The organism is Nonomuraea sp. NPDC050383 (assembly GCF_044459125.1).
GTDB lineage: Bacteria > Actinomycetota > Actinomycetes > Streptosporangiales > Streptosporangiaceae > Nonomuraea.
Genome location: NZ_JBITIP010000022.1, coordinates 1 through 54,971 on the forward strand (window position 1 = coordinate 1; position 54,971 = coordinate 54,971).

The following is a 54,971-nucleotide window of genomic DNA, read 5'->3' on the forward strand; positions in this document are numbered from 1 at the left end:
GAGATCTTCGAAGAGATCAGTCCCATCGAGGACTTCTCGGGGACCATGTCCTTGTCGTTCCGCGACCACCGGTTCGAACCGCCCAAGTACTCAGTAGATGAGTGCAAAGACAAGGACATGACCTTCTCCGCGCCGATGTTCGTGACGGCGGAGTTCATCAATAACACCACCGGTGAGATCAAGAGCCAGACGGTGTTCATGGGCGATTTCCCGCTCATGACCCCGAAGGGCACCTTCATCATCAACGGCACCGAGCGTGTCGTGGTCTCCCAGCTCGTCCGATCGCCCGGTGTCTACTTCGAGCGCAACGTCGACAAGACGTCCGACAAGGACCTCTACGGCTGCAAGGTGATCCCCTCGCGGGGCGCCTGGCTCGAGTTCGAGATCGACAAGCGCGACAGCGTCGGTGTGCGCATCGACCGCAAGCGCAAGCAGGCCGTCACCGTGCTTCTCAAGGCACTGGGATGGACCAACGACCAGATCCTCGAGCGCTTCGGCCAGTACGAGTCGATGCGCGCCACCCTGGAGAAGGACCACACGGCCGGCCAGGACGACGCGCTGCTCGACATCTACCGCAAGCTCCGTCCGGGCGAGCCGCCGACCAAGGAGTCGGCGCAGACCCTGCTGGAGAACCTGTACTTCAACCCCAAGCGCTACGACCTCGCCAAGGTGGGTCGTTACAAGATCAACAAGAAGCTCGGGGTCGCCAGCGAGATCACCCAGGGCACGCTCACCGAAGAGGACATCGTCGCCACCATCGAGTACATCGTCCGGCTGCACGCCGGCGAGGAGTCGATGCCGGCGGCCGAGGGTGCGCCGATCGACACCGTGATCGTGGAGATCGACGACATCGACCACTTCGGCAACCGCCGCCTGCGCAGCGTCGGCGAGCTGATCCAGAACCAGGTCCGCCTGGGCCTGGCCCGCATGGAGCGCGTCGTCCGCGAGCGCATGACCACGCAGGACGTCGAGGCCATCACGCCGCAGACCCTGATCAACATCCGCCCGGTCGTGGCGTCGATCAAGGAGTTCTTCGGCACCTCGCAGCTGTCGCAGTTCATGGACCAGACCAACCCGCTGGCCGGCCTGACGCACAAGCGGCGTCTGTCCGCGCTGGGCCCCGGTGGTCTGTCGCGCGAGCGGGCCGGCTTCGAGGTCCGTGACGTGCACCCGTCCCACTACGGCCGCATGTGCCCGATCGAGACCCCTGAAGGCCCGAACATCGGCCTGATCGGCTCGCTGGCCTCCTACGGCCGCATCAACGCGTTCGGCTTCGTCGAGACCCCGTACCGCAAGGTCGTCGACGGCAAGGTGACCGAGCAGATCGACTACCTCACCGCCGACGAGGAGGACCGCTTCGTCAAGGCGCAGGCCAACACGGTGCTCAACGCCGACGGCACGTTCGCCGAGGCGCGCGTCCTGGTCCGCACCAAGGGCGGTGAGACCGAGCTGGCTCGTGCCGAGGAGGTCGACTACATCGACGTGTCGCCGCGCCAGATGGTGTCGGTGGCCACCGCGATGATCCCCTTCCTCGAGCACGACGACGCCAACCGCGCGCTCATGGGCTCCAACATGCAGCGCCAGTCGGTGCCGCTGCTCAAGAGCGAGGCGCCGCTGGTCGGCACCGGCATGGAATACCGTGCCGCGACCGACGCCGGTGACGTCATCAGCGCCGAGAAGGCCGGTGTGGTCGAGGAGGTCTCCGCCGACTACGTCACCGTCATGAACGACGACGGCACGCGCACCACCTACCGGATCGCCAAGTTCAAGCGCTCCAACCAGGGCACCTCGTTCAACCAGAAGCCCATCGTCGCCGAGGGTGACCGGGTCGAGGTCAACCAGGTCATCGCCGACGGTCCCTGCACCGACAACGGCGAGATGGCGCTGGGCAAGAACCTGCTCGTGGCGTTCATGCCGTGGGAGGGCCACAACTACGAAGACGCGATCATCCTGTCCCAGCGGCTGGTGCAGGACGACGTCCTGTCCTCGATCCACATCGAGGAGCACGAGGTCGACGCCCGTGACACCAAGCTGGGCCCGGAGGAGATCACCCGGGACATCCCGAACGTCTCCGAGGAGGTCCTGGCCGACCTCGACGAGCGCGGCATCATCCGCATCGGCGCCGAGGTCGTCCCCGGCGACATCCTCGTCGGCAAGGTCACGCCCAAGGGCGAGACCGAGCTGACCCCCGAGGAACGGCTGCTGCGCGCGATCTTCGGTGAGAAGGCCCGCGAGGTCCGTGACACCTCCCTGAAGGTGCCGCACGGCGAGCAGGGCAAGGTCATCGGCGTTCGCGTCTTCTCCCGCGAGGAGGGCGACGAGCTGCCGCCCGGTGTCAACGAGCTGGTCCGCGTGTACGTGGCCCAGAAGCGTAAGATCACCGACGGTGACAAGCTCGCCGGCCGGCACGGCAACAAGGGCGTCATCTCCAAGATCCTGCCGGTCGAGGACATGCCGTTCCTGGAGGACGGCACCCCGGTCGACATCATCCTCAACCCGCTGGGCGTGCCCGGCCGGATGAACGTCGGCCAGGTGCTGGAGACCCACCTCGGGTGGATCGCCGCCAGGGGCTGGGACATCTCCGGCATCCAGGAGGCGTGGGCCGAGCGGCTGCGCGACAAGGGCTTCGCCCAGATCGAGCCGCGCACCAACATGGCCACCCCGGTCTTCGACGGCGCCCACGAGGAGGAGATCGTCGGCCTGCTCGGCGCCACCGTGCCCAACCGCGACGGCGACCGGATGGTCCAGGCGAGCGGCAAGGCCCGCCTGTTCGACGGCCGCTCCGGTGAGCCGTTCCCGTACCCGATCTCGGTCGGCTACATCTACATCCTGAAGCTGCTCCACCTGGTCGACGACAAGATCCACGCCCGTTCGACCGGCCCGTACTCCATGATCACCCAGCAGCCGCTCGGCGGTAAGGCCCAGTTCGGTGGCCAGCGCTTCGGTGAGATGGAGGTGTGGGCGCTGGAGGCGTACGGCGCCGCCTACGCCCTGCAGGAGCTCCTGACCATCAAGTCCGACGACGTCCTCGGCCGCGTGAAGGTCTACGAGGCCATCGTCAAGGGCGAGAACATTCCCGAGCCCGGCATCCCCGAGTCCTTCAAGGTGCTCATCAAGGAGATGCAGTCGCTCTGTCTCAACGTCGAGGTGCTGTCCAGCGACGGCATGTCGATCGAGATGCGCGACACCGACGAGGACGTCTTCCGCGCCGCGGAGGAGCTCGGTATCGATCTGTCCCGGCGTGAGCCGAGCAGCGTGGAAGAAGTCTGAGGGGGAGATCGCACACAATGCTAGACGTCAACTTCTTCGACGAGCTCAGGATCGGCCTGGCGACGGCCGACGACATCCGCCAGTGGTCGCACGGCGAGGTCAAGAAGCCGGAGACCATCAACTACCGCACCCTCAAGCCGGAGAAGGACGGGCTCTTCTGCGAGAAGATCTTCGGTCCGACCCGCGACTGGGAGTGCTACTGCGGCAAGTACAAGCGCGTCCGGTTCAAGGGCATCATCTGTGAGCGCTGCGGCGTCGAGGTGACCCGGGCCAAGGTGCGCCGTGAGCGGATGGGCCACATCGAGCTGGCCGCCCCCGTCACGCACATCTGGTACTTCAAGGGCGTCCCGTCGCGCCTCGGCTACCTGCTCGACCTCGCCCCGAAGGACCTGGAGAAGGTCATCTACTTCGCGGCGTACATGATCACGCAGGTCGACACCGAGATGCGTGAGCGTGACCTGCCCTCGCTGGAGGCGAAGATCTCCGTCGAGCGGCAGCACATCGAGCAGCGCCGCGACGCCGACGTCGAGGCCCGGCAGAAGAAGCTCGAGTCCGACCTGGGCGAGCTGGAGGCCGCCGGCGCCAAGGGCGACCAGCGCCGCAAGGTCCGCGAGGGCGCCGAGCGTGAGATGCGTCAGCTCCGCGACCGGGCCCAGCGCGAGCTGGACCGGCTGGACGAGGTCTGGAGCCGCTTCAAGAACCTCAAGGTCCAGGACCTCGAGGGCGACGAGCTGCTCTACCGCGAGATGCGCGACCGCTTCGGCCGCTACTTCAAGGGCGGCATGGGCGCGCAGGCGATCCAGGACCGCCTGATCAGCTTCGACCTCGACGCCGAGGCCGAGAACCTGCGCGAGACGATCCGCAGCGGCAAGGGCCAGAAGAAGGCCCGCGCCCTCAAGCGGCTCAAGGTCGTGTCGGCGTTCCTCAACACCACCAACTCGCCGCGCGGCATGGTGCTCGACTGCATCCCGGTCATCCCGCCGGACCTGCGCCCGATGGTGCAGCTCGACGGTGGCCGGTTCGCGACCTCCGACCTGAACGACCTGTACCGCCGGGTCATCAACCGGAACAACCGCCTCAAGCGTCTGCTCGACCTCGGCGCGCCCGAGATCATCGTGAACAACGAGAAGCGGATGCTCCAGGAGGCCGTGGACGCGCTGTTCGACAACGGCCGTCGCGGTCGCCCGGTCACCGGTCCCGGCAACCGTCCGCTGAAGTCCCTCAGCGACATGCTGAAGGGCAAGCAGGGCCGCTTCCGCCAGAACCTGCTGGGCAAGCGAGTCGACTACTCCGGCCGTTCGGTCATCGTCGTCGGCCCGCAGCTGAAGCTGCACCAGTGCGGTCTGCCCAAGCAGATGGCGCTGGAGCTGTTCAAGCCGTTCGTGATGAAGAGGCTCGTGGACCTCAACCACGCGCAGAACATCAAGTCGGCCAAGCGGATGGTCGAGCGCGCCCGCCCCGTGGTGTGGGACGTGCTGGAAGAGGTCATCACGGAGCACCCGGTGCTGCTCAACCGCGCACCGACGCTGCACCGTCTCGGCATCCAGGCGTTCGAGCCGCAGCTGGTCGAGGGCAAGGCCATCCAGATCCACCCGCTCGTCTGCACCGCGTTCAACGCGGACTTCGACGGCGACCAGATGGCCGTGCACCTGCCGCTGTCGGCCGAGGCCCAGGCCGAGGCACGCATCCTGATGCTCTCGACCAACAACATCCTCAAGCCGGCCGACGGCAAGCCCGTGACGATGCCCACCCAGGACATGGTCATCGGCCTGTACTGGCTGACCACGCAGAAGGACGGCGCGGTCGGCGAGGGCCGGGTCTTCGGCTCGATCGCCGAGGCGCAGATGGCCTTCGACCGTCGCGAGCTGGAGATCCAGGCGAAGATCCAGATCCGGCTGAAGGACGTCCTTCCGCCGCGTGAGTGGGTCGCGCCGGAGGGCTGGGAGCAGGGCGACCCGATCCGTCTGGAGACGACGTTCGGCCGGTGCCTGTTCAACCAGACGCTGCCCGCGAGCTACCCGTTCGTCAACTTCCAGGTCGGCAAGAAGCAGCTGTCCACGATCGTGAACGAGCTGGCCGAGACCTACCCCAAGGTCGAGGTCGCCAACTCGCTCGACGCGCTCAAGGACGCGGGCTTCCGCTGGGCGACCCGTTCCGGCGTCACGATCGCCATCGACGACGTCGTCGCGCCGCCGAACAAGTCCGACATCATGGAGAACTACGAGCGCCGCGCCGACAAGGTGCAGCGTGAGTACGAGCGTGGTCTGATCACCGACGAGGAGCGCCGTCAGGAGCTCATCGAGATCTGGACGCACGCGACGGCCGACGTCGAGACCGACATGGTCAACGCCTTCCCGGCGACCAACCCGGTCTGGATGATGGTCAACTCCGGCGCCCGAGGCAACAAGATGCAGGTGCGTCAGATCGCCGGCATCCGTGGCCTGGTGTCCAACACCAAGGGTGAGACGATCCCGCGTCCGATCAAGGCCTCGTTCCGCGAGGGCCTGTCGGTGCTGGAGTACTTCATCTCCACCCACGGTCAGCGGAAGGGTCTCGCCGACACCGCCCTGCGGACCGCCGACTCGGGTTACCTGACCCGTCGTCTGGTGGACGTGGCGCAGGACGTCATCGTGCGCGAGATCGACTGCGGCACCGACCGCGCGGTCCCGCTGCACGTCGGCGAGCGCGACGCGTCGGGCAACCTGGTCAAGGCCGAGAACGCCGAGTCCAACGTGCACGGCCGCATCCTGGCCGAGGACGTCGTCGTCGACGGCAAGGTCATCGCGGCCGAGGGTGTCGACATCAACGACAACCACGTGACCGCGCTGGTCGCGGCCGGCATCGAGACCGTCCGCACCCGCAGCGCGCTCGTCTGCGAGGCGAAGATCGGTGTCTGCGCGACCTGCTACGGCCGGTCGCTGGCCACCGGCAAGCTGGTGGACGTCGGCGAGGCGGTCGGCATCATCGCCGCCCAGTCGATCGGTGAGCCGGGCACGCAGCTGACGATGCGTACCTTCCACACCGGTGGTGTGGCCGGTGCCGACATCACGCACGGTCTGCCCCGAGTCCAGGAGCTGTTCGAGGCGCGCATCCCCAAGGGTGTCGCCCCGATCTCCGAGGCGGAGGGCCGGGTCCGCATCGACGAGACCGACAAGGCCAGGAAGCTCATCATCACGCCGGACGACGGTTCAGAGGAGATCGCCTACCCGGTCTCGATGCGCTCGCGCCTGCTCGTCACCGACGGCCAGCACGTCGGCGTCGGCCAGCAGCTGGTCGCCGGTGCGGTCAACCCCAACGAGGTGCTGCGCATCCTCGGCCCGCGGGCCGTGCAGCTGCACCTGGTGGCGGAGGTCCAGCAGGTCTACCGGTCGCAGGGTGTGTCGATCCACGACAAGCACATCGAGATCATCGTGCGGCAGATGCTCAAGCGCGTGAACGTGCTGGAGTCCGGTGACACCGACCTGCTGCCCGGTGAGCTCGTGGAGCGCCCGCGCTTCGAGCTGATGAACCGCGAGACGGTGGCGGAGGGCGGCTCGCCGGCCGCCGGCCGTCCGGTGCTCATGGGCATCACGAAGGCGTCGCTCGCCACCGAGTCGTGGCTGTCGGCGGCCTCCTTCCAGGAGACGACCAGGGTCCTGACGGACGCGGCGATCCACGCCAAGTCCGACTCGCTCCTGGGCCTGAAGGAGAACGTCATCATCGGTAAGCTCATCCCGGCCGGTACGGGCATGCCCCAGTACCGCAACATCCGGGTCGAGCCGACCGAGGAGGCCAAGGCCGCCATGTACACCGTGGGCGGCTACGACGGCTCCGCGGCCGACTACACCTTCGGCACCGGCAGCGGCGAGGCCGTGCCGCTGGAGGAGTACGACTTCGGCCAGTACAACCGGTAGTTCGGGACCCGTCCCGTACGTGACGCGCCCGGGGCCTCCACTGGAGGCCCCGGGCGCGCCCGCGTTTCAGGGGGATGTCTCATGCCCGCGGCCGCTCCCGCCCCCGCGGAGAAGGGCGGCGGGCGGAGCTACCGGGGCGGGGTGAAGGACAGCAGGTCGCCCGGCTGGCAGCCGAGCACCTCGCAGATCTTGGCCAGGGTCGAGAAGCGGATCGCCTTGGCCCGGTTGTTCTTGAGAATCGACAGGTTCACGTTCGTGATCCCGACCTTGTCGGCCAGCTCCACCAGCGTCATGCCGCGCTCTTCGAGCAGGCGGTCCAGGTGGACCTCGATGGCGTGCTCGGAGCTGTCCTCGGGTGGCATCAGACGGTTCCTTCGAGTTCCTCGCGCATGGACGCTCCGACGCGGACGACCTTCGCCATCACGACGAGGCCGACCCCGGCGACCAGGTAGGCCCAGGGGAAGTCCCAGTTGTCCAGGGCGAGCTCCCAGGGCCTCCTGAGGGCGCCGGCCACCATCGACTGGGCCAGGCCGGTCTCGGCGATCGTCGTGTAGAGCGACGACACGAGCGTACCGGCGGCCAGGAAGACGCCGAGGAACCGCAGGCGCCTGACGACCGCCTCGTCGAACCCGCCCTCCCGCCGGGCCGCCCGGATCAGCCGTTCGAGCAGGAGGAGCGCCGCGAGCAGCACGAGCGTGGTGGCGAACCGGGAGCTCTGGTACAGGAGCTGGGTACCGAGCGAGGAGTCGTCCCTGCAGAGCTCCGGCATGGGCTCCACGACCTCGGCGCCCTTCGCCAGGGGAAAGAGGTAAAAGGGGGGTTCCTTGAAGCCCTTGACGGCCGCGAGCATGGCCGGATCCTCCGTGACGTTCCCCGCCACATTCGTGAGGCCCGGCGACGGCGCGCACACCAGGCTCTGATTGTCCCGGTCGGAGAAGGCGTTCTCGCCGCCGGTCACGGCCGCGCGGCCGATCTCGTACGCCGTCACGGCGGCGAGGAGCGCGAGCAGGACGCGCACCGTGATCGCCGTCCACCGCAGATGGGACGCTTCGCGGGAAGACATGAAGCCGCTCCATATCGTTGTTCGATAGTATCGAAAGCCGATAGTATCGAAAATCGATACGAAGTCAACGGAATTCCGGTGGCCGGTGTGACGGGAAGCGCGACGAAGCACGGCGCGGGGCGGATATCATGGCTGCGGAGCAGTAGTCCGGGCCTTGATGAGATGGCCGCTGCGATCCGGAGTGGCAAGCCTTGTCTGGTTTGCCGCGCCGTTTTGACGTGTCGCAGCGACCTAGGTAGTCTTGAGCATCGTGCCCGTTACTATGCGGGCTCTCGACCGTGCGCTCGTTTCGGGAGCGCGGGACGGCTTCCTGGCTCGTAACCCACGGGGATGTGTCTGTGCGAACAGCGCGACACGCCCGACCGCGGGGGCGCTGGGGGAGGCAAAAACAGCAGGTCATGACACCGGCAGTACCTGCGAATCGCACAACTTGACGTACACCGGCCAAGGCACGAAACGGAGTGGCAGTGCCCACTATTCAGCAGTTGGTCCGCAAGGGCCGGCAGGACAAGGTCTCAAAGACCAAGACTCCTGCCCTCAAGGGGAGTCCGCAGCGCCGCGGCGTCTGCCAGCGCGTGTACACCACGACCCCGAAGAAGCCCAACTCGGCACTGCGCAAGGTGGCCCGTGTTCGGCTCACCAACGGCATCGAGGTCACGGCCTACATCCCCGGTGTGGGTCACAACCTGCAGGAGCACTCCATCGTGCTCGTGCGTGGCGGTCGTGTGAAGGACCTGCCGGGTGTTCGCTACAAGATCATCCGCGGCTCGCTTGACACCCAGGGTGTCCGCAACCGCAAGCAGGCCCGTAGCCGCTACGGCGCGAAGAAGGAGAAGAGCTAACAATGCCTCGCAAGGGTTCTCCTGGCCGTCGTCAGCTCATGGCTGACCCGGTTTACAGTTCGCCGCTGGTCACCGCCCTGATCAACAAGGTGCTCCTGGACGGCAAGCGCTCCATCGCGCAGTCGATCGTCTACGGCGCCCTCGAGGGCTGCAGGGACAAGACGGGCAACGACCCGGTCGTCACCCTCAAGCGCGCGCTCGACAACGTCAAGCCGACCCTCGAGGTCCGCAGCCGCCGCGTCGGTGGCGCGACCTACCAGGTGCCGGTCGAGGTGCGCGCCGCGCGCAGCACCACCCTGGCCCTGCGCTGGCTGGTGCAGTACTCCCGCGCCCGCCGCGAGAAGACCATGACCGAGCGCCTCATGAACGAGCTCCTCGACGCCAGCAACGGCCTCGGGGCGAGCGTGAAGAAGCGCGAGGACACCCACAAGATGGCCGAGTCCAACAAGGCCTTCGCCCACTACCGCTGGTAACCCCGGCGGGTTCGACGAGACGACGAGGACGCGAGAGAAGTGGCCACCACGACCGCTCTTGACCTGGCCAAGGTCCGCAACATCGGGATCATGGCCCATATCGACGCGGGCAAGACCACCACGACCGAGCGCATCCTGTTCTACACCGGCATCAACTACAAGATCGGTGAAGTCCACGAGGGCGCTGCCACGATGGACTGGATGGAGCAGGAGCAGGAGCGCGGCATCACGATCACGTCGGCCGCGACGACCTGCGAGTGGCTCGGTCACACCATCAACATCATCGACACCCCGGGTCACGTCGACTTCACGATCGAGGTGGAGCGTTCGCTCCGCGTCCTCGACGGTGCGGTCGCCGTGTTCGACGGTGTCGCTGGTGTCGAGCCGCAGTCGGAGACGGTGTGGCGCCAGGCTGACCGCTACGAAGTTCCCCGCATCTGCTTCGTGAACAAGATGGACCGTGTCGGCGCGGAGTTCCACCGCTGCGTCGACATGATGGTCAACCGTCTGGGCGCCACCCCGGCGGTCATCCAGCTTCCGTGGGGCGTTGAGGCCGACTTCAAGGGCGTCATCGACCTCATCAAGATGAAGGCCCTCATCTGGAGCGCCGAGGCGGCGAAGGGCGAGATGTACGACACCGTCGACATCCCGGCCGACCACGCCGAGGCCGCCCGTGAGTGGCGCGACCGGCTCATCGAGACCGTCGCCGAGAACGACGACGAGCTGATGGAGCTCTTCCTCGAGGGCACCGAGCCCACCGAGGAGCAGCTGATCGCGGCCATCCGCCGCGCCACGCTGGCCAGCGCCATCAACCCGGTTCTCTGCGGCACCGCGTTCAAGAACAAGGGCGTGCAGCCCCTGCTCGACGCGATCGTCGCCTACCTCCCCGCCCCGACCGACATCCCGGCCTTCAAGGGCCACGCGGTCGGCAAGGAGGAAGAGGTGATCGAGCGTCACGCGGACCCGACCGAGCCGTTCTCCGCTCTGGCCTTCAAGATCGCCAGCGACCCGCATCTGGGCAAGCTCACCTACATCCGCATCTACTCGGGCACGCTCGAGACCGGTTCACAGGTTGTCAACTCTGTGAAGGGGAAGAAGGAGCGGATCGGCAAGATCTACCAGATGCACGCCAACAAGCGCGAAGAGCGCCCGACGGCGATCGCTGGTCAGATCGTCGCCGTGATGGGTCTGAAGGACACCACCACCGGCGACACCTTGTCCGACCCGACCCACCAGGTCGTGCTCGAGTCGATGACGTTCCCGGCCCCGGTCATCAACGTCGCCATCGAGCCCAAGACCAAGGGTGACCAGGAGAAGCTCTCCACCGCCATCCAGCGGCTGGCCGAGGAGGACCCGTCCTTCCAGGTTCGCCGTGACGAGGAGACCGGTCAGACGGTCATCTGGGGCATGGGCGAGCTCCACCTGGAGATCCTGGTCGACCGGATGCGCCGCGAGTTCAAGGTCGAGGCGAACGTCGGCCGTCCTCAGGTCGCCTACCGCGAGACCATCCGCCGCAAGGTGGAGAAGCTCGACTACACCCACAAGAAGCAGACCGGTGGTTCCGGTCAGTTCGCGCGGGTGATCATCAACCTCGAACCGCTGGGCGAAGGCAACGACGGCTACGAGTTCGAGAACAAGGTCACCGGTGGCCGCATCCCGAGGGAGTACATCCCCTCGGTCGACGCGGGCGCTCAGGAGGCCGCCGAGTTCGGCGTGCTGGCCGGCTACCCGATGGTGGGCGTGAAGGTGACGCTGACCGACGGTGCCGCGCACGACGTCGACTCCTCGGAAATGGCGTTCAAGATCGCTGGCTCGATGGCCTTCAAGGAGGCCGCGCGCAAGGCGGACGCCGTGCTCCTCGAGCCGATGATGGCCGTCGAGGTCACCACGCCCGAGGACTACATGGGTGACGTCATCGGTGACCTCAACGGTCGCCGCGGGCAGATCCAGTCCATGGACGAGCGGGCCGGCGCCCGCGTCGTCACGGCGCTCGTGCCGCTGTCTGAGATGTTCGGCTACGTTGGTGACCTGCGTAGCAAGACGCAGGGGCGCGCGAGCTACAGCATGCAGTTCGACTCCTACTCGGAGGTGCCTCCGGGCATCGCCAAGGAGATCGTCGCGAAGGCCCGGGGCGAATAGTCCCGGGACCCCACCAGGCGGGGCGCCGGTTCGCCGGCGTCCGGCCGTTGAAGAGGCCTCGGCCTCTGGCGGGGTGGTGCGAGCCGCCCCGCCGCCTAGGGGTTCGGGAAGACCCGGGCCCGAGTGTGCAGACGAAAGTCAGTCAGATTCTCAAGGAGAGAAGCCAGTGGGCAAGGCCAAGTTCGAGCGGAACAAGCCGCACATGAACATCGGCACCATTGGGCATATCGACCACGGTAAGACCACGCTGACCGCGGCGATCACCAAGGTGCTCCACGACCGTTACCCCGAGCTGAACCAGGCTACGCCGTTCGACAAGATCGACAAGGCGCCTGAGGAGAAGGCCCGCGGCATTACGATCTCCATCGCGCACGTCGAGTACCAGACCGAGAAGCGCCACTACGCCCACGTGGACTGCCCCGGTCACGCCGACTACGTGAAGAACATGATCACCGGTGCCGCTCAGATGGACGGCGCGATCCTCGTGGTCGCCGCCACCGACGGCCCGATGCCGCAGACGAAGGAGCACGTCCTCCTGGCCCGCCAGGTCGGCGTCCCCTACATCGTCGTGGCCCTCAACAAGTCCGACATGGTGGACGACGAGGAGATCCTGGAGCTCGTCGAGCTCGAGGTTCGTGAGCTCCTGTCCGCTCAGGAGTTCCCCGGCGACGACCTGCCGGTCGTCCGCGTCTCCGCGCTCAAGGCTCTTGAGGGCGACGAGAAGTGGGCCGACAGCATCATCGAGCTGATGAACGCCGTCGACGAGAACGTGCCCGAGCCGCCCCGTGAGACGGAGAAGCCGTTCCTCATGCCGGTCGAGGACGTGTTCTCGATCACCGGTCGTGGCACGGTCGTCACCGGCCGTATCGAGCGCGGCATCGTCAAGGTCAACGAGCAGGTCGACATCATCGGCATCAAGCCGGAGAAGACGACCACCACCGTCACCAGCATCGAGATGTTCAACAAGATGCTCGACGAGGGTCACGCGGGCGACAACGCCGCGCTGCTGCTCCGCGGCATCAAGCGCGACGACGTCGAGCGCGGCCAGTGCATCATCAAGCCGGGCACGACCACCCCGCACACCGAGTTCGAGGGCCAGGTCTACATCCTGTCCAAGGACGAGGGCGGCCGCCACACGCCGTTCTTCAACAACTACCGCCCGCAGTTCTACTTCCGTACGACTGACGTGACCGGTGTCGTGCACCTCCCCGAGGGCACCGAGATGGTCATGCCGGGCGACAACACCGAAATGCGCGTTGAGCTGATCCAGCCCATCGCCATGGAGGAAGGCCTGAAGTTCGCGATCCGTGAGGGTGGCCGCACCGTCGGCGCCGGTCGGGTCACGAAGATCATCAAGTAGCGCGATCGCGGGGCGGTGGCCGGCCCTCCTATCAGGGGCCGGCCGCCGCACCACGACAGGCCGGAGCCGTGAGGCTCCGTCCAGGTCCCACGCAACGCCGTGATCTCGCAGTGGCTTCGGCAGTGACCGAAGTAACTGCCGGATCACGGAAGAAACGGCAGATCATCTGCGTCTGTCACGTGGGGCCATGCGGGTTCACGCCCGCGACCGATCAGCGGCAACAGGCCGCACGATACTTTTTCAGACGACAGCGAAGGACACCGAGGCCACTATGGCGGGACAGAAGATCCGCATTCGGCTCAAGGCCTATGACCACGAGGTCATCGACGTTTCGGCCAAGAAGATCGTCGAGACGGTGACGCGGACTGGTGCGAAGGTCGCGGGCCCGGTGCCGCTGCCGACCGAGAAGAACGTGTACTGCGTCATCCGCTCGCCGCACAAGTACAAGGACAGCCGCGAGCACTTCGAGATGCGCACGCACAAGCGGCTGATTGACATCATCGACCCGACGCCCAAGACCGTCGACTCGCTCATGCGGCTCGACCTCCCCGCGGGCGTCGACATTTCGATCAAGCTCTGAGGGATCACACTGACATGGCTAAGACGATCAAGGGCGTCCTGGGCAAGAAGCTCGGCATGACCCAGGTCTTCGACGCGGACAACCGGCTCGTTCCGGTCACCGTGGTCGAGGCCGGTCCGTGTGTGGTGACCCGCGTCCGCACCGCGGAGAAGGACGGCTACTCCGCCGTTCAGCTCGGCTTCGGGCAGGTCGACCCCCGGAAGGTCAACAAGCCGCTCGGCGACTACCTGCGCAAGCACGACATCACCCCGCGCCGTTACTTCGCGGAGATCCGCACCGACGACGCGAGCGACTACACCCTGGGCCAGGAGCTGCTGGCCGACACCTTCGAGGCCGGCCAGTTCGTCGACGTGACGGGCAAGAGCAAGGGCAAGGGCTTCGCCGGTGTCATGAAGCGGCACGGCTTCGGTGGTCTGGGCGCGTCGCACGGTACGCAGCGCAAGCACCGCTCGCCGGGTTCCATCGGTGGCTGCGCCACCCCGGGCCGCGTGTTCAAGGGTCTGCGCATGGCTGGTCGGATGGGTAACGTCCGCACCACTGTGCAGAGCCTCAAGGTTCACGCCGTCGACGCCGAGAAGGGACTCATCCTCATCAAGGGTGCGATCCCCGGCGCCAACGGCAGCCTGGTCCTCGTCCGCACCGCTGCAAAGAAGGGGGCTGCCAAGTGACCAGCATTGACGTCCTCGACGCCAGCGGCGCCAAGGCGGGCACCGTCGACCTTCCCGAAGACATCTTCGGCGCCAAGGTCAACATTCCTCTGATCCACCAGGTGGTCGTGGCCCAGCTCGCCGCTCGCCGGCAGGGCACCCACAAGGCCAAGACCCGTGGTGAGGTCAGCGGCGGCGGCAAGAAGCCGTACCGCCAGAAGGGCACCGGCCGCGCCCGTCAGGGCTCGACCCGCGCCCCGCAGTTCACCGGTGGTGGCGTCGTCCACGGCCCGGTGCCGCGCGACTACTCGCAGCGCACGCCCAAGAAGATGAAGGCCGCCGCCCTGCGCGGGGCCCTCTCGGACCGGGCCGGCGGCGGTCGCGTGCACGTGGTGAGCGGCCTGGTCGAGGGGGAGACCCCGAAGACCAAGGCGGCGCTGCAGGCCCTGCGTAACATCACGCAGGCCAGGTCCGTCCTCCTCGTCGTCGACGAGGCTGACCAGCGCACCTGGCTGAGCCTGCGCAACGCCCCGGAGGTCCACCTGCTGGACGCCGGGCAGCTCAACACCTACGACGTGCTCTGCAACGACGACGTGGTCTTCACCCGTGAGGCCTACGACCAGGTCGTGGCGCGGCTGTCGGCTCAGGCGGCAGCTCAGAGTGAGAAGGAAGACGCCTGATGGAGAAGATCGCCGACCCGCGCGACGTCATCATCAAGCCGGTCGTCTCCGAGAAGAGCTACGGCCTGATCGATGAGAACAACAAGTACACGTTCCTGGTGAAGAAGACCGCGAACAAGACCCAGGTCAAGATCGCCGTCGAGCAGATCTTCGGGGTCAAGGTCACCAGCGTGAACACGATCAACCGGCAGGGCAAGCGCAAGCGCACCCGCACCGGTTACGGCAAGCGTCCCGACACCAAGCGCGCGATCGTGAGCCTGGTCGAGGGCGATCGGATCGACATCTTCGGTCAGATCGGCTAGCAGCCACAGAAAGAGAGCGGGTCGCGAGGCCCGTGAAGGGCTTGAGACCGTCGCACTTCGGTGCGGCGGGCTCACCCATGTAACCGACGAAGGATGAACGAAAAAGATGGGCATCCGTAAGTACAAGCCGACGACTCCGGGTCGCCGCGGCTCGAGTGTCTCGGACTTCTCCGAGATCACGCGCAGCACGCCCGAGAAGTCGTTGCTTGCGCCCCTTCACAACAAGGGCGGCCGCAACGTACACGGCCGGGTCACCGCGCGCCACCAGGGCGGCGGTCACAAGCGCGCCTACCGGATCATTGACTTCCGTAGGCATGACAAGGATGGCATTCCGGCGAAGGTCGCTCACATCGAGTACGACCCCAACCGCACCGCCAACATCGCTCTGCTGCACTACGCCGACGGCGAGAAGCGCTACATCATCGCGCCGACCGGCCTGAAGCAGGGCGACCGCATCGAGAACGGCCCCGCTGCCGACATCAAGCCGGGCAACTGCCTGCCGCTGCGCAACATCCCGACGGGTACCTTCATCCACGCGGTGGAGCTCCGTCCGGGCGGCGGCGCCAAGCTCGGCCGCTCCGCGGGCGCCCAGATCCAGCTGCTCGCCAAGGAAGGCCAGTACGCCACCCTGCGTATGCCGTCCGGTGAAATGCGCATGGTCGACGTGCGTTGCCGGGCGTCGGTCGGCCAGGTCGGCAACGCCGAGCAGGCCAACATCAACTGGGGCAAGGCCGGCCGTATGCGGTGGAAGGGCAAGCGCCCGACCGTCCGCGGTGTCGCGATGAACCCCGTCGACCACCCGCACGGTGGTGGTGAGGGCAAGACCTCTGGTGGTCGCCACCCGGTGAACCCCAAGGGCAAGCCCGAGGGCCGCACCCGCCAGGCCAACAAGTCCAGCGACCGGCTGATCATCCGTCGTCGGAGCAAGAGGAAGAAGCGGTAGGAGCAGCCGAAATGCCACGTAGCCTTAAGAAGGGTCCCTTCGTGGACGAGCACCTTCAGAAGAAGGTCGACGTCCAGAACGAGAAGGGCACCAAGAACGTCATCAAGACGTGGTCGCGGCGCTCCATGATCGTGCCTGACATGCTCGGGCACACGATCGCCGTTCACGATGGCCGCAAGCACGTGCCGGTGTTCGTCACCGAGGCGATGATCGGCCACAAGCTGGGAGAGTTCGCCCCGACGCGCACCTTCCGCAGCCACGTCAAGGAAGACCGCCGCAGCCGGCGATAGCAGCCTTCAGAAGTAAGAGGAGTAAGCGATGGAAGCCAGGGCTCAGGCGCGGTTCGTCCGCGTCACGCCCCAGAAGGCCCGCCGCGTGGTGGACCTTATTCGCGGGCTGCCCGCTTCGGAGGCGCAGGCCGTGCTGCAGTTCGCTCCCCAGTCGGCGAGCGAGCCTATCTACAAGGTGCTCAGCAGCGCCGTGGCGAACGCTGAGCACAACTTCGACCTCGACCCGCAGACGCTCGTCGTCAGCCGGGCGTGGGTCGACGAGGGCCCGACGCTGAAGCGGTTCCGTCCGCGTGCACAGGGTCGCGCCTATCGGATCAACAAGCGGACGAGCCACATCACTGTGATCGTGGAGTCCCGCGAGCCGAAGGGAAGGACCCGATAGTGGGCCAGAAGGTTAACCCGCACGGGTTCCGCCTCGGCATCACGACCGACTTCAAGAGCCGGTGGTACGCCGACAAGCTGTACAAGTCGTACGTCGCCGAGGACGTGGCGATCCGCCGCATGCTGCAGAAGGGCATGGAGCGGGCCGGCATCTCCAAGGTCGAGATCGAGCGCACGACGGACCGCGTGCAGGTGGACATCCACACCGCGCGTCCCGGCATCGTGATCGGCCGGCGCGGCGCCGAGGCGGACCGTATCCGTGGCGACCTGGAGAAGCTGACCAAGAAGCAGGTCCAGCTCAACATCCTCGAGGTCAAGAACCCGGAGATCGACGCGCAGCTCGTCGCGCAGGGCGTGGCCGAGCAGCTGTCCAGCCGTGTCTCGTTCCGCCGTGCCATGCGCAAGGCGATGCAGTCCGCCATGAAGTCCGGCGCCAAGGGCATCCGTGTCCAGTGCTCCGGCCGTCTGGGCGGCGCTGAGATGTCGAGGTCGGAGTTCTACCGCGAGGGTCGTGTGCCGCTGCACACGCTGCGCGCGGACATCGACTACGGCTTCTACGAGGCCCGTACCACCTTCGGCCGCATCGGCGTGAAGGTGTGGATCTACAAGGGCGAGGCTCCGACGAGCCGCGCCGAGCGCGAGGCGGCCGCTGCCGGTGCCCGCGCCGGCCAGCGTCGCGAGCGTGACGACCGTAGGGGTGGCGGCGGCGGCGACCGTCCCCGTCGCGGTGGTGGCGCCGGTGGCGCCCGCCGTGGTGGCGGCCGTGGTGACCGTGCCCCCAGGACTGAGGCGGCCGCGCAGGCTGCCCCCGAGACCGGCCCGGCTGCGCAGCCGGGTGCTGAAGGGAGCTGACCATGCTGATCCCGCGCAGGGTCAAGCACCGCAAGCAGCACCGGCCTGACCGCAGCGGAGCCGCCAAGGGCGGCACCAGGGTCGTGTTCGGCGAGTTCGGCATTCAGGCGCTTGAGCACTCCTACGTGACCAACCGCCAGATCGAGTCGGCTCGTATCGCCATGACCCGCCACATCCGTCGTGGCGGCAAGGTGTGGATCAACATCTACCCCGACCGTCCGCTCACCAAGAAGCCGGCCGAGACCCGCATGGGTTCCGGTAAGGGCTCCCCCGAGTGGTGGATCGCCAACGTCAAGCCCGGACGCGTGATGTTCGAGCTGTCCGGCGTGGCGGAGCCGGTCGCGCGCGAGGCGCTTCAGCGCGCGATCCACAAGCTCCCGATGAAGTGCAAGATCGTTAAGCGTGAAGTGGGTGAGGCGTGATGGCTAAGGGCCTGACCGCCGGCGAGCTGCGGGTGGAGGACCAGGACACCCTGGTCCAGAAGCTCAAGGAAGCCAAGGAGGAGCTGTTCAACCTCCGCTTCCAGGCGGCGACCGGTCAGTTGGAGAGCCACGGGCGGCTGCGTGCTGTCCGCCGCGAGATCGCCCGTATCTACACCGTGATGCGCGAGCGTGAGCTCGGCATCGTCACGGTCGAGAAGGAGACGAGCGATGGCTGAGACCGAGACCACCGAGACGAACGACGACTCGCGGAACTTCCGCAAGGTCCGTGAGGGCCTGGTCGTCAGCGACAAGATGGACAAGACCGTCGTCGTCGCCGTCGAGGACCGCGTCAAGCACCGTCTGTACGGCAAGGTCATCCGCCGTACGACCAAGTACAAGGCGCACGACGAGTCCAACGCCTGTGGCGTGGGCGACCGTGTGCTTCTGATGGAGACTCGTCCGCTCTCCGCCACCAAGCGGTGGCGGGTCGTCGAGATCCTCGAGAAGGCCAAGTAACCCTTCTCGGATATACCGCGCCTCGTGGGGGGTGGAGACACCCCCCATGACGGTGTCCAAGGACGTGGGAGCTTCCCGCGTCGCCTGCGGTGCGGCTCTGCGGAGTTGTGGCCGGAGGACCAAGAAACCGACGGGTTCCGCCAGGCTCAGCGATGAGAACCGGCGCGACTAACAGGAGTAATCGTGATCCAGCAGGAGTCGCGGCTCAAGGTCGCCGACAACACGGGTGCCAAGGAGATTCTCTGCATCCGCGTTCTCGGCGGTTCGGGCCGACGCTACGCCGGTATCGGCGACGTCATCGTCGCCACTGTCAAGGACGCGCTGCCGGGCAGCACGGGCGTCAAGAAGGGCGACGTGGTCAAGGCCGTCATCGTCCGCACTGTCAAGGAGCGCCGCCGGCCCGACGGCTCCTACATCCGCTTCGACGAGAACGCCGCCGTCATCATCAAGGACAGCGGTGACCCTCGTGGCACTCGTATCTTCGGCCCGGTCGGCCGTGAGCTGCGCGACAAGAAGTTCATGCGCATCATCTCGCTCGCGCCGGAGGTGCTGTAATGCCCAAGCAGCTGCATGTGAAGAAGGGTGACCTCGTCCAGGTCATCGCCGGCAAGGACAAGGGCGCCAAGGGTCACGTCATCGCCACCCTCCCGGACAGGGACCGCGTGGTGGTCGAGGGCGTCAACATGATCAAGAAGCACACGAAGGAGACCCACCAGGGTCCGCGCGGCGCCAAGACCGGCGGCGTGCAGACCATGGAGGCCGCCATCCACGTGAGCAACGTGAAGAAGCTCAAGGACGACAAGCCCGCCGACAAGAAGGCCGACGAGAAGAAGGCCGACGAGACGGGTGAGGACAGCTGATGACTGCCACGACCACTGAGACCGAGCGTCCGACGCCGCGCCTCAAGACGAAGTACCGCGAGGAGATCGCGGCCAAGCTTCGCGAGGACTTCGGCATCGAGAACGTCATGCAGATCCCCGGCCTGGTGAAGATCAAGGTCAACATGGGTGTCGGCGAGGCGGCTCGCGACTCGAAGCTCATCGAGGGCGCCGTTCGCGACCTCACCGTGATCACCGGCCAGAAGCCGGCCGTCGTCCGGGCCCGCAAGTCCATCGCCCAGTTCAAGCTGCGCGAGGGCATGCCGATCGGCGCGCACGTCACGCTTCGCGGCGACCGCATGTGGGAGTTCCTCGACAGGCTGCTGTCGCTGGCGCTGCCCCGCATCCGTGACTTCCGCGGCCTGTCGCCGAAGCAGTTCGACGGCAACGGCAACTACACGTTCGGTCTGACCGAGCAGGTCATGTTCCACGAGGTCGACCAGGACAAGGTCGACCGGCCGCGGGGCATGGACATCACGATCGTGACCACCGCGAAGACCGACGACCAGGGCCGGGCGCTGCTGAAGCTCCTCGGCTTCCCCTTCAAGGAGGCCTGATCATGGCGAAGAAGTCGCTGATCGCCAAGGCTAATCGCAAGCCGAAGTTCGAGGTCCGGGGCTACACCCGGTGCACGCGCTGCGGTCGTCCCCGCGCCGTCTACAGGAAGTTCGGCCTGTGCCGCGTCTGCTTCCGTGAGATGGCGCACCGGGGCGAGCTGCCTGGCATCACCAAGTCCAGCTGGTAGTTACCCTGTGGGGGCGGCGTGACGTCGCCCCCGCGGGCTGCCGGCCGTACATAGCAAGCGAAACGCTGACAAACCCAGGGCGCTCTCGCCGAGAGCACCCATGACCACGCCGAAGGTCCACCGGCAGAGCGGTGCAGAAGCACTCGATGCTTCGCCGACTGGAAACCGCGGCGAGGAAGGCCACTGGCCATGACGATGACCGACCCCATCGCAGACATGTTGACGCGTCTGCGCAATGCGAACTCGGCGTACCACGAGAGTGTGACTATGCCGTATTCGAAGATCAAGGCGCACATCGCCGAGATCCTCCAGCAGGAGGGCTACATCCAGTCTTGGGCCGTCGAGGACGCCAAGGTGGGCAAGAGCCTCGTGGTGGAGCTCAAGTTCGGGCCGACCCGTGAGCGGTCGCTCGCGGGCCTGCGCCGGGTCTCCAAGCCCGGTCTGCGGGTCTATGCGAAGAAGGACAACCTGCCTCGGGTCCTGGGCGGGCTCGGCGTCGCGATCATCTCGACGTCCGCCGGCCTCATGACCGACAAGCAGGCCGGCAAGCGTGGTGTGGGCGGGGAAGTCCTCGCCTACGTCTGGTAGAAGGGAGTAACACAGCATGTCGCGAATCGGACGGCTGCCCATCCCTGTGCCCAGTGGCGTAGACATCACGATCACCGGCCAGGATGTCCAGGTCAAGGGACCGAAGGGCACGCTCACTCACTCGGTCGCCGAGCCCATTTCGGTGGCTCGGGACGACGACGGCGCTGTCGCCGTCACCCGCCCCAACGACGAGAACAAGGTCCGCGCGCTGCACGGCCTGTCTCGCACCCTCATCGCCAACATGGTGCAGGGCGTCACGCAGGGTTACTCCAAGACCCTGGAGATCGTGGGCGTCGGTTACCGCGTCCAGGCCAAGGGCCCGACGCAGCTGGAGTTCGCACTGGGCTTCAGTCACCCGGTCATCGTCGACGCCCCCGAGGGCGTCACCTTCCGCGTCGAGAAGCCGACCCTGTTCCACGTGGACGGCATCGACAAGCAGAAGGTCGGCGAGGTCGCCGCCAACATCCGCAAGTTGCGCAAGCCTGACCCGTACAAGGGCAAGGGCGTGCGTTACCAGGGCGAACAGATCCGCCGCAAGGTCGGAAAGGCTGGTAAGTAGGCATGGCTCCGAAGACTGCGTTCAGCAAGCACACGGCTGCCCGCACCGTCTCGCGGGCCCGCCGTCACCGCCGCGTCCGCAAGAACGTCGTCGGCACGACTGCGCGCCCCCGCATGGTCGTCAACCGCTCGACCCGTCACATGTTCGTCCAGATCGTGGACGACACCGCCGGCCACACGCTGGTGAGCGCGTCCACCATGGACGCCTCGCTGCGCACGCTCGAGGCGGACAAGACCGAGAAGGCGAAGAAGGTCGGCGAGCTCCTCGCTCAGCGGGCCAAGGAAGCCGGGATCACCGCTGTCGTCTTCGACCGCGGTGGCAACCGCTACGCCGGGCGTATCGCCGCCCTGGCGGACAGCGCCCGCGAAGGCGGGCTCGAGTTCTGATATGGCTACTGAGATGAGGAACCACTGATGGCTGCAGCTCCGCGTCGCGGTGGCGGCACCGGTGGCGAGCGGCGGGACCGTCGTGACGATCGCCGCGGTGGCGCCGCCGACAAGGGCGTCTCGTACATCGAGCGCGTAGTGAAGATCAACCGAGTGGCCAAGGTCGTGAAGGGTGGTCGTCGCTTCAGCTTCACCGCCCTCGTTGTCGTCGGTGACGGCAACGGCCTGGTCGGCGTCGGTTACGGCAAGGCAAAGGAAGTGCCCGCGGCCATCGCCAAGGGCGTCGAAGAGGCGAAGAAGCACTTCTTCAAGGTGCCTCGCATCCAGGGCACGATTCCGCACACCGTGCAGGGCGAGGAGGCGGCCGGCGTCGTCTTCCTGCGTCCCGCCTCGGCCGGTACCGGCGTCATCGCCGGTGGCCCGGTGCGCGCGGTCCTGGAGTGCGCGGGCATCCACGACGTGCTCTCCAAGTCGCTCGGCTCCGACAACCCGATCAACATCGTGCACGCCACCGTGGCTGCTCTGAAGGGCCTGTCCCGGCCCGAGGAGATCGCCGCCCGTCGTGGCCTGCCGATCGAGGATGTCGCTCCGGCCCGGATGCTCAAGGCTCAGCGCGAGGGCATCGCGGAGGCCGCCGCGGCGAAGGCGGTGAGCTAGTCATGGCACGCCTGAAGATCACTCAGGTTCGCTCGAAGATCGGTGGCAAGCAGAACCAGCGTGACTCGCTGCGTTCGCTTGGCCTGAAGCGAATCGGCGACGTCGTCGTCAAGGAGGACCGGCCCGAGATTCGTGGCATGGTCTCCGTGGTGACGCACCTCGTCGAGGTGGAAGAGGTCGACTAGTCATGACTGACAAGGCTCCGCTGAAGATTCACGACCTGCGTCCTGCTCCTGGCGCCAACAAGTCCAAGGTCCGCAAGGGCCGTGGCGAGGGCTCCAAGGGCAAGACGGCCGGTCGCGGCACCAAGGGCTCGCGGGCCCGTACCGGGGTGCCCCTCGGCTTCGAGGGTGGCCAGGTGCCGCTGCAGAGGCGTCTGCCGAAGCTCAAGGGCTTCTCCAACGCGCTGTTCAAGACCTCCTACCAGGTCGTCAACCTGGACAGGATCGGCGAGCTGTTCCCCGACGGTGGCGAGGTCACCGTGGAGACGCTGGTCGCCAAGGGTGCTGTCCGTAAGAACCAGCTCGTGAAGGTGCTCGGCACCGGCGAGATCTCCGTCGCGGTGAACGTGCAGGCTCACGCCTTCTCGGCCGCCGCCAAGGAGAAGATCGCCGCTGCCGGTGGCTCCGTTACCGAGCTGTAAATACGCTATGACGAGGCGTGGGGGCCCTGACAATGGGCTCCCACGCCCGTAGTGCGTTAGAGTTCGCGAGACGGCAGGCTTCTGTCCGGCTCGTTTGACTTGAGACTTCAGATGGCAGATCCCCGCACCATCGCATACTCACATCGCCTTATAGGCGCGCAGGAGGGACCGTGCTGACCGCGTTTACCCGGGCGTTCCGGACGCCGGACCTGCGCAAGAAGTTGCTCTTCACTCTGGGCATCATCGCGCTGTTCCGTCTTGGCTCGGTTCTTCCGACTCCGGGCGTTCACGTCGAGAATCTGGCGAACTGCTTCCAGGAGGCGCGTAACGGAGCCTCCGGCAACATCTATGGAATGGTGCAGCTGTTCAGTGGCGGCGCGCTTCTGAAGCTGTCGGTGTTCGCCCTCGGCATCATGCCGTACATCACGGCGAGCATCATCCTGCAGCTGCTCGTTGTCGTGATTCCTCGTCTTGAGGCACTCAAGAAGGAGGGGCAGGCAGGCCAGACCAAGATCACGCAGTATACGCGTTATCTGACGATCGGCCTCGGCGTCCTCCAGTCCACGGCCTTCATCGCGCTCGCGCGCTCCGGTCAGCTGTTCCCGAACTGCCAGCAGGACGTGCTGCTCAACCCGAACGACATCTTCCAGATCATCACGATGGTCGTCATCATGACGGCCGGCACCTCCGTGATCATGTGGCTGGGCGAGCTCATCACGGACCGCGGCGTCGGCAACGGCATGTCGATCCTGATCTTCACCTCCGTCGTGTCGGTGTTCCCGTCGGAGCTGGCCAGCATCTTCCAGGCCAACAAGTTCACCTTCGCGGTCGTCATGATCGTCGGTATCTTCATGATCGCCGCGGTGGTCTTCGTCGAGCAGGCTCAGCGCCGTATCCCCGTGCAGTACGCCAAGCGGATGGTCGGCCGGCGGATGTACGGCGGCACCTCGACCTACATCCCGCTGAAGGTCAACCAGGCCGGCATCATCCCGGTCATCTTCGCCTCGTCGCTGCTCTACCTTCCGCAGCTCATCACGTCGCTGTTCGCCAACACCGCCAACCCGAACGCGGTGGTCCAGTGGATCGCGCAGAACCTGGCCGGGGGCACCACCCCCACGTACATGATCACGTTTTTCGTGCTGATCGTGTTCTTCACGTACTTCTACGTGTCCATCACTTTCAACCCCCCTGAAGTGGCCGACAACATGAAGAAGTACGGTGGGTTCATTCCGGGCATCCGCCCGGGCCGGCCGACGGCTGAATACCTGAACTTCGTGCTCACCCGTCTGACCGCGCCCGGCGCGCTCTATCTGGGTCTGATCGCCATGGTCCCGATCGTCGCGCTGGCGGTGGCCGGTGCGAGCCAGAACTTCCCGTTCGGAGGGACGAGCATTCTGATCATGGTTGGTGTCGGCCTGGACACGGTGAAGCAGATCGAGAGCCAGCTGCAGCAGCGTAACTACGAAGGCTTCCTGCGGTAGTGCGTCTCGTTCTGGTAGGGCCCCCCGGAGCGGGAAAGGGGACGCAGGCCCAGTACATCGCATCCAACCTGTCCATCCCGAAGATCTCGACAGGTGACATCTTCCGTGCCAACGTCTCGGGCGGCACGGAGCTCGGCAAGCTGGCCAAGACGTACATGGACCGCGGCGACCTGGTGCCCGACGAGGTGACCATCGCCATGGTCCGTGACCGTCTCTCCGAGGACGACGCGCAGGACGGCTTCCTGCTCGACGGCTTCCCCCGCAACGTCCCGCAGGCCGAGATCCTGCGCGACATGCTCAAGGACTGGGGGCTGGCGCTCGACCTGGTGCTGGAGCTCGTGGTCGACGACGACGAGGTGGTCCGCCGCCTCGCCGGCCGTCGCACGTGCAGCCAGTGCGGCCGCATCTGGCACGTGGAGTTCGACGACAAGAAGGACGACCGGTGCGACGTCTGTGGCGGCGCGCTGTTCCAGCGTGACGACGACAAGGAGGAGACCATCAGGCACCGCCTGGAGGTCTACCAGGAGCAGACGTCACCCCTCATCGCCTACTACGCCGACGAGGGCATCCTGGTCGGTGTCGACGCGACCGGCCCGGTCGAGGAGGTCACCGAGCGTGCCATGGAGGCGATCCGCCCTTTCACGGGATAGCTCTGCTGACGGACTGACGAGGTGGCACGAGATTTCTTCGTGCCACCTCGCGGCTATTGTGGGGGGAATTGGGCTCCCGCGTCCGCTCGTTGCCAACCCTAGGGGTGCCGAAACGTGTTCAAGAAGAACAGGCATGGAATTCAGATCAAGTCGGCGGAGCAGCTGGAGAAGATGCGCTCGGCCGGTCTCGTCGTCGGGCGCACGCTGGACCTGCTGAAGCGCTCGGTCGAGCCGGGCATGACGCCGCTGGACCTCGACGTCATCGCCGAGAAGGCGATCAGGGAAGAGGGCGCGGTCCCGTCGTTCAAGGGCTACCAGGGCTTTCCCGCGACGATCTGCGCGTCGGTCAACGAGGAGGTCGTGCACGGGATCCCGACCAAGGCCCGCAAGCTGCGTGAGGGCGACATCATCTCGATCGACTGCGGCGCCATCCTCGACGGCTGGCACGGCGACTCGGCCGTGACGGTTCCCGTGGGGGAGGTGGCCCCGGAGCTCACGGAGCTGATGCGGATCACCGAGGAGGCCATGTGGTGCGGCATCGCCGCGCTCACCCCCGGCCGCCACCTGTCCGACATCGGCTACGAGATCGAGCGCTACGTCCGGTCGCAGGGCCGATTCGGCATCCCCCCGGAGTACGGCGGCCACGGCATCGGCACCGAGATGCACATGGATCCGTGGATCGCCAACCACGGCCGGCCGGGCAAGGGCCCGCTGCTGGAGGAGGGCATGTGCCTGGCCATCGAGCCGATGGTCAACCTCGGCACACCTCGGACCCGCGTGCTGGCCGACGACTGGACCGTCGTCACCATCGACGGCAAGCAGTCCGCGCACTTCGAACACAGCGTCGCCGTGACACATAATGGACCTTGGGTGCTTACCGCTCTAGACGGGGGCGAATCGCGCCTGGCGCAGCCGCACAACTGACCGGGAGTGGTGGGATGGCTCAGAGCCCCGAAATGCGTGCTTCCGATGCCGATCGCGACCGGGTGGCCGCAGTGCTCCGCGAGCACACCGCCCAGGGCCGGATCACCATGGAGGAGTTCAACGAGCGGCTGGAACACCTCTACCAGAGCAAGACCTACGGCGAGCTCCAGCGGCTGACCTCGGACCTGCCCGACGTGGACCTGCGCCACCGGCAGCTCGCCAAGAAGACCGACAAGGCGGCGGCCAAGCAGGCCAAGGCGCACGCCGGCATGCGGGCCGCGTGGGCCTCATGGGCGATGGCCAGCTCCGTGAACTGGGTCATCTGGCTGATCGTCAGCGTGACGGCCGAGCATCTCATCTACCCGTGGCCGTTGTGGGTCATGGGCCCGTGGGGTGTGATCCTGCTGATGAGCACGATCTTCGGGTCCGGGGGATCATCGAAGAAGCGCTGAAGTGTGCACTAGTGCACTCTGCGCATTCCTCCACAGATCGGACAGTCGAATCTTCCTAACGTGAGTCGCATCGAGAAGCACCGACTCACCGGAGGAAGACATGCAGAAGCTCATCGCGGCGGCCACCCTCGCCGGCTCCCTCGCCACCGGGCTCGCCCTGGCCGCCCCCGCCGCGCAGGCGGCCACCACCACCGCCACGGCCGGCGCGGCCCGGAGCGCCCCGGTCCACAAGTGGGGCACGTTCTACTCCAAGAGCCACAGGGCCCACAGCTACGGCTACACCTGGAAGTCCGGTGGCCGGGTCTACACCAAGTGGTACGGCAAGGAGTCCACGCCCAGGTCCGGCTGGATCTGGTTCCGGTACGAGGTCAAGGGCGGGGGCGGCGGCAAGTTCGTCCGCCAGTGGGACGGCTCGCGCAGTGAGACCTGGTCGAAGAAGGGGCTCGCCCGGGTCTACACGTACACCTGCTGGGGCGGCAAGTTCAACGACTGCGGCAAGGTCTACCGCATCTACTGATGCTCCACCGCACTCCACGGACGCGGCCATCACGGGGGCGGCCATCACGGGCGTCGCCTTCGGCGCCACCTCGCACGTCGTCCGGGCTCCCGCGGCTCCGGCTCCGAGGCCCGCCGGCATCCCGCCGGCGGGCCTCGCGCATGCCAAGGGCGTGCCTCCGGAAGGGGCGCGGCCGCCGGGGTGGGTCACGCGCACTTGGGCGTGGGGTAAACTGTCTCGTGGTTGTGTCAGGACACCTGGCACGCGTTTCGCGTTTTAGGCTCAGGTGTCGTACACTCCTTAGTCGGCTCACTATGACTATCACGCGTCGGCGGTCCTTGCCGGCCGTCGCTCTCTTCGAAGCGTGAAGTCGCGGCTGCTTAGTGAACCGGAGCCTCAGACGATCGATCAGTGAAACGCGAGGGATTTTGGCCAAGAAAGACGGCGCCATCGAGATTGAGGGCACTGTGGTTGAGTCGCTCCCGAACGCGATGTTCCGGGTGCAGCTCGACAACGGCCATAAGGTCCTGGCCCACATCAGCGGACGGATGCGGATGCACTACATCCGAATCCTCCCCGACGACCGGGTGGTCGTGGAACTGAGCCCCTACGACCTCAGTCGTGGGCGGATCGTCTACCGATACAAGTGAAGACGTCTGAGGAACACGAAGGACAATGAAGGTAAAGCCGAGCGTCAAGAAGATCTGCGACAAGTGCAAGGTGATCCGCCGGCACGGTCGCGTCATGGTGATCTGCGACAACCTGCGCCACAAGCAGCGTCAGGGCTAGTCGCCGCAAAGGCTTCTCCGAGTCCGCCCCGATTTCAGGGAGCGGGCTCGACGCATGAGAAGCCTGGGACTGTAGTAACGCTTCACACCTGAGCAGGCGGCGTGCCGCCCCGAGGCTTCGGCTCCGGGACGCGCACGGAAGGCCGGACCACTCAGGAGACCCCCGGTCGGAGGCCGGGGCCCTCACCCCGGGCATGGGGAGGGGAGATGAGGCGTAAGACCTCCGCCACCACGAAGGAGAATGCCCGACCATGGCCCGCCTGGTTGGCGTCGACCTCCCCCGCGAAAAGCGGCTGGAGATCGCTCTCACCTACATCTACGGAATCGGCCGCACCCGCGCCCAGGAGATCCTCGAGGCGACCGGTGTCAGCGGCGACCTCCGGGTCCACCAGCTCAGCGACAACGAGCTCGTCCCGATGCGTGACTACATCGAGGCGAACTTCAAGATCGAGGGTGACCTGCGTCGCGAGGTCCAGGCCGACATCCGTCGCAAGATCGAAATCGGTTGCTACCAGGGCATCCGGCACCGCAAGGGCCTGCCCGTCCACGGCCAGCGCACCCAGACCAACGCGCGCACCCGCAAGGGCAAGAAGAAGACCGTGGCCGGCAAGAAGAAGCCCGGTAAGAAGTAGTCCTCGCAGCCGCGGGACCGAACACCTCAGGAGTGAAGGCAAAGGATGCCTCCTAAGAGCCGTCAGGGTGCGCCCAAGAAGGTGCGCCGCAAGGAAAAGAAGAACGTCGCTCACGGGCACGCCCACATCAAGAGCACGTTCAACAACACGATCGTCTCGATCACGGACCCCAACGGGAACGTGATCTCCTGGGCCAGCGCCGGCCACGTGGGTTTCAAGGGCTCCCGTAAGTCCACCCCGTTCGCCGCCCAGATGGCTGCCGAGAACGCCGCTCGCCGCGCCATGGAGCACGGCATGCGCAAGGTCGACGTCTTCGTGAAGGGCCCCGGCTCCGGTCGTGAGACCGCGATCCGCTCCCTCCAGGCCACCGGCCTCGAGGTGGGTTCGATCCAGGACGTCACCCCGGTGCCGCACAACGGCTGCCGTCCGCCGAAGCGCCGCCGCGTCTGATCCCCAGGAGATATTGAGAAATGGCTCGTTACACGGGCGCGGACTGCAAGCTCTGCCGTCGCGAGAAGACCAAGCTCTTCCTCAAGGGCAGCAAGTGCGAGTCCGCCAAGTGCCCCATCGAGATTCGCCCTTACCCGCCGGGTGAGCACGGTCGCGGACGTCCCAAGGAGTCCGAGTACCAGCTTCAGCTTCGTGAGAAGCAGAAGACCCGCCGGATCTACGGCGTCCTCGAGAAGCAGTTCCGCAACTACTACGAGGAAGCCGCGGGCAAGAGCGGCAAGTCGGGTGAGGTTCTCCTCCAGATCCTGGAGAGCCGCCTCGACAACGTGGTGTACCGCGCCGGGTTCGCCCAGTCGCGTGACGCCGCCCGCCAGCAGGTCCGCCACGGCCACATCCTGGTCAACGGCAAGAAGGTCGACATCCCGTCGTACCGCGTGCGCGAGCACGACATCATCGAGGTGCGCGAGACCAAGCGCAACCTTCTGCCGTACGAGGTGGCTCGCGCCACCGCCGGCGACCGCACCGTCCCGGCCTGGCTGGGCGTCGTGCCGGAGAAGCTCCGCGTCCTGGTTCACCAGCTGCCCGTCCGGCAGCAGATCGACACCCAGGTCCAGGAGCAGTTGATCGTCGAGTACTACTCCAAGTAGCAACTCGTCTGCCTGATGGCGTACGGCCCGCCCGTACGCCATTTAGGCTGTATAGCGGAGTGGCGTCATATAGCGGTCGCCACACGACAAGGGGAGAACCCGCATGCTGATCGCTCAGCGCCCGACTCTTCTCGAAGAGTCGATCGACGAGACCCGGTCCCGGTTCATCATCGAGCCGCTGGAGCCGGGCTTCGGCTACACCATCGGCAACTCGCTCCGCCGCACGCTGCTGTCGTCCATTCCGGGCGCGGCCGTGACGAGCATCCGGATCGAGGGCGTGCTGCACGAGTTCTCGACCGTTCCCGGGGTCAAGGAAGACGTCACCGACATCATCCTCAACCTCAAGGAGCTGGTCGTCTCCTCCGAGCACGACGAGCCGGTCGTGATGTACCTGCGCAAGCAGGGCCCGGGTGAGGTCACCGCCGCCGACATCGCGCCTCCGGCCGGTGTCGAGGTGCACAACCCCGAGCTGCGCATCGCCACGCTGAACGGCAAGGCGAAGCTGGAGATGGAGCTGACCGTCGAGCGCGGTCGCGGCTACGTCTCCGCCGCGCAGAACAAGCAGCCCGGCCAGGAGATCGGTCGCATCCCGATCGACTCCATCTACTCGCCGGTGCTCAAGGTCACCTACAAGGTCGAGGCGACCCGAGTCGAGCAGCGCACCGACTTCGACCGCCTGATCCTCGACGTCGAGACCAAGCCGGCCATGAAGCCCCGCGACGCGGTGGCCTCCGCCGGTAAGACCCTCGTCGAGCTGTTCGGCCTGGCCCGTGAGCTCAACGTCGAGGCCGAGGGCATCGACATCGGCCCGTCGCCCACCGACGCCGCTCTGGCGGCCGACCTGGCGCTGCCGATCGAAGAGCTCAACCTGACCGTCCGGTCCTACAACTGCCTCAAGCGCGAGGGCATCCACACCGTGGGTGAGCTGGTCGCGCGCAGCGAGCAGGACCTGCTGGACATAAGGAATTTCGGCGCCAAGTCGATCGAAGAGGTCAAGCAGAAGCTGCACGAGATGTCGCTGGCGCTCAAGGACTCCCCGCCCGGGTTCGACCCGAGCGCGGTGGCCGGCGCCGGTTACGACGACGACGACAGCGCGTACGTCGAGACCGAGCAGTACTGAACCATCGCGAGGGCTCTTCCTCGCGAACTCTCGCGCCGGGCGGCCCAGCCGCCTGGCGCGGGCGACGATAACGGATCGCATCGAACGACTGCGACCGGCCCGACTCCGGTACCTGGCACGGCCGGGGCGGGTTAACTCACAAGGAGATCCCCATGCCCAAGCCCACCAAGGGTGCACGTCTTGGCGGCAGCCCGGCGCACGAGAAGCTGATCCTGGCCAACCTGGCCACGGACCTGTTCCGCCACGGCAAGATCCGCACCACGGTCGCCAAGGCCAAGCGCCTTCGCCCGGTGGCGGAGCGCCTGATCACCAAGGCGAAGAAGGGCGACATCCACAACCGTCGCCAGGTCCTCGCGGTCGTCAAGGACAAGGGCGTCGTCCACCACCTGTTCACGGACCTCGCGACCACGTTCGCCGAGCGTCCGGGCGGCTACACCCGCATCACCAAGGTGGGTCCGCGCAAGGGTGACAACGCTCCGATGGCCGTCATCGAGCTGGTGACCGAGCCGCTGAACCCGGTTCGCGTCTCCCGCGCCGCCGCTCCGGCCGCCGCCGCGGCGCCGGCCCAGGCCGAGGAGAACGAGGCTCCGGCTGAGGCGACCGAGGCTCCGGCCGCTGAGGCAGCGGCCGCCGACGAGGCGCCCGCCGCTCAGGCTGACGAGGCCGACGCCTCGGCCGAGGCGAAGAAGGACGAGGCCTGATCTTTCAGGTCCCAGGCGTCGCGGGCCCGGCCCCCTCACGGGGTGCCGGGCCCGTTTCGCGTTCTGTGGTGGTTTCGTTGTGCTGGCATCTGCCGTGCTGGTGCACGGCTCTGGGAGGTAGCTCGTGGTACGGCTCCGCCTCGACCTCGGGTACGACGGCACCGACTTCTCCGGCTGGGCCCGCCAGCCGGGCCGGCGTACCGTGCAGGGCGAGATCGAGCAGGCGCTCGGCCGGATCCTGCGGCTGGAGGAGCCGCCCGCGCTCACGGTGGCGGGGCGGACGGACGCGGGCGTCCACGCCCGGCACCAGGTGGCGCACGTCGACGTCGCGGTGGGATCGCTGTCCGAGCTCGACCGCAACCGCCGCGCGTCCGCCGCACCGGAGGAGCAGCCCTCCGCCGGCGCGGCCACGGAGGAGTTGCCGCTGGACGTCGATGAGCGGCTCGCTACGCTCGTGCGACGGCTGGCGGGGGTACTGGCGCAGGATGTACGGGTTCATCGCGTCTCGGTGGCTCCTGAGGGCTTTGACGCCCGGTTCTCCGCGCTGTCCCGCCGGTACGCGTACCGGGTGAGCGACGCGCCCGGAGGGGGCGACCCGTTGCGGCGCAGGGAGGTCGTGTGGCACAACCGCCCGCTCGACCTCGACGGCATGAACACCGCCGCCGAGCGGCTGCTGGGCGAGCACGACTTCGCGGCGTTCTGCAAGAAGCGCGAGGGCGCCACCACGATCCGCGAGCTGCAACGGCTGCAGTGGGTGCGTCAGGACGACGGGCTGCTGGTGGCGACCGTGGTGGCCGACGCGTTCTGCCACTCGATGGTGCGGGCGTTGGTGGGGGCGCTGCTGGCCGTGGGTGACGGCCGGCGGCCGATCCCGTGGCCGGCCCATGTGCTGGGGGGCGCCGTACGGGACAGCGGGGTGCACGTCGCGCCCGCGCACGGCCTGTGCCTGGAGGAGGTCCGCTACCCGCCGGCGGAAGAGCTGGCGGTACGCGCCGCCGCGACGCGACGCGTCCGCTCCCTCTGACCTCTGCCACGTCCTTGGCGTGCGTGTTGCCGGGGTGCGTCCGCCGGGTCAGTCGTTGGAGATGCGGCGCTCCAGGACGAGCGACATCTCGTCGCGGAAGGCGTCGCTGACCTTGCCCAGCGTCCGGTCCTTCGCCGCCGGGGTGTGACCGTCGGCGTAGGTGGCGTAACTGAACACGATGTACCGACCCCAGACCAGGCCGGCCGCGTACCCGCCCGCGATGTCGACGCGCTCCCCGCCCGAGCCGGCGGGACCGGGAAGGGCGCGGAACCAGAGGTTGCGGGCGAGGTTCTTGGCCTGGTCGGCCCGCATGGCGGCGTCCTTGGTGGGGAGCACCGCGATGCCGCTGGTCACCGCGTAGCGGCGCTTGCCGTCCACGTACGTCGCCCGCAGCACCCTGCTGCACTTCTGGTCGTGCAGCGCCTCGGCGAACGGCCCCGCGGCGGCCTTGCGGCAGTCGCCCTCCATGTCGGTCACGACCCGTGAGAACGCGGCGCCGGCCGCGTCCACCTTCTTCTCCGGGAACGCCTCGGTCAACGACAGCTTGCGCTTGTCCGTCTCCTCGGAGTCGAGCACGGCCGCCGCCGGGGCGCTCGACGGCGCGCCGGCGGTGGGGGACACGGCCGAGGGCGCGGACGCGGACGGCGCGGGGGCGGTGGTGGGCGCCGTCGGCTGCCGGGTGGCCGCCGTGGGCGGGGGCGCGCTCAGCGACTTGTAGGCGAAGAAGCCGCCGGTGGCCACGCCTCCGAGGACGACCACGCCGAGAACGGCCAGGACGGCCCGCCTGGCCTTGTTCGGCTGGGCGGCCGGCGGGGTGGGGGCGGCCGGTGGCTGCTTGAACGCGCCCAGCGGGTGACCGCCGACGCCGCCCGGGGGCGGGGTGGGCAGGTCGAACGCGGCGGGCGAGAGGGGGGAGCGGGGCGGCGGGGTGCTCGGTTTGCCCCAGATCTCGCGGCTGAAGGGCAGCTCGGGAAGTTGCTCCTCCTGACGCTGCTCCTCGGTCTGGGGAGGGGGCGGCCAGGCACCGGACTGACGCCCGGCCTGGGGGCCGTTGGCACCGACCGGACCTGGCCCGTTCTGCCCGGGCCCGACCGGACCTGGCCCGTTCTGTCCGGGCCCGACCGGACCTGGCCCGTTCTGTCCGGGCCCGACGGGGCCTGGCCCGTTCTGTCCGGGCCCGACGGGGCCTGGCCCGTTCTGTCCGGGCACGTTCTGTCCGGGAGGGTTCTGTCCCGGGGCGGCGTGGGGCGGAGCGGTCTGGCCGGGCACGGGGTGACCGGGCGGGGCCTGGCCAGGGGCGCTGTGGCCGGCGGGGTGGGGGGCCGTGGGCTGACCCGGGTTCGGCGGACCGGCCATGGGCTGACCGGGGGCGGGGTGGGGGGCCGTGGGCTGGCCCGGGTTCGAGGGGCCGGTCGCGGGCCGGCCGTTCGGGGGATGAGCGGCGGTGGGCTGGCCCGGGACGGCGGAAGCGGCGCTCTGGTGTGGTGCGGTCGCTTCCTGCTGTGGTGCGCCCGGTGAGGTGGCGGCCGGGCGAGAGGTGCCTGGTGGCGCGGCGGCCGGGTGAGAGGTGCCTGGTGCCGCGGCGGTCGGGTCGGGCGTGCCCCCCTGGGGCGTGCCTCCCTGGGACGTGCCCGTCTGCGGCGCGCCCACGTGGGCGGTGTCTCCCTGGGACACACCGGTCTGGGGAGCACCTTCCCGGGATGTGCTCGCTTGAGGCGTGCCCTGGTGGGGTGTGCCCGGGTGGGGAGCGTCCTGGTGAGGTGTGCCGGTGTCGGCGGGGGTGGTCGGCTGTGGGGCGGTGGGCCCCTGGGCGTGGGGGGGGGCCTCGGCGGGCGGCCAGACCGGGACGTCGCTGGGCTCAGGGGGGCGTGCGCCGTGCGGGTGCTCAGGGGAGCCGCTGGGTGCGGCGGGCTGGGGACCGGTCGGGGCATGCTGCTGGGCGTGGGGTGACGTGCCGGGGGCCGTGGCCGGGCGGGGCAGGTGCGGAACGGTGTCTCCGGAGCCGGACCACTGCGCCCCGGCGGGGAGGGTGTCGTTCGCGTCGGGTGCGGACCGGCCCGCACCCGAGGCGGGCGGCTGCGCGGCGGCGCGGGGTGGGCGGCCCGTCTCGATGGGATGAGAGGCGGTCGAGTCGGCGTCGAGCACGTCAGGCAGTGTGGCGTTGGGGTCGAAGCCGTGCGGAGGCGGGGTGTGCGCGGTCTCGGGTCCCGGTGCCTGGTGAGGACCTGCGGTGTGGTGGGCGGGTCCGTACGGGGCCGCCGAAGGGGACGGGAACGCGTGGGGCGCCGTGGTGTTGGGGTCGGCGTGCGTCCTGGCGTCCGGGGCCAGGTGGTCCGTGGTGAGGGCCGCGTCGCTGTCCAGGCCGGGGACGGGCTCGCCCGTGGCGGCGGGCCACGGGGGCATGGCTGGCGGGTCGACGACGGGTGCGGGCCACACCTGCATGCCCGCGGCTGCGGCCGTGAAGGCGGGCGGCGGCTCCCAGGGCGGCGCGCCGGGCACCACCGGGCCGGCGGCCCACGGCGGGGGCTGCTCGGGCGAGCCGGTCGGTGGCGCCGGCGGGAAAGCCTGTCCCGGGGGCTCGGCGGCGGCTTGGGCGGCGGGCACGTGCCAGGGGCCCGGCTCGGGAGGGGGCCAAGGGGCGGACGGGTCGGTCGCCCACGAGTCCGGCTCTGGCGAGGCCCACGGCGTGGCGGCGTCGGCCGGTGCGGGCCCCTGCGTGGACCCGGTGTGTCCTTGCGGAGATCCGGTGGGCCCTTGCGGGGGCCCGGCGTTCCCCTGCGCGGACCCGGTGTCCCCCTGCGGCAGGTGGGAGATGGTCGCGTGGGTGTACGGGGCGTCCGCGTACCAGTCGTACGGCGCGGCGTCTCGCCCCGGCACCTCCCACGGCTGCGCGTCCGCCGGGAGGCCGCTGCCGCCCTGGCCCGGTGCGGCCGCGTGCTCGCCGCTGCCGTACGACATGCCGTACGACGACGTGCCGTGGGGTGACGTGCCGTACGGCGGCATGTCCTGGGGCGACGTGCCGTACGGCGGCATGTCCTGCTCGGGCGGTGGTGCCGGCGTGGACGGGGGCACGGGCGGCGGGCCCCAGGTGTACGGGGGACGCTCGCGCCCCGTCACGTCGGACGGCTCGGCAGAGGACGGAGCGGACGGCGGCGGGGCATGTCGCTCAGCGGGCCGGCCGAAGCTCGGCGGTGGCGTCGCCGGTGCCGCCGCGCCGTCGGCGTCTCCACGATCGTGCTCAGACCCAGGTTCCTGGCCACGCATAAGGGCGAGCCTAGCGAGAGTCGGAAGATCGTCATGGCGGTATGGGCGTTCCCGGCGGCATCAGGTGAGTGCTTTGTGACCTTGTTGGGTGAAAGGAGCGTTTTAGGCGGGGTGGCCGGTCAGCGAGCGCGTGTCGAGTGCCTTGAAGACGGTCGCCTTGGCGATCTCGTCGGCAGTCCGCATGATCGCCTTCTGGCTCTTCTTGTCGGGTTTGCTGCCGTCCTTGTTCTGGAACCAGATCATGACCGCGTAGTGGCCGTGCGTCCACACCTGGGCGCCGCCGCTGCCGGAGCCGACGAGCTTGGTGACCGCGTCCTTGCCGGGCAGCGGCTTGACGTAGTTGGTGTCGCTGCCGGCGGAGGCGACCTTGGTGGCGTTCTTGCCGGTCTTGAGGTTGGCCACGCCGACCGTGCCGATGACCTTGCCGGCCTTGTCGCGGAAGCTGGCGCGGATGAGCTGGGTGCACTTGCCGGCCGTCAGCGCCTTCTGCAGCTTGCTGCCGAGCGCGCCGTCACCGCACTTCTTGAGCTTGCTGGTGATGGTCATCTCGTACGAGCGTCCGGACACGGCGAACTTCTTGCTCGGGAACAGCTCCTTGACCGTGAGCGGATCCGGGTCGGTGGCCCGCTGGGCCGCGTACCCGTACTTGCCGGGGGGCGCGGACGGCAGCGGGGCGGAGGTGCGGCGCGGGGCGGTGGCGGCGGAATCGGAGCTCCCGGCCTTCCACATCATGGTCAGACCGACCACGAGCACGGCCAGCACCGCGAGGCCGCCGAGCGTGAACCACAGCGGGCCGCGCGACTTCTTGCCCTCGGCGTACGGGCTCCACGTCTCGCGCCGCTCGGGGCGGGCCTCCTCGGCGACCGGCGCCTTCTGCGGGCGATCCTGGTACGGCGGACGGGCGAAGGCGCTGGGCTCGGGGGCGGGGGAGGCCCCGGTCTCGGGGGCGTCGTCACGCTTCCTGCGGAAGCGGCTGGCGATGCGCTGGGTGCTGCTCTCGCTGTCGTCGGGGAAACCCATGCGGGCGAGATTACCGCGAGGCTGTCAGGAATATCCGAAGTCCTGGGTCCACCACGGGCCGCCGGCGCCGGACACCACGCCGACGCCGATGGCGCGGATGCGGCAGTTGAGGATGTTCTGGCGGTGGTCACGGCTGTCGAGCCAGCCCTGCACGGCCTCCTCCGGGGAGGCGTAGCCGCGGCCGATGTTCTCGGCGGCGCCGGCCCGGTATCCGGTCCGCTCCATGCGGTCCCACGGGGACCCGCCGTCGGGCGACTCGTGGACGAGGCGGCCGTACTTCGCCATCTCCATCGAGTGGGCGCGGGCCGAGCGGGTCAGCCTGGCGTCGACGCGCAGCGGGCCGCAGCCGCGCTTGAGGCGGGCGGAGTTCGTGAGGCTGACGACCTTGGCCGCCATGGCCGGCGAGAGCTGCAGGACCTCCTCGCCGAGGACGCGCGTCGGGTCACCGGCGGTGTAGCCGGGGATGAGGTCACCGGTCGGCGTCCTGGTGGGCTGGACCCGGCTGCGCCCGCGGGGGAGCGCGGTGGCCGTCGTGGTCGCCCGCGCGATCCGGTCGGCGCGAGGCCGCGCCGGCTTGGGCGTCGGCGTCGCCTTGGGGGTGAGGGGCGGGGCGGTCTCGCTGAGGTAGATGTGGCCGGTCGGCTCGGCGCCGTCGCTCATCCGGCCCAGCAGCACTCCCGTGAAGAACAGCGCGGCCATGAGGCAGACCAGCACGCCCAGGTGACTCCGGCGCCGTGCGCTCCGCTGGGTGTGCCGGGTGTGAGAGCTCTGCCACATACGGCCACCAACGATAGAGATGTCGGCTCATGGTAAAGAAGGGATTGCCGGGAACCGAAATAGAACCGTTCTGTGGTCGGGTAGAATCGTGCGAGGTTACCGGTCTTTTGACCTGCGCCCCCTGGGGCGGGTAGCCTAATCGTTCGTTGTGTGCATAGGTCCAGCGTGACCGATGCGCGGCGCGTCCGGCGTCATCTCCCATCTATGTGGAGACGGAAGGTCCGGGCCGTCGTGTGCCCGCACCGACCGAACCCAGCGCTGTCGCATCCGGCAGCGCGCCGAAGACGCGAGCATAAAGAAGGCTACGACCGTGCGCACGTACTCACCGAAGCCCGCCGACGTCCAGCGTCAGTGGTACGTCATCGACGCGACCGATGTCGTGCTGGGCCGGCTGGCCAGCCACGTCGCGATCCTGCTCCGCGGCAAGCACAAGCCGATCTTTGCCAACCACGTCGACACCGGTGACTTCGTCATCGTCATCAACGCCGACAAGATCGCGCTCACCGGCAACAAGCGTGAGCAGAAGAAGGCTTACCGCCACTCGGGCTACCCGGGCGGTCTGCGTTCCGTCAGCTATGGCGAGCTCATGGACAAGCGGCCGGACAAGGCGGTCGAGAAGGCCGTCAGGGGCATGCTGCCGAAGAACTCCCTCGGCCGGCAGATGGCCAAGAAGCTGAAGGTCTACGCGGGGTCCGAGCACCCGCACCAGGCCCAGCAGCCGGTGCCGTTCGAGATCACCCAGATCGCCCAGTAGCACTTCAAAAGAGTTAGAGGAGAACCGTGGCTGAGCCCACCGGTGTCGAGACGGCCGTCGAGGCCGAGGTGGAAGACTTCTCCAGCGAGGAGTTCCCTTCCGAGTACACCACCGAGTCCGCTGCCAGCGCTGACGCCCCCGTGCGCAAGCCCGTCACCACGGGCAACTCGTACGGCACCGGCCGCCGCAAGGAGGCGATCGCCCGCGTGCGCATCGTCCCCGGCACCGGCAAGTGGACGATCAACGGGCGTTCCCTGGACGTCTACTTCCCCAACAAGGTCCACCAGCAGATCGTCAACGAGCCCTTCGTGGTGCTCGGCGCCGAGGACGCGTTCGACGTCATCGCGCGCATCGACGGCGGTGGCGTGACCGGCCAGGCCGGCGCCCTGCGCATGGGCCTGTCCCGCGCGCTGTCGATCCTGGACGTCGAGGTCAACCGGCCCCCGCTGAAGAAGGCCGGCTTCCTCACCCGTGACGCCCGCGCCACGGAGCGGAAGAAGTACGGCCTCAAGAAGGCCCGCAAGGCTCCGCAGTACAGCAAGCGCTGAGTTGGCGCGCCTTTTCGGCACCGACGGGGTCCGTGGGGTCGCGGGGCGCGACCTCACGGCGGAGCTCGCCATGGACCTTTCGGTCGCGGCGGCTCATGTCCTCGGCGATGCGGGCGCGTTCGCCGCTACCGGACGTCGTCCGATAGCGGTCGTGGGCCGGGACCCGCGTGCCTCGGGGGAGTTCCTCGAGGCCGCTGTGGTCGCCGGCCTGGCGTCGTCCGGAGTGGATGTGCTGCGCCTCGGCGTGCTGCCCACCCCGGCCGTCGCCCACCTCACCGCGGCACTCGGCGCCGATCTCGGCGTCATGCTGTCGGCCTCGCACAACCCCGCGCCGGACAACGGCATCAAGTTCCTGGCCCGGGGCGGCTTCAAGCTGTCCGACTCGGTCGAGGACGAGATCGAGCGGCGGCTCGGCGAGGACTGGAGCTTCCCCGTCGGCTCGGCCGTCGGCCGGGTGCGTGACGCCTACGGTGAGGCCGACCGGTACATCACCCATGTGCTGGCCACGATGCGGGGCGGGCTCGACGGCCTGCGCGTCGTCGTGGACTGCGCCCACGGGGCCGCGCACATGGTGGCGCCGGAGGCGCTGCTGCGGGCCGGCGCCCAGGTGGAGGCGATCGGGGCGCGCCCTGACGGTCTCAACATCAACGACGGCCACGGCTCCACCCATCTGGACAAGCTCCAGCAGGTGGTGATCTCGCGCGGCGCCGACGTCGGCATCGCCTACGACGGCGACGCCGACCGCTGCCTCGCGGTGGACCACACCGGCGCGGTCGTCGACGGCGACCAGATCATGGCGATCCTCGCGGCCGCCATGCGTGCCGAGGGGACGCTGGCCAAGGACACCGTGGTCGCGACCGTGATGTCCAACCTGGGGTTCAAGCTGGCCATGCGCGAGGCGGGCATCACCGTGGTGGAGACCGCGGTGGGCGACCGTTACGTGCTGGAACGCATGAAGACCGACGGCTACAACTTCGGCGGCGAGCAGTCCGGCCATGTGATCATGCTGGACCACGCCACCACGGGTGACGGGCTGCTGACGTCGTTGCATCTGCTGGCGGTGGTGGCGTCCTCGGGCAAGCCGCTTCGCGAGCTGGCCTCGATCATGACGCCGATGCCGCAGGTGCTCATCAACGTCAAGGACGTCGACAAGGCCAAGGCCAAGGAGGCCGAGCTCGTGTCGGCGGTCGCCGACGCGGAGGCCGAGCTGGGTGACACCGGCCGGGTCCTGATCCGGCCGAGCGGCACCGAGCCGATGATCCGCGTGATGGTCGAGGCCTCCTCGGAGGATCAGGCCACCAAGGTGGCCGAGCGTCTCGCCGACGTGGTCCGGGTGGTCTGCGCCTGATCCGGACGGCAAGGCAGCAGAAAGGGGTACGGCATACGCCGTACCCCTTTCTCGTGTTTCTCGTGGTCGAGGCCGCTCACTCGTCTCCGGTGAGGGAGAAGACGCGCAGCCGCTGCCCCGCCCACAGGACCGCCAGCACTGTGACGATCACCAGAGCCGGTACGGCGAAGCCGAGCGTCACGTCGGCCCTGAGGAACGGCGAGGTGGAGATCTGGTCGGCGATCGACTGGCCCCACTGCTGGACCGAGAACTTGCGGGCACCGGGGACGAAGCCGCCCACCAGCCCCTCCCAGACCAGGGCGTAGACGACGCCGATCGTCACCGCGTGACGCGTCACCACGCCGAGCAGCAGGAAGACCGCCGCGTACGCGATGCCCGCCACCAGCGTGCCCACGGCGAACCCGGACGCGATCCCGTCCTCGTTGCCCACGAGCAGCCAGGCCGCGACGTAGGTCGGCACCGAGGCGAACAGCGCCAGCAGCGACGCCGCGACGAGGAACTTGGTCCGGGCGATGGCCGGGCGGGAGATCGGCTTGGACATCAGGTGGATGATCGTGCCGTCGTCGATCTCGGGGGCGATCACTCCGGTGCCGGCGATGAGGCCGAGCAGGGGCAGCATGGTGCCGATGGCGAAGTTCTGCATCAGCAGCATGGCCGAGCGCTGGTCGTCGCTGCCGGCCAGGCGCAGCAGCAGGGCCAGGGCCAGGAGCGCCAGGGGCAACAGCAGAAGCAGCACGATCCGCCGCCGCCCCAGCAGCGCCCGGTACGTGATACCTGCGACCACGGTGTTCATTGCCTCACTCCGTTCGGCGGCTCGGGCGCTGGTATGCCTCGCGGGTTCATTCAGGTGCTCCGGTTGATCAGGTAGGAGAAGACGCTTTCGAGGTCCTCGTCGGCGGGGGAGACCTCGTGCAGGCGGATGCCCTCGGCGCGGGCGACCAGGGGCAGGAGGCGGGCGAAGCCGCGGAACTCCACGGCCCGCACCTCCAGCCCGTCGGAGCCGAGGGAGACGCCGCCGGCCGAGTCGTCGCGCATCAGGGCCGCGGCCAGCCGCCGGTCGTCGCTGCTGCGGATGCGGAACAGGTGCGGGCGGTCCGTCATCAGCCGCCGGATCTCGCGGAAGTCGCCCGAGGCGGCGTGCCGGCCGGCGACCAGCACCTCGATGTGCTGGGCCACCCGCTCGACCTCCTCCAGGATGTGGGAGCTGAACAGGATGGTCTTGCCGGCGGCGCCCATCGAGCGGATCAGGTCCATGAGGTGCAGCCGCTGGCGCGGGTCCATGCCGTTGAACGGCTCGTCGAGCAGCAGCACGGGCGGGTCGTGGACGAGGGCGGCGGCCACCTTGACGCGCTGGCGCATGCCCTTGGAGTACGTCTCGACGCGCCGGTCCTTGGGCTCCTCCATCTCGACCGTGGCCAGCGCCTTGCGGGCGGCTTCGACGGGGTCGGGCAGCCCGTGGAGGCGGGCGGCCGACAGCACGAACTGCCAGCCGGTCAGGAAGCCGTACACGCCCTCCCGCTCCGGGACGAGACCGATATTTCGGTAGATCTGGTGGTTCTTGAAGACGCGGGTGCCGTCCAGGGTGACCGTGCCGCTCGACGGGGCGAGGAACCCCGCCATCATGTGCAGCAGCGTCGACTTGCCCGCCCCGTTGGGGCCGAGCAGCCCGGTGACGCCGGGCCTGATGGTCATGGTCACGTCGTTGACCGCGACGACGTTGCCGTACCAGCGCGAGACCTGCGCCAGCTCGATGTTCACCGCGAGGCCGCCTTCCGGTAGCGGAGCGCGAGGGCCGCCGCCGCGGCGGCGATGAGCAGGACCACGATGACGAAGGACACAGGGCCGCCGGGATAGCCGCCCTCCGAGTTCGGCGACGTGCCGAACAGCCACACCTGGACGGCGTCCACCAGCCAGAACGGGTTGATCAGCCAGGCCCACCGGGCGGCGTCGTCGTTGCCGGCCGACAACAGCGTGCCGTACAGGATCGGCACGGAGGCCGAGGCGAGCAGGTAGACGGCGATGACCGAGGCGACGCCGAGCCCGCGCCGCGGCGTCAGCGAGGCGATCGCCAGGCCGAAGGCCGCCAGCAGCAGTGCGAGCAGCAGCCCGGTGACCATGGCGCCCGCGTACTCCTTGGTGCGCGGCGCCCCCGGCAGGTCCACGAGCAGCTCGCCCAGGAACATGACCGTCATCGGCACCGCGAGCAGCGCGTAGAGGGCGAGGGTCATCGCGACGACCTTGGCGCCCACGTACTCGGTGATCGTGACCGGGCGCGACAGGTAGAGCGGCAGGACCCGGAAGCGCAGGTCGGGGGCCACGACCGTGGGCGCCTGCGCGGCCAGGAAGATGGCCAGCACGGCCTGCATGAAGACCGCGAAGCCGCTGTAGCTCATGCCGCGCTGCCGCAGCAGCGCCATCATCGCGATCGACACGACGGCAGGCAGCACCATGATGGCCGCCAGCGCGAACGGCACGATCTTGCCGCGCGCCGGGCGGCCGAGGCCGAAGACGCCGCGCAGGCTGTGGACGGTGAGCGCCAGCGTGGTGTGGCCGCGGCCGAGCCGGGGGCCGTCGTAGTGGCGGTATCCGATGTCGTAGATCTCAGACACCGGCGGCCTCCTTGAAGACGTCCTCGATGCGGTGCCGGCCGCGTTCGAGCCGGATGAGGCACAGGCCGAGGTCGGCGGTCGCGTCGCGGATCGCGTCCAGCGTCTCGGGGCCGGACACCTCCACCAGGAGCATCCGGCCGTGGGGCGCGACGCCGTGGCCCAGCTCGGTCAGCCGGTCGGCCAGGGCCTGGGTGCCCTCGTCGACCTCGACCGTGACGCTGCGCGTCGCCTGGGTGAACTCGCCGATCGCGGACGAGCGCAGCAGCCGCCCGGCGTCGATGACGATCACGTGGTCGCACACCCGCTCCAGCTCGCCCAGCAGGTGGGAGGTGACCAGCACGCTGATGCCGAACTCGGTGCCGATGCGCCGGATCAGGGCGAGCATCTCGTCGCGTCCGCGCGGGTCGAGGCCGTTGGTCGGCTCGTCCAGGAGGATGAGCTTGGGGTCGTGGACGAGCGCCTGGGCGAGCTTGACGCGCTGCTTCATGCCGGTGGAGTAGCCGCCGACGGCGCGGTAGCGCTCCTCGGCCAGCCCGACGTGGCGCAGCACGTCGGCGGCCCGCTCGCGGGCGGCCGTGCGGGGGAGCCCGGACATCCGGGCGAGGTGGACGACCAGCTCGGTGGCGGAGACGTCGGGCGGCAGGCATTCGTGCTCGGGCATGTAGCCGACGAGCCGGCGGATGTCGGCCCCCCGCGTCGCGACGTCGAGGCCGAGCACGTGGGCGCCGCCGGCCGTGGGCGGGAGCAGCCCCAGCAGGATCTTGATCAGCGTCGACTTGCCCGCCCCGTTGGCCCCGACCAGGCCGGTGACGCCGGGTCCGGCGGTGACGGTCAGCCCGTCGAGCGCCGTGACGGTCGGGAAGCGTTTGGTCAGCCCCTCGGTGTCGAGGATGTGCATGATCGGGACACTACCCGCCGCCCTGCTGCCGCCGCATCGGCCGTACGGAGGACGCGCGTCCTACTTGAGGCCAGAATCTGTGCTGCACCACGAGGGTGGCGGTGCCCGCGATCACCATGCCGGCGACGTTCACCGACAGCTGCGAGACCGAGCCCGCGACCTCGGGCCAGTCGCCGAGCGCGATCGCCACGGCCGCGTAGCCCGCGGCGGGCACGGTGGTCACCGAGATGAAGACGCCGATGAGCGCCGACGACTTGCCCGCCGTGACGGACAGCACCCCCGCCACGCCCGCGAGCAGCGCCACGATGAACGACCACCGGTCCGGCTTGACGATGAACTGCACCTCGCTGTTGCCGCGCAGATGCGACGGATCGATCCAGCCGAGCCCGCGCGAGACGAGCGCGCAGGCGACCGTCACGGCGATGGCGATGGCGAAGCCCACCACCAGGGTCCTGAAGGCGCCGGCGATCAGGTGCCAGCGCCCGCGCAGCAGCCCGAAGCAGATGGCCGCGATCGCGCCGAACTCGGGGCCGAGGACCATCGCGCCGACGATCAGGATGATCGACTTCTGAAGCACGCCGATGGCGGCGATCTGCGTGGCGATCGCCAGGAAGGCGAGGTACGCCCAGGTGATGCGGGATTCGGCGTGGACGCGCTGCGCCAGCTCCTCCCAGATGACCGCGTCGTCCGGGTCGCCCGGCGCCTCCGCCACCGCCTCGTCGGCGACCCTGGAGATCGTGAGCTGGATGTTCTCGGCGGCGATCGACCCCTCCTCGCGCAGCCAGCCGAGGTCGCTGATCACCTCGTTGGCCGACTCGCGCGCCACGTCGGCGAGCACGACGTCACCCTTGGGCGTCCGGGCGGCGTCGGGCAGGACGATGATGTTGGTCGCGCCGGTGCACCTCTCCAGCACCGCCGTCACCTCGGCGGTGCGGGAGGAGGGGCTGATCAGTCGCAGGTGGAGCATCGGGCCATTCTCGCGGTAGTCGGAGCCGGGAAGTCGGAGCCGGGAGGTCAGGTGCGGCGCAGGCGCACCCGCCGGACGGAGTGCTGGGCGTCCTTGTGGAGGACGAGGTCGGCGCGGCCCCGGGTGGGGGCGATGTTCTCGACGAGGTTGCGCTCGTTGATGTCGCGCCAGACGTTGACGGCGAATTTCGTGGCCTCGTCGTGCGACAGCTCGGCGATGTGCCGGAAGTACGACTTGGGGTCCTCGAAGGCGGTGCTGCGCAGCTTGTGGAAGCGTTCGACGTACCAGGTGCGGATGTCCTCGACCTTGGCGTCGACGTAGATGGAGAAGTCGAAGTAGTCGTTGACCGCGAGCGAGGTGAGCGGGGCCGGCTGGAGCACGTTCAGCCCCTCAATGATCAGGATGTCCGGACTTTTCACGCTCTGGGTGGCACCGGGGACGATGTCGTACTCCAGGTGGCTGTAGATCGGCGCCTTCACCTCGGCCGTCCCCGCCTTCACCTCGGCCACGAACCGGACCAGCGCCCTGCGGTCGTAGCTCTCCGGGAAGCCCTTGCGGTGCATGATGCCCTTGGACTCCAGCACCGCGTTCGGGTAGAGGAAGCTGTCGGTGGTGATCAGCTCCACGTGCGGGTGCTCCGGCCAGCGGGCCAGCAGCGTGTGCAGCAGCCGCGCCGTCGTCGACTTGCCGACCGCGACGCTGCCCGCGATGCCCAGGATGTACGGCACACGCCGCTCGGGATGGCCGAGAAAGGCGTTCAGCACGCTGCTGCGCTGCTTGGACCCCGTGTAGTGCAGGTTCAGCAGCCTGGTCAGAGGGAGGTAGATGTCGGTGACCTCGACCAGGTCGATGGGGTCGTCGAGGCCGCGCAGCTCTTCCAGCTCTTCTGCGGTGAGAGTCAAGGGCGTGTTCTTGCGGAGGTCGCTCCACTGCTCCCTGCTCAGTTCCACGTAGCCGTTGTTCACCTAGGCAGCGTAGCGACGCGGCCGCGGGCGAGTCCCGGCGGGTCGGCAGGTTATCCACAGCCTGTGGATGAACCTGTGGAGTTCTCGACATTCAGTTCGGGGAAAGGCGCCGTCCCCTGCACCGTCCCCCTGCCGTCATCTCCCCGAAACCGGGAGTGGCGCGGATCCGGGACGGCTACTGTTCGGGGAAGCCAGTGTCCCCGGGAGGGTTCATGGACCGTCGTCGCTTCCTGGCCAGGGCCGCCGTGGCGGCCGCCGCCGGCATCGCCGGGCCGTTCGCGGGCGTCGCCTGCGCGTCGGAGCGCGGCGGGGTCACCCGGGTGCGGGGCTACGGCCCGCTGCGCGCCGTCCGCGACCAACGCGACGGCCAGGTACGCCTCCACCTGCCCGACGGCTTCAGCTACCGCTCTTTCAACGAGGCGGGCGGAAAGTTCCCCGACGGCTCCACCGTCCCCGGCCGCCACGACGGGATGGCGGCGTTCGCCGGACCGCGCGGCACCGCGTACCTCGTGCGCAACCACGAGGTCGGCGGCCCCGTCGGCGCGTTCGGCGACAAGGACAAGGCCTACGACCGGATGGCGGGCGGCGGCACCGTCACCCTCCAGGTCACCGGCCACGGCGAGGTGCTCAAGGCCGGCCCCTCGCTCAACGGCACCATGCTCAACTGCTCCGGCGGCCCCATGCCGTGGAAGGCGTGGGTGAGCTGCGAGGAGACCGTCAACGGGCCCGACGTCGGCGACGACCACACCGGCGGCGACAACTCCAAGCTCACCCGCAAGCACGGCTACATCTTCGAGGTGCCCGTGACCGGCTCCGCGACGGCCGCGCCGATCAGATCGGCGGGGCGGTTCGCGCACGAGTCGGCCGCCTTCGACCCCGAGTCCGGAGCGCTCTACCTGACCGAGGACTGCTTCAGCTTCGCCTCCGGCCTCTACCGCTACCTGCCGCCCAAGCACCCGCTCAAGGCCGGGCGCCTCCTCGACGGCGGGCGGCTCCAGATGCTCGCGGTCAAGGGCTCGCCCCGCGAGGACCTGTCCGCGGGCCAGCGCGCCGGAGCCGCGTACCCCATCGCCTGGGTCGACATCGACGAGCCCGACCCGGACTTCACCGGCAGGCCGCCGAACGACGAGGCCGTGCAGGCCGTCGGCAAGCAGGGCCGGGCCAAGGGCGCCGCGATCTTCTCCCGCCTCGAAGGGGCGATCCACCACCAGGGCACGATCTACTTCGTCTCCACCCAGGGCGGCGCCACCGCCTCGGGCGACACGGCTCCCTCCGGGTTCGGCAAGGGCCGCGGGCAGGTGTGGGCGTACGAGACGTGGAGCGGCAAGCTGAAGCTCGTGTACGAGTCGCCGCGCTCCACGGTGCTGGACCTGCCCGACAACGTCACGGCCAGCCCCCGCGGCACCCTCGTGCTGTGCGAGGACGGAGACGGCGACAACTACCTGCGCGGCCTGACCCGGCACGGCGAGCTGTTCGACTTCTGCCGGATGGAGCCCGTCGCGGGCGACCCGGGCGCGGAGTTCGCCGGGTCCACGTTCGGCCCCGGCGGCCACACGCTGTACGTCAACATCCAGTCCACCCACGGCATGTCGTTCGCCATCTGGGGGCCATGGCAGCGCGGCGCGTTCTGAGCCCGCGGCGTGGAGGCGCCGTTAGCCTGGAGGGATGATCCTGGGCATCGGGGTGGACGTGGTCGACATCGCCCGGTTCGAGGCCACGCTGGAGCGCACTCCCGGGCTGCGGGCGCGGCTGTTCACCGAGGCCGAGCGTGACCTGCCGGCGCGGTCGCTGGCCGCCCGCTTCGCCGCCAAGGAGGCCGTGGCCAAGGCGCTCGGCGCGCCGTCCGGGCTCGGCCACCTGGAAGCCGAGGTGCGGCGTGGCGACAACGGCAGGCCCGAGCTGCACGTGACCGGCCGCGCCGCCGAGGTCGCCTACGAGCTCGGCGTCAAGCGCTGGCACCTGTCGCTCAGCCACGACGCGGGCGTCGCCGTGGCCTACGTGATCGCGGAGGGATAGCTTCGGATCATGCGCACCGCCTTCACCGCCGACCAGATCAGAGCCGCCGAGCGGGAGCTGATGGCCCGCCTGCCCGACGGCACGCTCATGCAGCGGGCCGCGTCCGGGCTCGCCGCCGCGTGCGCGGGGCTGCTCGGCAAGGTGTACGGCAGCCGCGTGGCCCTGCTCGTCGGCAGCGGCGACAACGGCGGCGACGCCCTGTACGCCGGGGCCCGGCTGGCCCGGCGCGGCGCCAGGGTCGAGGCCGTCCTCGCGGGCGGCAGGACGCACGAGGCGGGACTGGAGGCGCTCCTGCTGGCCGGTGGCCGGGTGGCCGGCGCGGAGGCGGTCGGGCGGGCCGATCTCATCGTGGACGGGCTCCTCGGCATCGGGGCGTCCGGGGCGCTGCGGGAGCCGTACCGGGAGCTCGTCCGGGCGGCCAACGCGGCGGCGGCGCCGACGGTCGCCGTGGACGTGCCCAGCGGGGTGGACGCAAGCAGCGGCCGGGTGGAGGGCGCCGCCGTCGAGGCCCGGCTGACCGTCACCATGGGGGCCCGCAAGACCGGCCTGCTGGTGGACCCGGGTGCCGCCCTCGCGGGCGAGGTGGAGCTGGTCGACATCGGGCTCGGCCCCTTCCTGCCCGACCCCGACGTGGCGGGGCTGTCCCGCGCCGACGTGGCGGCCCTGCTGCCGCGCCCGGCCGCCGAGAGCGACAAGTACCGCCGAGGAGTGGTCGGCGTCGTCGCCGGCAGCGACCAGTACACGGGGGCGGCCGTGCTGGCCGTGGGCGGCGCGCTGCTGGCCGGCGCGGGCATGGTCCGCTACGCCGGACCCGGCGAGCCGGTCGCGCAGGTGCGGGCCCACTGGCCCGAGGCGGTCATCACCGAGCTGGACCGGCCCTCGCTCGACGGCGTCGGCCGGGTGCAGGCGTGGGTGATCGGGCCCGGCCTCGGCACGGGCGAATGGGCGCGGGAGCTGCTGGCGCAGGTGCTGGCGAGCGACGTGCCCGTGCTGATCGACGCCGACGGGCTCACGGTGGTCGCCCGCGAGCGCGCGCTGCTCGGCCGTACGGCGCCCGTGCTGGTCACCCCGCACGCCGGCGAGCTGTCGCGGCTCACGGGAGCCGGACGGGACGAGATCGAGGCCGACCGGCTGGCGCACGCCCGGGGCGCGGCGGCCGAGCTGGGCGCGACCGTGCTGCTCAAGGGGTCCACCACGGTCGTCGCCGAGCAGGGCAGGCCGGTGCGGGTCAACGGCACCGGCACCCCGTGGCTGGCCACGGGCGGCACCGGCGACGTGCTGTCCGGCGTGGCCGGTGCGCTGCTCGCGCAAGGGCTCGGCACCTACGACGCGGGCTCGTGCGGGGCGTACCTGCATGGGCTGGCCGGGAGGATCGCCGCCTCGGGCGCGCCGCTGCACGCGGCCGGCGTGGCGGCGGCGGTCCCGGAGGCGATCCGCGAGGTCGGCCGCCCGACGCGGGTTCACCGCTGAACCGCGCCCGGCGCACCCGGGCGCGCAGGGGTTCGCCGGTGAACCGCGCCCAGTCACCTGGGTGAGCTGCCAAACTGGGGGGATGGGATTCCCGATGGCGACGCCCGCGCAGGCGCGGGTCGACCTGGCCGCGATCGAGCACAACGTGGCCCTGCTCAAGGAGCGTGCCGGCGGCGCCGAGCTGATGGGGGCCGTCAAGGCGGACGCCTACGGGCACGGCCTCGTGCCGTCCTCCGAGGCGGTGCTGGCGGGCGGGGCGAGCAGGCTCGGCACCGCGTACATCAGGGAGGCGCTGGAGCTCCGCGCGGCCGGCGTCACCGCCCCGGTGCTGTCGTGGATCATCGGCCCCGGCGAGCCCGTCGCGGAGGCCCTGGAGGCCGATGTCGAGCTGTCGGCGTCCGACGAGACCATCCTGGACGAGATCGCCGCCGCGGCCCGGCGCACCGGCCGCACCGCCCGCATGCACCTGGAGGCCGACACCGGCATGAGCCGGGGCGGCGCGCCGCTCGCCGCCTGGCCCGGGCTGCTGGCCAAGGCGGTCCGCCTCCAGGCCGAGGGCGCCGTCGAGATCGTCGGCCTCTGGTCCCACTTCGCCTGCTCCGACATCCCCGGCCATCCGTCGATCGACGCGCAGCTCTACGCGTTCGAGGAGGCGCTCAAGCTGGCCGAGCAGTCGGGCGCGGGCGGCTCCCACGTCATCAGGCACCTCTCCAACTCCGCCGCCGTCATGACGCTGCCCCGGGCCCGCTTCGACATGGTCCGCTCCGGCATCGCGATGTACGGGCTGAGCCCCGTCCCCGAGCTGGGCGACTTCGGCCTGCGGCCGGCGATGACGCTCCTCGCCCGGCTGTCGCTGGTCAAGCGGGTGCCCGCCGGCTCCGGCGTCTCGTACGGGCACCTGCACGTCACCGAGCGTGAGACCTGGCTCGGCCTGGTCCCGCTCGGCTACGCCGACGGCGTGCTCCGGCACGCGACCGGCCGGGCCGAGGTGCTGGCCGGAGGGCGGCGCAGGCCCGTGACCGGGCGTGTGTGCATGGACCAGTTCATGATCGATCTCGGGAACGACGCCCTGGCCGAGGGCGAGGAGGTCGTTCTCTTCGGATCCGGGGGTAGGGGCGAGCCCACCGCTCAGGAGTGGGCGGATAACCTCGGCACCATCACGCATGAGATCGTGACGAGGATCGGCGCGCGGGTGCCGCGAGTCCACGTGCGCGACAGCCAGGAGTGAGAGGGGGCACGGGGCCATGACCACGACGACACGCCGCAGGGTCGGCATCGCCGGAGCCATCGTCGGTGCCGCGTCGGCGGGGGTCGCTGCGGCGACACTGGCCAAGCGCTACGCGGTGGGCCGGATCAGGGTGCGTCCCGACGCCGAGCTGGCCGAGCCGTTCGGCGAGCTGCGGGGCCGGGAGCGCACGCTGACCACCTCGGACGGCGTGGCGCTGCACGTCGAGATCGACGGGCCGGAGGACGGGAGTGGCGCGCCCCTGACGGTCGTCTTCTGCCACGGTTACTGTCTCAGCCTGGAGTCCTGGCACTACCAGCGCCGCGACCTGCGCGAGAGCCACCGCGTCGTGCTGTGGGACCAGCGCTCGCACGGCCGCTCCCAGCGGGCCGAGGCCGGCGACGCCACGATCGACCGGCTCGGCGACGACCTGGCCGAGCTGCTCGACACGTTCGTGCCTGGCCCCTGCGTGCTGGTCGGCCACTCCATGGGCGGCATGACGATCATGGCGCTGGCCGACCGCCGGCCCGAGCTGTTCGGCGACCGGATCAAGGGCGTGGCGCTCATCGGCACCTCGGCGGGCAAGCTGGCCGAGATCACGCTCGGCCTGCCGGCGCTGGTGTCCAAGGTCGTCCACAAGGTGGCGCCCGGTGCGGTGTCCATGCTCGGGCGCCGTGGCGCGCTGGTCGACCGCACCCGCAACGCCGGCAGTGACATCGCGTTCCTCATCACCCGCTACGTCGGCTTCGGCGACTCCAAGAACGTCAGCCCCACCCTGGTCGACTTCGCCGAATCCATGATCAGGGCGACGCCGACCGAGGTCATCGCCGACTTCTACCCGGCGCTGATGAACCACGACAAGCTGTCCGCGCTCGACGTCCTCGACCCCGTGCCCACCGCGATCATCGTCGGCGACAAGGACTGGCTGACCCCGCCCGACCACAGCCGCGCCATCGCCGCGGCGCTGCCCAAGGCCCAGCTGACCGAGGTGCCCGACACCTCCCACCTGGTCCAGCTCGAACGGCCGGGCGCGGTCAACGACGTGCTGCGCGACCTGATCAAGAGAGTGGAGCTGTAGAGAGTGGGGAGTACGCGGTGAACGCGGAGCGGTTGCCGACCGCCGACGACATGCGCGCCTACGGAGCCCGGCTCGCGGCCCGGCTGCGCCCCGGCGACCTGGTGGTCCTGTCGGGCCCGCTGGGCGCCGGCAAGACGACGCTGGTGCAGGGCATCGCCGAGGGCCTGAAGGTGCGGGGGCCGATCACCTCGCCCACGTTCGTCATCGCCAGGGTCCACCCCTCGCTGGGCCAGGGCCCGCCGCTGGTCCACGCCGACGCCTACCGCCTCGGCGGCGACCTGGAGGTGGACGACCTCGACCTGGACGCCTCGCTGGAGGATTCGGTCACCGTCGTCGAATGGGGTGAGGGGCTGGTCGAGGGGCTGTCCGAGGACCGCCTGGAGATCCACATCGACCGTGAGAGCGGCGACGACGCCCGCCTCGTGACGCTGCGGGGCGTCGGCGCGCGCTGGTCCGGCTGAGGGGCCGCTCTCTCACCCCGTCGCGACACGCCGTTCGAGCGGCCCGAAGAGTAAAACGCGGGTCAACGCCCGGCAATGCTGCCACCCTTGGCATACTCGCCAATTCACGGAAAACATGATCGTTGGCGATGGATTCCCCCAGAATTTCTGGGTATCAGGAGGGGCAGCGTCCGTCTTTTTGGTGGATGCTTGGTGGAAGACGGCGAAGTGGGGTGCGCTGGTGCTCGGTGTCAGGCGATTCGCGTCCGCGGGAGCCATCCTGATGATCGGCGCGCTGGGCTGCTCGGCCCAGGCGGAGACCAGCCCCACGGCCACACCGACCGCAACGGCGACCACGACCGCCACCAGCACCGCGACCACGACCGCCACGGCCCCGGCCGTCCGCCCCTCCATCAAGGTCGAGCTCAACCCCGACCGGGTGACCGCCGGAGAGACGTCGCGGGTGTGGATCCTCGCCAACTGCCCCGTGCCGACCGGCGGCCCCGCCCACACCGGCACCGCCACCTCGCGGGCGTTCGTCAGCGGCGTCCCGCTCAACCCCGCCACCCCGACCCCGGCCGCCGGCGCCACCACCACGCCCAGCCCCGGCCCCTGGGTGCGGGGCGAGGCCCAGGTGTCCGGCACCATCGCGCGCGGCACCTACCGGGTCGACGTCAAGTGCGACGGCACCAACGACACGGGCCGCGCCACCCTGCGCGTCGTCAGAGCCGACCCGCTGCCCAGCGACGTACCCACCCGCGCCCCCCGCGCGGGCGGCGGCGGCACGTTCGGCAAGGACGTAGACGAGGGCTCCGGCCTGCCGCTCGCCCCGGCCGGGGTGCTGCTCGGCCTCGCCCTGGCCGCCGGCGTCGGGATCGCGCTCAAGCGCCGCAACCGAGCCTGACGAGGACGACGCCATGGCACGTCCGGGACGCGTGGTGCTCGCCGGGGCCGCCACGGGACTGCTGCTGGTCATGTTCGGCAAGACCCAGATCGGCACCCAGCAGGCCGCCAAGGTGGTGCCCGAGAGCATCGACATCCCGTCCATCGACGTCGAGGCGCCGCTGATGAAGCTCGGGCTGACCAAGGGCGGCGAGGTGGAGCTGCCGCCGTACGAGAAGCCCAAGGTGGCCGGCTGGTACACCGGCAGCGCGGTGCCCGGCGAGAAGGGCGCCTCGGTGATCGTGGGCCACGTCGACACCAAGACGGCGCCCGCGGTGTTCTACAAGCTCAGGAAGGTCCGCAAGGGCGAGCTGGTCAAGGTGGAGCGCAGCGACGGCAAGGTCGCGACGTACAAGGTGGAGGCCGTCGAGCAGGTCCACAAGGACCGGTTCCCGGCCAGGAAGGTGTACGTGGACGACGGGCTCAAGCTGGTGACCTGCGGCGGCACCTTCGACTACGCCAAGGGCGAGTACGTGGACAACATCATCGTCTACGCCTCCCGAGCCTGAGCCGTCCCCTCCCCGGCACGGGAAAATCGGTTGCCCGGACCCGGATGATGGGGACATGAGTGTGGAGACCAATCCGCCGGCCACCGGCAGCCGCGTCCCATGGGAGCGGGTGCACCCGGCCGCCCGCGCCGGCGTCGAGGAGTTCCTCGGCGGTCCCGTGGCCGAGGCCGTCACACAGGACACCGGCTTCTCGCCCGCCGCCGCCGTGCGGCTGCGCACCGCGGCCGGGCGCCGCGCGTTCGTCAAGGCCGTCGGCCCCGAGCCGAACGCCGAGGCCGTGGGCATCTACCGCGCCGAGGCCGCTATCGCCGCCGCCCTGCCCGCGTCCGTGCCCGCGCCCCGGCTGCTGACGACGTTCGAGGCCGAGGGGTGGGTGGTGCTGGTCTTCGAGGACATCGAGGGCCGCCACCCGGCGATGCCGTGGCGGCGCGACGAGCTCGACCGGGTGCTCGCGGCCGTCGACCGGATGTCCGCCGCGCTCACTCCCGCGCCCATCGCCGCCCCGTCCGCGGGCGAGCTGTTCGGCGACTCCTTCCGCGGCTGGCGCAGCCTCCTCGGCGAGGACACCACCGGCCTCGACCCGTGGGCGCTGCGCCACCTCGACGGCCTGGCGGAGCTGGAGTCGGGCTGGGCCCGCGCCGCCGCCGGCGACACGCTCCTCCACGCCGACCTGCGGGCCGACAACATCCTGCTCGCCGGCGACCGGGTCTACGTCGTGGACTGGCCGTGGGCGTGCGTCGGCGCTCCCTGGTTCGACCGGGTGGCGCTGCTGCCGTCGGTCGGCATGCAGGGCGGGCCGCCGCCGCACGAGCTGGTCACCGACCCCGACCCGGCGATCACCGCGGTGATCGCCGCGTTCGCCGGCTACTTCGTCCGGCAGGGCCGTCAGCCGGCGCCGCCGGGACTGCCCACGCTCCGGGCGTTCCAGCTCGCCCAGGGCGCGGTGGCCCTCGACTGGCTCAGGCGGCGCACCGGCTGGTCCTGACGAGCGGCAGGGAGTGAGCCGGGTGGCGGGTAGGCTATTCAGTCGTGCTGGTCCTCGCCTTTGACACCGCGACCCCAGCGGTCACCGCCGCGCTCCACGACGGCGAGCGGGTTCTCGCCGAGTCGACGACGATCGACGCCCGGCGCCACGGTGAGCTGCTCGCGCCCACCATCCAGATCGTGCTCGGCGAGGCGGGCGCCGCGCTGCGCGACGTCACGGCCGTCGTCGCCGGCAGCGGCCCCGGCCCGTACACCGGGCTGCGCGTCGGGCTGATGACCGCCCAGGCGCTCGCCACGACGCTGGGCGTCCCCGCGTACGGCATCTGCACGCTCGACGCCGTCGCCTACGGCAGCGGCCGCGACGAGCCGTTCATCGCCGCCACCGACGCGCGGCGCAAGGAGGTGTTCTGGGCCCGGTACGCCGACCTGCGCACCAGGGTGAGCGGCCCGGCCGTCGACCGGCCCGCCGACGTGCCCGCGGACGGCCTGCCGGTCGTCGGGGCCGGCGCCGCCCTCTACCCCGACGTGCTCGGCGAGCCGGGCGACCCGCCCTACCCCTACGCGGGCTCGCTGGCCGCCCTCGCCGTCGAGCGTCTGGCCGCCGGCGTCCCGCTCGACCCGCCCCGCCCGATCTACCTGCGCCGTCCCGACGCGGTGGTGCCCGGCGCGCCCAAGAGGGTGAC

At 69.3% G+C, this 54,971-nt stretch carries 64 protein-coding genes (1 of these 64 running past the window's edge); 53 read left to right on the forward strand and 11 right to left on the reverse strand.

Features of this window, described 5'->3' with window-relative positions; genetic code table 11:
• Together rpoB and ACIBG4_RS36180 are read left to right on the forward strand one after the other, a co-directional pair.
• Nucleotides 1-3,270: DNA-directed RNA polymerase subunit beta (rpoB, locus tag ACIBG4_RS36175; RefSeq protein WP_397206285.1), on the forward strand; the 3,270-nt coding region annotated here is incomplete at its 5' end.
• A gap of 17 nt (nt 3,271-3,287) precedes the next feature.
• A complete protein-coding gene (locus tag ACIBG4_RS36180; protein WP_355451695.1) occupies nt 3,288-7,163 on the forward strand; it encodes a DNA-directed RNA polymerase subunit beta' in 3,876 nt (1,291 codons plus the stop codon).
• A 128-nt stretch (nt 7,164-7,291) separates the two neighbouring features.
• Here the strand turns inward: ACIBG4_RS36180 and ACIBG4_RS36185 are convergent, their stop codons facing one another.
• Together ACIBG4_RS36185 and ACIBG4_RS36190 are read right to left on the reverse strand one after the other, a co-directional pair.
• A complete protein-coding gene (locus ACIBG4_RS36185; protein WP_310708529.1) occupies nt 7,292-7,525 on the reverse strand; it encodes a helix-turn-helix transcriptional regulator in 234 nt (77 codons plus the stop codon).
• Nucleotides 7,525-8,226: a DUF2975 domain-containing protein gene (locus ACIBG4_RS36190; protein ID WP_397206288.1), complete on the reverse strand. Its 702-nt coding sequence runs from the start codon at nt 8,224-8,226 to the stop codon at nt 7,525-7,527. The genes ACIBG4_RS36185 and ACIBG4_RS36190 overlap by 1 nt, the downstream gene beginning before the upstream one ends.
• 467 nt (nt 8,227-8,693) lie before the next feature.
• Between ACIBG4_RS36190 and rpsL the strand changes: the two genes are divergently transcribed.
• The 38 genes from rpsL to truA all read left to right on the forward strand — a co-directional run bounded on the left by rpsL (nt 8,694) and on the right by truA (nt 32,474).
• Complete coding sequence (gene rpsL / locus ACIBG4_RS36195; RefSeq protein WP_020542315.1) at nt 8,694-9,068, forward strand: 30S ribosomal protein S12; 375 nt, start codon at nt 8,694-8,696, stop codon at nt 9,066-9,068.
• A gap of 2 nt (nt 9,069-9,070) precedes the next feature.
• A complete protein-coding gene (rpsG, locus tag ACIBG4_RS36200; RefSeq protein ID WP_055505082.1) occupies nt 9,071-9,541 on the forward strand; it encodes a 30S ribosomal protein S7 in 471 nt (156 codons plus the stop codon).
• A 90-nt stretch (nt 9,542-9,631) separates the two neighbouring features.
• Nucleotides 9,632-11,680, forward strand: a complete 2,049-nt coding sequence (gene fusA, locus ACIBG4_RS36205) for an elongation factor G (RefSeq protein WP_397206438.1) — start codon at nt 9,632-9,634, stop codon at nt 11,678-11,680.
• A 166-nt stretch (nt 11,681-11,846) separates the two neighbouring features.
• Nucleotides 11,847-13,040: an elongation factor Tu gene (gene tuf, locus ACIBG4_RS36210; protein ID WP_175587904.1), complete on the forward strand. Its 1,194-nt coding sequence runs from the start codon at nt 11,847-11,849 to the stop codon at nt 13,038-13,040.
• Nucleotides 13,041-13,311: 271 nt separating this feature from the next.
• Nucleotides 13,312-13,620 (forward strand): 30S ribosomal protein S10, encoded by a 309-nt coding sequence (gene rpsJ / locus ACIBG4_RS36215; RefSeq protein WP_030912931.1) that lies wholly within the window; start codon nt 13,312-13,314, stop codon nt 13,618-13,620.
• A 14-nt stretch (nt 13,621-13,634) separates the two neighbouring features.
• Nucleotides 13,635-14,288: a 50S ribosomal protein L3 gene (gene rplC, locus ACIBG4_RS36220; protein ID WP_148439698.1), complete on the forward strand. Its 654-nt coding sequence runs from the start codon at nt 13,635-13,637 to the stop codon at nt 14,286-14,288.
• Nucleotides 14,285-14,947 carry a 50S ribosomal protein L4 gene (gene rplD, locus ACIBG4_RS36225; protein WP_397206291.1) on the forward strand — a complete coding sequence of 221 codons (663 nt, stop codon included), beginning with the start codon at nt 14,285-14,287 and terminating at the stop codon, nt 14,945-14,947. Before rplC ends, rplD begins: the two co-directional genes overlap by 4 nt.
• The gene (gene rplW, locus ACIBG4_RS36230) at nt 14,947-15,249 is read left to right on the forward strand and encodes a 50S ribosomal protein L23 (RefSeq protein ID WP_020542309.1); all 303 of its coding nucleotides are present in this window, start codon (nt 14,947-14,949) and stop codon (nt 15,247-15,249) included. Before rplD ends, rplW begins: the two co-directional genes overlap by 1 nt.
• A gap of 106 nt (nt 15,250-15,355) precedes the next feature.
• Nucleotides 15,356-16,192, forward strand: coding sequence for a 50S ribosomal protein L2 (gene rplB / locus ACIBG4_RS36235; RefSeq protein ID WP_310708524.1), 837 nt, complete (start codon nt 15,356-15,358; stop codon nt 16,190-16,192).
• An 11-nt stretch (nt 16,193-16,203) separates the two neighbouring features.
• Entirely contained in the window at nt 16,204-16,482 is a 279-nt protein-coding gene (gene rpsS, locus ACIBG4_RS36240; protein WP_310708523.1) for a 30S ribosomal protein S19, read from the forward strand.
• A gap of 28 nt (nt 16,483-16,510) precedes the next feature.
• Nucleotides 16,511-16,864, forward strand: a complete 354-nt coding sequence (rplV, locus tag ACIBG4_RS36245; RefSeq protein WP_148036781.1) for a 50S ribosomal protein L22 — start codon at nt 16,511-16,513, stop codon at nt 16,862-16,864.
• Entirely contained in the window at nt 16,864-17,715 is an 852-nt protein-coding gene (rpsC, locus tag ACIBG4_RS36250) for a 30S ribosomal protein S3 (RefSeq protein ID WP_310708521.1), read from the forward strand. Before rplV ends, rpsC begins: the two co-directional genes overlap by 1 nt.
• Nucleotides 17,716-17,717: 2 nt before the next feature.
• Complete coding sequence (gene rplP / locus ACIBG4_RS36255) at nt 17,718-18,137, forward strand: 50S ribosomal protein L16 (protein WP_253768403.1); 420 nt, start codon at nt 17,718-17,720, stop codon at nt 18,135-18,137.
• Entirely contained in the window at nt 18,137-18,373 is a 237-nt protein-coding gene (rpmC, locus tag ACIBG4_RS36260) for a 50S ribosomal protein L29 (RefSeq protein ID WP_080047279.1), read from the forward strand. The genes rplP and rpmC overlap by 1 nt, the downstream gene beginning before the upstream one ends.
• The gene (gene rpsQ, locus ACIBG4_RS36265) at nt 18,366-18,653 is read left to right on the forward strand and encodes a 30S ribosomal protein S17 (RefSeq protein WP_397206294.1); all 288 of its coding nucleotides are present in this window, start codon (nt 18,366-18,368) and stop codon (nt 18,651-18,653) included. Before rpmC ends, rpsQ begins: the two co-directional genes overlap by 8 nt.
• A gap of 183 nt (nt 18,654-18,836) precedes the next feature.
• On the forward strand, nt 18,837-19,208 hold the full coding sequence (gene rplN, locus ACIBG4_RS36270) for a 50S ribosomal protein L14 (RefSeq protein WP_026214151.1): 372 nt from the start codon (nt 18,837-18,839) through the stop codon (nt 19,206-19,208).
• 11 nt (nt 19,209-19,219) lie between these two features.
• Complete coding sequence (rplX, locus tag ACIBG4_RS36275; RefSeq protein ID WP_310708557.1) at nt 19,220-19,513, forward strand: 50S ribosomal protein L24; 294 nt, start codon at nt 19,220-19,222, stop codon at nt 19,511-19,513.
• The gene (gene rplE / locus ACIBG4_RS36280) at nt 19,513-20,088 is read left to right on the forward strand and encodes a 50S ribosomal protein L5 (RefSeq protein ID WP_310708517.1); all 576 of its coding nucleotides are present in this window, start codon (nt 19,513-19,515) and stop codon (nt 20,086-20,088) included. The genes rplX and rplE overlap by 1 nt, the downstream gene beginning before the upstream one ends.
• Before the next feature lie 2 nt (nt 20,089-20,090).
• A complete protein-coding gene (locus ACIBG4_RS36285; RefSeq protein WP_310708516.1) occupies nt 20,091-20,276 on the forward strand; it encodes a type Z 30S ribosomal protein S14 in 186 nt (61 codons plus the stop codon).
• A 189-nt stretch (nt 20,277-20,465) separates the two neighbouring features.
• The gene (gene rpsH, locus ACIBG4_RS36290; protein WP_310708515.1) at nt 20,466-20,864 is read left to right on the forward strand and encodes a 30S ribosomal protein S8; all 399 of its coding nucleotides are present in this window, start codon (nt 20,466-20,468) and stop codon (nt 20,862-20,864) included.
• A gap of 16 nt (nt 20,865-20,880) precedes the next feature.
• Nucleotides 20,881-21,423, forward strand: a complete 543-nt coding sequence (gene rplF / locus ACIBG4_RS36295) for a 50S ribosomal protein L6 (RefSeq protein ID WP_310708514.1) — start codon at nt 20,881-20,883, stop codon at nt 21,421-21,423.
• A gap of 2 nt (nt 21,424-21,425) precedes the next feature.
• Nucleotides 21,426-21,809 carry a 50S ribosomal protein L18 gene (gene rplR / locus ACIBG4_RS36300; RefSeq protein WP_310708513.1) on the forward strand — a complete coding sequence of 128 codons (384 nt, stop codon included), beginning with the start codon at nt 21,426-21,428 and terminating at the stop codon, nt 21,807-21,809.
• A 27-nt stretch (nt 21,810-21,836) separates the two neighbouring features.
• Nucleotides 21,837-22,466, forward strand: a complete 630-nt coding sequence (gene rpsE, locus ACIBG4_RS36305) for a 30S ribosomal protein S5 (protein ID WP_049572667.1) — start codon at nt 21,837-21,839, stop codon at nt 22,464-22,466.
• Between the two features lie 2 nt (nt 22,467-22,468).
• Nucleotides 22,469-22,651, forward strand: coding sequence for a 50S ribosomal protein L30 (rpmD, locus tag ACIBG4_RS36310; RefSeq protein ID WP_080043226.1), 183 nt, complete (start codon nt 22,469-22,471; stop codon nt 22,649-22,651).
• A 2-nt stretch (nt 22,652-22,653) separates the two neighbouring features.
• On the forward strand, nt 22,654-23,109 hold the full coding sequence (gene rplO / locus ACIBG4_RS36315; protein WP_310708510.1) for a 50S ribosomal protein L15: 456 nt from the start codon (nt 22,654-22,656) through the stop codon (nt 23,107-23,109).
• A gap of 170 nt (nt 23,110-23,279) precedes the next feature.
• A complete protein-coding gene (secY, locus tag ACIBG4_RS36320; protein ID WP_310708509.1) occupies nt 23,280-24,590 on the forward strand; it encodes a preprotein translocase subunit SecY in 1,311 nt (436 codons plus the stop codon).
• Nucleotides 24,590-25,240 (forward strand): adenylate kinase, encoded by a 651-nt coding sequence (locus ACIBG4_RS36325; protein WP_310708508.1) that lies wholly within the window; start codon nt 24,590-24,592, stop codon nt 25,238-25,240. The genes secY and ACIBG4_RS36325 overlap by 1 nt, the downstream gene beginning before the upstream one ends.
• 114 nt (nt 25,241-25,354) lie before the next feature.
• A complete protein-coding gene (map, locus tag ACIBG4_RS36330; protein ID WP_310708507.1) occupies nt 25,355-26,164 on the forward strand; it encodes a type I methionyl aminopeptidase in 810 nt (269 codons plus the stop codon).
• A 32-nt stretch (nt 26,165-26,196) separates the two neighbouring features.
• Nucleotides 26,197-26,616: a DUF1707 domain-containing protein gene (locus ACIBG4_RS36335; protein ID WP_397206299.1), complete on the forward strand. Its 420-nt coding sequence runs from the start codon at nt 26,197-26,199 to the stop codon at nt 26,614-26,616.
• Nucleotides 26,617-26,716: 100 nt separating this feature from the next.
• Complete coding sequence (locus ACIBG4_RS36340) at nt 26,717-27,133, forward strand: hypothetical protein (RefSeq protein WP_397206301.1); 417 nt, start codon at nt 26,717-26,719, stop codon at nt 27,131-27,133.
• Between the two features lie 407 nt (nt 27,134-27,540).
• Nucleotides 27,541-27,762, forward strand: coding sequence for a translation initiation factor IF-1 (gene infA, locus ACIBG4_RS36345; RefSeq protein WP_012887858.1), 222 nt, complete (start codon nt 27,541-27,543; stop codon nt 27,760-27,762).
• A gap of 25 nt (nt 27,763-27,787) precedes the next feature.
• A complete protein-coding gene (gene rpmJ / locus ACIBG4_RS36350; RefSeq protein WP_003956441.1) occupies nt 27,788-27,901 on the forward strand; it encodes a 50S ribosomal protein L36 in 114 nt (37 codons plus the stop codon).
• Between the two features lie 250 nt (nt 27,902-28,151).
• Nucleotides 28,152-28,532, forward strand: coding sequence for a 30S ribosomal protein S13 (gene rpsM, locus ACIBG4_RS36355; protein ID WP_310708501.1), 381 nt, complete (start codon nt 28,152-28,154; stop codon nt 28,530-28,532).
• Nucleotides 28,533-28,577: 45 nt separating this feature from the next.
• A complete protein-coding gene (gene rpsK, locus ACIBG4_RS36360) occupies nt 28,578-28,982 on the forward strand; it encodes a 30S ribosomal protein S11 (RefSeq protein WP_020542285.1) in 405 nt (134 codons plus the stop codon).
• A gap of 20 nt (nt 28,983-29,002) precedes the next feature.
• Entirely contained in the window at nt 29,003-29,629 is a 627-nt protein-coding gene (gene rpsD, locus ACIBG4_RS36365) for a 30S ribosomal protein S4 (protein ID WP_310708500.1), read from the forward strand.
• A 103-nt stretch (nt 29,630-29,732) separates the two neighbouring features.
• On the forward strand, nt 29,733-30,749 hold the full coding sequence (locus ACIBG4_RS36370; protein WP_310708499.1) for a DNA-directed RNA polymerase subunit alpha: 1,017 nt from the start codon (nt 29,733-29,735) through the stop codon (nt 30,747-30,749).
• Nucleotides 30,750-30,901: 152 nt separating this feature from the next.
• On the forward strand, nt 30,902-31,450 hold the full coding sequence (gene rplQ, locus ACIBG4_RS36375) for a 50S ribosomal protein L17 (protein WP_310708498.1): 549 nt from the start codon (nt 30,902-30,904) through the stop codon (nt 31,448-31,450).
• Nucleotides 31,451-31,574: 124 nt separating this feature from the next.
• Entirely contained in the window at nt 31,575-32,474 is a 900-nt protein-coding gene (gene truA, locus ACIBG4_RS36380) for a tRNA pseudouridine(38-40) synthase TruA (protein WP_397206305.1), read from the forward strand.
• Nucleotides 32,475-32,522: 48 nt separating this feature from the next.
• Here the strand turns inward: truA and ACIBG4_RS36385 are convergent, their stop codons facing one another.
• The 3 genes from ACIBG4_RS36385 to ACIBG4_RS36395 form a co-directional block, all read right to left on the reverse strand.
• Entirely contained in the window at nt 32,523-35,591 is a 3,069-nt protein-coding gene (locus ACIBG4_RS36385; RefSeq protein WP_397206307.1) for a hypothetical protein, read from the reverse strand.
• 249 nt (nt 35,592-35,840) lie between these two features.
• A complete protein-coding gene (locus tag ACIBG4_RS36390; protein WP_397206309.1) occupies nt 35,841-36,758 on the reverse strand; it encodes a hypothetical protein in 918 nt (305 codons plus the stop codon).
• 24 nt (nt 36,759-36,782) lie between these two features.
• On the reverse strand, nt 36,783-37,535 hold the full coding sequence (locus ACIBG4_RS36395; protein WP_397206311.1) for a CAP domain-containing protein: 753 nt from the start codon (nt 37,533-37,535) through the stop codon (nt 36,783-36,785).
• Between the two features lie 310 nt (nt 37,536-37,845).
• Between ACIBG4_RS36395 and rplM the strand changes: the two genes are divergently transcribed.
• The 3 genes from rplM to glmM are packed head-to-tail and all read left to right on the forward strand — an operon-like array spanning nt 37,846 to nt 40,185.
• The gene (rplM, locus tag ACIBG4_RS36400) at nt 37,846-38,289 is read left to right on the forward strand and encodes a 50S ribosomal protein L13 (protein WP_310708493.1); all 444 of its coding nucleotides are present in this window, start codon (nt 37,846-37,848) and stop codon (nt 38,287-38,289) included.
• A gap of 26 nt (nt 38,290-38,315) precedes the next feature.
• Nucleotides 38,316-38,837, forward strand: coding sequence for a 30S ribosomal protein S9 (gene rpsI, locus ACIBG4_RS36405; protein ID WP_310708492.1), 522 nt, complete (start codon nt 38,316-38,318; stop codon nt 38,835-38,837).
• Nucleotide 38,838: 1 nt separating this feature from the next.
• Nucleotides 38,839-40,185: a phosphoglucosamine mutase gene (glmM, locus tag ACIBG4_RS36410; protein ID WP_397206313.1), complete on the forward strand. Its 1,347-nt coding sequence runs from the start codon at nt 38,839-38,841 to the stop codon at nt 40,183-40,185.
• 76 nt (nt 40,186-40,261) lie between these two features.
• On the opposite strand, the gene ACIBG4_RS36415 is transcribed toward glmM, so the two are convergent.
• Genes ACIBG4_RS36415 through coaA form a run of 6 tightly spaced genes read right to left on the reverse strand, consistent with a single transcriptional unit; the run spans nt 40,262 to nt 45,609 of the window.
• Entirely contained in the window at nt 40,262-40,978 is a 717-nt protein-coding gene (locus ACIBG4_RS36415; RefSeq protein ID WP_397206315.1) for an ABC transporter permease, read from the reverse strand.
• A gap of 50 nt (nt 40,979-41,028) precedes the next feature.
• Complete coding sequence (locus tag ACIBG4_RS36420; RefSeq protein WP_397206317.1) at nt 41,029-41,943, reverse strand: ABC transporter ATP-binding protein; 915 nt, start codon at nt 41,941-41,943, stop codon at nt 41,029-41,031.
• Nucleotides 41,940-42,794, reverse strand: a complete 855-nt coding sequence (locus ACIBG4_RS36425; protein ID WP_397206319.1) for an ABC transporter permease — start codon at nt 42,792-42,794, stop codon at nt 41,940-41,942. Before ACIBG4_RS36425 ends, ACIBG4_RS36420 begins: the two co-directional genes overlap by 4 nt.
• Nucleotides 42,787-43,692 carry an ABC transporter ATP-binding protein gene (locus ACIBG4_RS36430; RefSeq protein ID WP_310708487.1) on the reverse strand — a complete coding sequence of 302 codons (906 nt, stop codon included), beginning with the start codon at nt 43,690-43,692 and terminating at the stop codon, nt 42,787-42,789. Before ACIBG4_RS36430 ends, ACIBG4_RS36425 begins: the two co-directional genes overlap by 8 nt.
• Nucleotides 43,693-43,702: 10 nt before the next feature.
• Complete coding sequence (locus ACIBG4_RS36435) at nt 43,703-44,659, reverse strand: DUF389 domain-containing protein (RefSeq protein ID WP_397206321.1); 957 nt, start codon at nt 44,657-44,659, stop codon at nt 43,703-43,705.
• Nucleotides 44,660-44,706: 47 nt separating this feature from the next.
• Complete coding sequence (gene coaA, locus ACIBG4_RS36440; protein WP_397206440.1) at nt 44,707-45,609, reverse strand: type I pantothenate kinase; 903 nt, start codon at nt 45,607-45,609, stop codon at nt 44,707-44,709.
• Between the two features lie 227 nt (nt 45,610-45,836).
• On the opposite strand from coaA, the gene ACIBG4_RS36445 reads away from it, so the two are divergent.
• The 10 genes from ACIBG4_RS36445 to tsaB form a co-directional block, all read left to right on the forward strand.
• Nucleotides 45,837-47,255 (forward strand): alkaline phosphatase PhoX, encoded by a 1,419-nt coding sequence (locus ACIBG4_RS36445; RefSeq protein WP_397206323.1) that lies wholly within the window; start codon nt 45,837-45,839, stop codon nt 47,253-47,255.
• Nucleotides 47,256-47,289: 34 nt separating this feature from the next.
• Nucleotides 47,290-47,640 (forward strand): holo-ACP synthase, encoded by a 351-nt coding sequence (locus ACIBG4_RS36450; protein ID WP_310708484.1) that lies wholly within the window; start codon nt 47,290-47,292, stop codon nt 47,638-47,640.
• 9 nt (nt 47,641-47,649) lie between these two features.
• Nucleotides 47,650-49,110: an NAD(P)H-hydrate dehydratase gene (locus tag ACIBG4_RS36455; RefSeq protein ID WP_397206326.1), complete on the forward strand. Its 1,461-nt coding sequence runs from the start codon at nt 47,650-47,652 to the stop codon at nt 49,108-49,110.
• A gap of 94 nt (nt 49,111-49,204) precedes the next feature.
• Nucleotides 49,205-50,338 carry an alanine racemase gene (gene alr / locus ACIBG4_RS36460; RefSeq protein ID WP_397206442.1) on the forward strand — a complete coding sequence of 378 codons (1,134 nt, stop codon included), beginning with the start codon at nt 49,205-49,207 and terminating at the stop codon, nt 50,336-50,338.
• 16 nt (nt 50,339-50,354) lie between these two features.
• Nucleotides 50,355-51,413 (forward strand): alpha/beta hydrolase, encoded by a 1,059-nt coding sequence (locus ACIBG4_RS36465; protein WP_310708482.1) that lies wholly within the window; start codon nt 50,355-50,357, stop codon nt 51,411-51,413.
• Nucleotides 51,414-51,430: 17 nt separating this feature from the next.
• Complete coding sequence (tsaE, locus tag ACIBG4_RS36470) at nt 51,431-51,874, forward strand: tRNA (adenosine(37)-N6)-threonylcarbamoyltransferase complex ATPase subunit type 1 TsaE (RefSeq protein WP_397206328.1); 444 nt, start codon at nt 51,431-51,433, stop codon at nt 51,872-51,874.
• Between the two features lie 262 nt (nt 51,875-52,136).
• Complete coding sequence (locus tag ACIBG4_RS36475; RefSeq protein WP_355453081.1) at nt 52,137-52,757, forward strand: hypothetical protein; 621 nt, start codon at nt 52,137-52,139, stop codon at nt 52,755-52,757.
• Nucleotides 52,758-52,770: 13 nt separating this feature from the next.
• Nucleotides 52,771-53,304, forward strand: coding sequence for a class F sortase (locus tag ACIBG4_RS36480; protein WP_310708479.1), 534 nt, complete (start codon nt 52,771-52,773; stop codon nt 53,302-53,304).
• A gap of 55 nt (nt 53,305-53,359) precedes the next feature.
• Nucleotides 53,360-54,289: a phosphotransferase gene (locus tag ACIBG4_RS36485; protein ID WP_397206331.1), complete on the forward strand. Its 930-nt coding sequence runs from the start codon at nt 53,360-53,362 to the stop codon at nt 54,287-54,289.
• Between the two features lie 44 nt (nt 54,290-54,333).
• Nucleotides 54,334-54,971, forward strand: partial view of a tRNA (adenosine(37)-N6)-threonylcarbamoyltransferase complex dimerization subunit type 1 TsaB gene (gene tsaB, locus ACIBG4_RS36490; protein ID WP_310708477.1) — the 5' portion only. 7 nt of this gene lie beyond the right edge of the window; only the first 638 of its 645 coding nucleotides appear in the window; its start codon is at nt 54,334-54,336; its stop codon lies beyond the right edge, outside the window.

Excerpts from the sequence above, each read along its gene's own strand:
- rplC (WP_148439698.1), top strand. The coding sequence starts at position 13,635 with ATGGCTAAGACGATCAAGGGCGTCCTGGGCAAGAAGCTCGGCATGACC.
- ACIBG4_RS36445 (WP_397206323.1), top strand. The coding sequence starts at position 45,837 with ATGGACCGTCGTCGCTTCCTGGCCAGGGCCGCCGTGGCGGCCGCCGCC.
- rpsH (WP_310708515.1), top strand. The coding sequence starts at position 20,466 with ATGACGATGACCGACCCCATCGCAGACATGTTGACGCGTCTGCGCAAT.
- ACIBG4_RS36415 (WP_397206315.1), bottom strand. The coding sequence starts at position 40,978 with ATGAACACCGTGGTCGCAGGTATCACGTACCGGGCGCTGCTGGGGCGG.
- ACIBG4_RS36450 (WP_310708484.1), top strand. The coding sequence starts at position 47,290 with ATGATCCTGGGCATCGGGGTGGACGTGGTCGACATCGCCCGGTTCGAG.
- ACIBG4_RS36485 (WP_397206331.1), top strand. The coding sequence starts at position 53,360 with ATGAGTGTGGAGACCAATCCGCCGGCCACCGGCAGCCGCGTCCCATGG.
- ACIBG4_RS36180 (WP_355451695.1), top strand. The coding sequence starts at position 3,288 with ATGCTAGACGTCAACTTCTTCGACGAGCTCAGGATCGGCCTGGCGACG.
- ACIBG4_RS36390 (WP_397206309.1), bottom strand. The coding sequence starts at position 36,758 with ATGGGTTTCCCCGACGACAGCGAGAGCAGCACCCAGCGCATCGCCAGC.
- ACIBG4_RS36340 (WP_397206301.1), top strand. The coding sequence starts at position 26,717 with ATGCAGAAGCTCATCGCGGCGGCCACCCTCGCCGGCTCCCTCGCCACC.
- rplP (WP_253768403.1), top strand. The coding sequence starts at position 17,718 with ATGCTGATCCCGCGCAGGGTCAAGCACCGCAAGCAGCACCGGCCTGAC.
- rpmJ (WP_003956441.1), top strand. The coding sequence starts at position 27,788 with ATGAAGGTAAAGCCGAGCGTCAAGAAGATCTGCGACAAGTGCAAGGTG.
- ACIBG4_RS36190 (WP_397206288.1), bottom strand. The coding sequence starts at position 8,226 with ATGTCTTCCCGCGAAGCGTCCCATCTGCGGTGGACGGCGATCACGGTG.
- rplO (WP_310708510.1), top strand. The coding sequence starts at position 22,654 with ATGACTGACAAGGCTCCGCTGAAGATTCACGACCTGCGTCCTGCTCCT.
- rplR (WP_310708513.1), top strand. The coding sequence starts at position 21,426 with ATGGCTCCGAAGACTGCGTTCAGCAAGCACACGGCTGCCCGCACCGTC.
- ACIBG4_RS36455 (WP_397206326.1), top strand. The coding sequence starts at position 47,650 with ATGCGCACCGCCTTCACCGCCGACCAGATCAGAGCCGCCGAGCGGGAG.
- rpsS (WP_310708523.1), top strand. The coding sequence starts at position 16,204 with ATGCCACGTAGCCTTAAGAAGGGTCCCTTCGTGGACGAGCACCTTCAG.
- ACIBG4_RS36335 (WP_397206299.1), top strand. The coding sequence starts at position 26,197 with ATGCGTGCTTCCGATGCCGATCGCGACCGGGTGGCCGCAGTGCTCCGC.
- rpsJ (WP_030912931.1), top strand. The coding sequence starts at position 13,312 with ATGGCGGGACAGAAGATCCGCATTCGGCTCAAGGCCTATGACCACGAG.
- ACIBG4_RS36370 (WP_310708499.1), top strand. The coding sequence starts at position 29,733 with ATGCTGATCGCTCAGCGCCCGACTCTTCTCGAAGAGTCGATCGACGAG.
- rpsQ (WP_397206294.1), top strand. The coding sequence starts at position 18,366 with ATGGCTGAGACCGAGACCACCGAGACGAACGACGACTCGCGGAACTTC.
- rpsK (WP_020542285.1), top strand. The coding sequence starts at position 28,578 with ATGCCTCCTAAGAGCCGTCAGGGTGCGCCCAAGAAGGTGCGCCGCAAG.
- ACIBG4_RS36185 (WP_310708529.1), bottom strand. The coding sequence starts at position 7,525 with ATGCCACCCGAGGACAGCTCCGAGCACGCCATCGAGGTCCACCTGGAC.
- rpsM (WP_310708501.1), top strand. The coding sequence starts at position 28,152 with ATGGCCCGCCTGGTTGGCGTCGACCTCCCCCGCGAAAAGCGGCTGGAG.
- fusA (WP_397206438.1), top strand. The coding sequence starts at position 9,632 with ATGGCCCATATCGACGCGGGCAAGACCACCACGACCGAGCGCATCCTG.
- ACIBG4_RS36480 (WP_310708479.1), top strand. The coding sequence starts at position 52,771 with ATGGCACGTCCGGGACGCGTGGTGCTCGCCGGGGCCGCCACGGGACTG.
- rplE (WP_310708517.1), top strand. The coding sequence starts at position 19,513 with ATGACTGCCACGACCACTGAGACCGAGCGTCCGACGCCGCGCCTCAAG.
- rpsE (WP_049572667.1), top strand. The coding sequence starts at position 21,837 with ATGGCTGCAGCTCCGCGTCGCGGTGGCGGCACCGGTGGCGAGCGGCGG.
- rpsG (WP_055505082.1), top strand. The coding sequence starts at position 9,071 with ATGCCTCGCAAGGGTTCTCCTGGCCGTCGTCAGCTCATGGCTGACCCG.
- rpsD (WP_310708500.1), top strand. The coding sequence starts at position 29,003 with ATGGCTCGTTACACGGGCGCGGACTGCAAGCTCTGCCGTCGCGAGAAG.
- alr (WP_397206442.1), top strand. The coding sequence starts at position 49,205 with ATGGCGACGCCCGCGCAGGCGCGGGTCGACCTGGCCGCGATCGAGCAC.
- ACIBG4_RS36430 (WP_310708487.1), bottom strand. The coding sequence starts at position 43,692 with ATGCACATCCTCGACACCGAGGGGCTGACCAAACGCTTCCCGACCGTC.
- ACIBG4_RS36395 (WP_397206311.1), bottom strand. The coding sequence starts at position 37,535 with ATGTGGCAGAGCTCTCACACCCGGCACACCCAGCGGAGCGCACGGCGC.
- rplQ (WP_310708498.1), top strand. The coding sequence starts at position 30,902 with ATGCCCAAGCCCACCAAGGGTGCACGTCTTGGCGGCAGCCCGGCGCAC.
- rplV (WP_148036781.1), top strand. The coding sequence starts at position 16,511 with ATGGAAGCCAGGGCTCAGGCGCGGTTCGTCCGCGTCACGCCCCAGAAG.
- rpmD (WP_080043226.1), top strand. The coding sequence starts at position 22,469 with ATGGCACGCCTGAAGATCACTCAGGTTCGCTCGAAGATCGGTGGCAAG.
- ACIBG4_RS36465 (WP_310708482.1), top strand. The coding sequence starts at position 50,355 with ATGACCACGACGACACGCCGCAGGGTCGGCATCGCCGGAGCCATCGTC.
- rplB (WP_310708524.1), top strand. The coding sequence starts at position 15,356 with ATGGGCATCCGTAAGTACAAGCCGACGACTCCGGGTCGCCGCGGCTCG.
- ACIBG4_RS36475 (WP_355453081.1), top strand. The coding sequence starts at position 52,137 with ATGATCGGCGCGCTGGGCTGCTCGGCCCAGGCGGAGACCAGCCCCACG.
- ACIBG4_RS36435 (WP_397206321.1), bottom strand. The coding sequence starts at position 44,659 with ATGCTCCACCTGCGACTGATCAGCCCCTCCTCCCGCACCGCCGAGGTG.
- rpmC (WP_080047279.1), top strand. The coding sequence starts at position 18,137 with ATGGCTAAGGGCCTGACCGCCGGCGAGCTGCGGGTGGAGGACCAGGAC.
- ACIBG4_RS36285 (WP_310708516.1), top strand. The coding sequence starts at position 20,091 with ATGGCGAAGAAGTCGCTGATCGCCAAGGCTAATCGCAAGCCGAAGTTC.
- rplW (WP_020542309.1), top strand. The coding sequence starts at position 14,947 with ATGGAGAAGATCGCCGACCCGCGCGACGTCATCATCAAGCCGGTCGTC.
- rplF (WP_310708514.1), top strand. The coding sequence starts at position 20,881 with ATGTCGCGAATCGGACGGCTGCCCATCCCTGTGCCCAGTGGCGTAGAC.